Source organism: Amycolatopsis taiwanensis DSM 45107 (genome assembly GCF_000519205.1).
Taxonomy (GTDB): Bacteria; Actinomycetota; Actinomycetes; order Mycobacteriales; family Pseudonocardiaceae; genus Amycolatopsis_E; species Amycolatopsis_E taiwanensis.
This window is the reverse complement of the sequence record NZ_JAFB01000052.1, coordinates 1-46,470: the sequence shown is the minus strand read 5'-3', so window position 1 is coordinate 46,470 and position 46,470 is coordinate 1. Positions and strand designations below refer to the sequence as shown.

Below are 46,470 nucleotides of genomic sequence, written 5' to 3'. Positions count from 1 at the left end.
GTGGTGCCGGACAAGACGGATGTTAAGCCGCTTGTGGCGCCGGATGGGTCAGCTGTGCGGCCGTTTGGCGCGCCGGATGGGATTCCTGTTGGGCCAGTTGCCACGCCGGACAAGACGGACGTTCAGCAGCTTGCCGACCCGGACAAGACGGACGTCAAGCCCGTCGTCGTGCTGCCCAAGGCGCAGCCCAAGCCGGTGGACGTCGTGCCCGCCGAGCAAGAGGCCGTTTCGGCCCCAGCGGAGTCCGAGGTGTTCGAAACACTGCCTGCGCGGACTACTCAGCTCACCCCGGATTCGGGAACGGAGCCCGCAGGGACCAGCATCGGGGAGGTCCAGTCTGTGGACGTGCTGACGGCGAGCGAGTAGGAACCCAGCCAGCACCTTCGCCGAGGGGTTCCGTTCCTGCCAACCCAGGAACGGAACCCTTCACCGTATGCGGCTACTTGTGGTGGCCTCCGCGGCGCCACTGGCCCGAGGGGGTCCCGGTGCGAAGGCTGCGCCCGTGGGGCTTTCCGGATCTGTCCGGAGCCGTCCGGAAGTTTTGCCCAGACGCTGGTCGGACGGGTTGGTTCCGCAGGGGGACAGGAGGTGTCGCGAACCTGGAAGGACGAAGACCCATGCCCAAACGCCGCGCTGGTGTCCGAGCCGGCCCAGCCGGTTGCCCAGCTTGCGCTCGCTAAAGATGTGGAGGAATCGAACTATGACTACTAGGTCGTATGTGAAATCCGGCGGTACTCGTGACCGAGGGGCAGCCAGGGTTGGGCGGATGGCTGTCCGGCTGCCCGCCTTTGTGGCGGCGACGACCCTGACGTTGGGTGGGTTGTCCACGATCATTCCGGCGTTCGCTGAGGCCGCGCCGGCGAAGACTTCAACCGGGACAAGCAAGACGGTAAAGAAGTCCTGTGAAAACCCGACGCAGTGTGACCACAAGGACGCGCAGGCGAAGAAGTCTGCGGAGGCGAATAAGGCTGCGCCGACGAAGAAGGCTGCGCCGGCGAAGAAGGCTACACAGGCGAACAAGGCTGCGCCGACGAAGAAGACCGCACAGCAGATGGAATCGTTCGAGCGCTCTCAGAAGCACCGTGGCGTTCGGCACCATGAGACACGGGCGAACACCACCACCAAGAAGACCACCGATCCGAAATCCAAGGCGCAAAAGAAATCCCCGGCCGCTAAACGCGGTGGTGCGAGTATGGATCGTTACCAGGCTGCTCTAAAGAAACAAAGTCTGCCCGCCTGATACCAGGACGCTGTGTGCAGGATCCCACCGTCGCAAGCAAACCTGCCTGATACGTCGACCTTCGACGAAGGGGCCTGCACCGCATTCGTGCCCAAGCCGGAACTCGGATGCCAGAACCGGGGACACGCCAGATTCCGGGCGTGTCCCCGCCTGGGGCGGGCGAGTTCCGGCTTGCGGCACTCATCTTCCCGGTTCAGCGAGGCGAGTTGCGCGTTCGCAACGCGGGGTCCCGTAACAACCATCGCTGCACGAAGGGTCAGTCGCTGTTGACCTCGCGGAGTTTGCGCATCGCCTGGGCCAGTGCCTCGGAGGACTCCGGCCCGAGCGGGGCGAGGACGCGGCGGCGCAGGATCTCCGCGCACGCCTGCCGTGCCTTCTCCGCCACTTCGCGGCCGTGCTCGGTAAGACAGGCGTAGGTCACTCGCCGGTCGTTGGGGTGCGGGTCCCGGCGGATCAGCTTCGCGGCCACCATCCGGTCGGCGACCTTGGTGAACCCACCGCTGGACAATGCCGCCTCCTTGGCCAGCCGGGTCATCGGCAGCTGGTGGCCGGGTGTGCGCACGAGCCGGAGCAGGATGTCGAACGTGGCCGGGGCCAGGCCGAACCGCTCGGCGATCTCGCCCATCAGCTTGTCCTGGGTCGCGAGGTAGCCCTCGATCACCAGACCCCACCAGGTCAGGATCTCGTCGTCATCAGCCACCCGTCCAATGTAGCAGGTTTGTCTTCTGGGAATATATCTTGCGCGCGAGAGGTTATGCCGTTACGTTCAGGGTGAGCCGGCCGAAGGAGGATCCGATGTCCATCAAGACAAACGGCTTGCACCACGTCACCGCGATCGGCGGTGACCCTCAGCGAAACGCCGACTTCTACCTGCGCACGCTCGGCCTGCGGCTGGTGAAGACGACCGTCAACTTCGACGATCCCGGCACCTACCACCTCTACTACGGCGACGAGTCGGGCAAGCCCGGCACGCTGCTGACCTTCTTCCCGTGGCGGGACGCGCCGCGCGGCCGTCGCGGTACCGGCCAGGCCACGACGACCTCGTTCTCCGTGCCGGAGCACTCCCTCGGCTGGTGGCGGGACCGCCTGGTCGGGGCGGGCGTGACCACCAGCCGGATCACCAACCGCGACGGGGAGGACGCGCTGACCTTCCAGGACCCGGACGGCCTGCAGTTGGCCCTGGTCGCGCATCCGCAGCACGACCCGCGCGACCCTTGGGACAACGGGCATGTGCCCGCCGAGCACGCGATCCGCGGCCTGCACTCGGTCACGCTGTCCGTGGTCACGGAAGACGCGACCGCCGAGATGTTCCGTGAGCTGGGCCTGACCTTCACCAGCCAGGACGCCAACCGGCTGCGGTTCAGTGCGGGTGACGGCGGGCCGGGCGCGATGGTCGACGTCCTGGTCACCCCGGACGCGCCGCGCGGGCTGGTCGCGAACGGCACCGTGCACCACGTGGCGTGGCGGGCACCGGACGAGGCGACCCAGGCGGAGTGGCGTGCCGAACTCGTGGACCGCGGCCATTCCGTGACGTCCATTTTGGACCGTCAGTACTTCCGGTCGATCTACTTCCGCGAGCCTGGCGGCACCCTGCTGGAGGTGGCCACCGACCAGCCCGGCTTCTCGGTCGACGAGCCGCTGCTCGAACTGGGCCGTGCCTTGAAGCTGCCGCCGTGGCTGGAACCCGACCGCGAGCAGATCGAGCACACGCTGCCCAAGCTCAACCTGCCTCGCGAAAACAACCCGGAGTTGGCGTGATCCTCGACCACAAGTTCGTGGCGGGCGAGGACGGGGCGCCGGTGCTGCTGCTGTTGCACGGCACCGGCGGCGGGCCGGACGACCTGATCGGTCTGGCGCGGCTGCTGAGCCCGGCGTCCCCGCTGCTCGCCCCGGCCGGGCCGGTTTCCGAGCACGGCGCGGCGCGCTGGTTTCGCAGGCTGGCCGAAGGTGTCTTCGACTATGACGACGTCGCCGTGCGTGCCAATCAACTCGCGGACTTCGTCCTCGCCGCCCGCGAGCGCTATGAGTTGCCGCAACGCCTTGTCGCTGTCGGGTTTTCCAACGGGGCCAACGTCGCGGGCGCCACGCTCCTGCTGCGACCGGACGTGTTGCGCGAAGCCGCGCTGTTCTCCTCGATGCTGCCGTTGCCGGAAACGTCCGAGGCCATCGCGGAGGATCTGTCCGGCACCCGCGCGTTCCTGTCCAACGGGCTGCAGGACGGGATGGCGCCGCTGGACTCCACGGAACGGTTCGTCGACCTGCTCCGCGCCCGGTCGGCCGAGGTGACCTCGCACCGTCATCCGGGCGGCCACCAGATCACGATGGCGGCGGTGCAGGCGGCGAAGGATTGGCTGGCCGGAGTGTGAGCGTCAGCGGCGACCGCTGCCGGAATGATCCACAGTGGACACCGTGACACGGTGTCGAGGAGGAAATCTGAATCCCGGCCCTTAGCCGGTTTTCGCAAATTTTCGTCAGACGCTGATCCACCGCACCCGGGAGCCGCCGGAGTGCGGTATTTCGGTCGGTTTTCCGCAAACTTTGCGAAACCGAGAAGTACTCCTGTCCGTCGGTCAGAGCGCACAATGCGCACCTGCCCGGCGCTCTCGCAACAATGGTCCAGGCAACTCGCGGGCTGGGCGATCCTCGAGCACATTCTCACCGGCGCCGGCGAATCGCCCTGGGGCTGCCACGCCAGGTGTTCGTCCGCCGCGTCGACCGGCAACTGACCGAGCCGCGCACGTTCACGCACGCCGCGATACTCGACGCGCTGGCCGGAGCGGGCACCGTGGTCGGCCTCGGTGAAGGGGGTGTGGGGGCTTGCCCCCAGCCGGGGGTGTGAGGCGGACCCCCCACAGAGCACCGCCGATGCCGCCAGCCTGCGCTGCGCGCCGGCCACCATGCAGATCACCGCGGTCGACACCGATGCCGAGTTGCTCGCCGAGTTCGGCCAGCGGGCGCCGGTCGCGCACCGGCTGGTCCGGGGCGCTGGCCGGAAATCGAGGTCGAACCCGCGGACGTGGTGTGCGCGCGAACGTCCTCTACGACGCCGCTGACCTGCAGGCTTTCGTGCGCGCGCTCACCGGGCACGCGCGCCGCCGGGTGGCCGTGGAGATCGCGCAGGGCCATCCGCTCAGCACGCTCAACCAACTGTGGCGCCACTTCTACGACGTCGAACGACCGAGCGGCCCGACGGCCGACGACGCGGTGGCGGCGCTGCGCGAACTAGGCGTCGAGCCCACGGTTGTTCGCTGGCATCGGGAGGTGTCCTCGCGGCCGTTCGATGAAATGGTCGAGGTGAGCCGGCGACGGCGGTGCCTGCCGGCCGGGCGGGTGAGGTCGCCGAGCTGCTGAGCGGGCCGCGCCCCCGGGGCCCGAGCGATGATGACGTTGAGCTGGCCGCCCAAAACTTCAGCCGTGACGCCGGTGCCATAATCGCGGCGTGGCCGGCGAGAAGCAGAGCGTGCTGCGGCGAGCGGCGCGGCTCGTCGGCGAGATCCTGGTTCGTCCGGCGGTTAGCAGAGTCGGCCGTGCCGAGCAACCAGCTCGGGTGATGAGTGACCCGTTACTGTCGGAAAACGGGACGAACGGGTCACTCATGCCGCCGCTGCGGGTGGCCATGAAGGAGCTGCTCGAGTCCTCCGCCGACGCGGACCGGCGGCAGGCGCGCGATGAGCTTTATGCGGCCGTCCTGCGCCAGCTGACCGCGGACGAGGCGCGCATCCTCGCGGTGCTGGCGAGCGGAGCGCCCTTCCCGGTGGTCGATGTGGTGACCCGCCAGGCGACTCTGCTCCGCAACGCCTCCACCGTGGGCGAGGCCGCTGGGGTCACCCTACGCGACGAGGTGCCGAGCTACCTGACCCGCCTGATCGGACTCGGCCTCGTCGAGCGCGAGGGCGTGCGCGCCGGGCTCGAGCCGCAGTACGAGATCCTGGCCACCGACGGGCTGGTGCGCGAGGCCGCGGCGAGCGGGCGGCGGGCGCGGCTGGTGCGCGGCACGGTCCGCCTCTCCCCCTTCGGCTCCCGGTTCTGGGCGGCCTGCGACCCGGAAAAGAGTCGCGCACGGTGAACGGCGGCGTTACCTTTGTAACGAATAGATCGGCTGCGGCGTTATTCCCTGCGGAATCAAGTGTCGCAGCAGGTCAAGCACGGTCTCATAGCATATTTGCCGGCTTGATCGCAATAGTTTTGTTGTCATTATCACACGTGTTTCTTGGTCATTGCAGGTAGTCAGCCTGCGGCGCCCGTCCTTGAGCTGAACGGACTAATAGATTCTGTTAGCTTGTTTTGACATGTCCGGAAAGCACTTGATCGAAACTCCGACCAAGGCCGACGGGGCCGCGCTCTGGCGAATCGCGCGAGATTCACAGAAGCTGGATCTCAACTCGCCTTATGCGTATCTGTTGTGGTGCCGTGATTTCGCGGACACGTCGGTGGTGGCCAAAGTGGACGGTCACGCCGTCGGGTTCGTGATCGGTTATCGCAGACCTGTCGCGCCGGACACGGCGCTGGTGTGGCAGGTGGCCGTGGACGAATCGCAGCGTGGTCGCGGCCTCGCCGGGAAGTTGCTGGATGAACTGTTCACGCGACTCGTACGGCAGGGGGTGCGCTACCTGGAGACCACCATCACGCCGGACAACAAGGCGTCGATCAAGCTGTTTTCGTCGTTCGCCCAACGCTGGAATGCGGAGCTGACGTGCTCGCAAGAGTTCGCGCGGTCGCTCTTTCCGGACGAGACACAGCCGCACGAGCCGGAGGACCTGTACCGGATCGGCCCGCTTTCCTTGGCATAACAAGCCAGAACCAAGCCATCCAGGGAGATGGAAGCTCAGTGAGCATCTTCGAAAAGCTCGAGTCCGAAGTACGAAGCTACAGCCGCGGCTGGCCGGTCGTGTTCGACCGCGCCGTCGGCAGCCGGATCTACGCCGAGGACGGCACCCCCTACCTGGACTTCTTCGCCGGGGCCGGCGCTCTCAACTACGGGCACAACAACCCCGTGTTGAAGCAGGCCCTGCTGGACTACCTGGCGCGCGACGGGGTAACCCACGCGCTGGACATGTTCACCGTGGCCAAGCGCGATCTCCTCCAGACGCTGGAGGACAAGATCCTCAGGCCACGTGAGCTGGACTACAAGGTGATCTTCCCCGGGCCGGGCGGCGCGAACGCGGTCGAGGCCGCGTTGAAGCTGGCCCGCAAGGTGACCGGGAAGGAATCGGTCATCAACTTCACCAACGCCTTCCACGGCATGACGCTCGGTGCGCTGTCGGTCACCGGCAACTCGATGAAGCGCAGTGGTGCCGGGATTCCGCTCGTGCATGCCACGCCGATGCCCTACGACCACTACTTCGACGGCGCGTACCCGGACTTCCTGTACTTCGAGCGGTTGCTGGAGGATTCCGGCAGCGGCCTGAACGAGCCGGCCGCGGTGATCGTGGAGACCGTGCAGGGCGAGGGTGGCATCAACGCCGCCGGCGTGGAATGGCTGCGCGGGCTGGCGGATCTGTGCCACCGCCACGACATCCTGCTCATCGTCGACGACGTCCAGATGGGCTGCGGGCGCACCGGCCCGTTCTTCTCGTTCGAGGACGCGGGAATCGTCCCCGACATCGTGTGCCTGTCGAAATCCATTGGTGGATATGGACTTCCGCTCGCGCTCACGCTGATCAAGCCCGAGCTGGACGTGTGGGAACCCGGCGAGCACAACGGGACGTTCCGGGGGATCAACCCCGCGTTCGTCACCGCCGCCGAGGCGCTGCGCGTCTACTGGAGCGACGACGAGCTGGAAAAGTCCACGCGAGCCAAGGGTGAGCGATTCGGCGCCGCCCTGGACGGCATCGTGGAGGCCTATCCGGACGCCGGCCTGGTCGCCAAGGGCCGGGGCCTGGCGCGCGGCCTGGAGTTCGCCAGCGGCGAGCTGGCCTCCCAGGTGTGCGCGTCGGCGTTCGAGCGCGGGCTGCTGATGGAGACCTCCGGGCCCAGCGGTGAGGTCATGAAACTGCTGCCGCCGCTGACCGTCAGCGACGCCGAAGTCGGTGAGGGCCTGCACATCATCGACGAATCCGTGCAAGCTGTATTGACCAGGAGTTAACACGCGAGACGAGCACGCTTGGTGACACAGCACAACGCTGCCTTGCGGGGGCTCCGCCCCCGCAATCCTTCTGGGGGCAAGCCCCCAGACCGCTGTGTCTTGTGGGGGCGGGGAGGCAGGCCGTCATCGTTGTCAACCGGCAGCCGACGCGTGGAGAAGTCACGGCCTGTCTACCCGGACATGTTCCGAATAACACCGGCAAGTAAGGGAGCACCCGTTGATCGTCCGTAGCACCGACGAGATCACCGACACCGACGCAGACATCAAGACGCCGAACTGGCGCAGCAAGCGAATAGTGCTGGCCAAGGAGAAGGTCGGGTTCTCGGTGCACGAAACCACGCTCTACGCGGGGACCGTGAACGACTTCTGGTACGCCAATCACATCGAGGCCGTGTTCGTCGTCGAAGGCGAAGGCGAGATCACCGACAAGGCGACTGGGGAGACCTTCCTGCTCAAGCCCGGCTCGCTGTACCTGCTGAACAACCACGACAAGCACCAGGTGCGTCCGAAGACCGATATGCGCACGGTGTGCGTGTTCAACCCGCCGGTCACCGGTCGCGAGGTGCACGACGAGGACGGCGTCTACCCGCTGGTGGTCGAGGAGTAACCGGCGGCGCCAGGACGAGGATCAAGGAGGCGAAGAACGTTGACGATGATGGACACCGGAGTCGAAGACCGCTATCCGACCCGGGTCACTGGTGAGGCACACCCCATCGACCGCGTCGACCCCACCGTGTGGGGAGGGGAGGGCGACGGTCCCATCGACGCGGCCACGCTCGCCGCGCACGACGCGCGGGGCTACCACATCGTCGAGGAGACACTGTCACCGGCGGAGGTGCAGGGCTACTGGCAGGAACTGGTGCGGCTCTCCGGCGACCCGGGGCTGCGCGGCGACGAGCGGGTCATCACCGAGAAGCGCAGCGGTGAGGTGCGCTCGATCTTCGAAGTGCACCGGATCAGCCCGCTGATCAGCGAGCTCGTCCGCGACCCGCGCATCCTGGACCGGGCGCGGCAGATCCTGGGGTCGGAGGTCTACATCCACCAGAGCCGGGTCAACTACATGCCCGGGTTCCGGGGCACCGGCTTCTACTGGCACTCCGACTTCGAGACCTGGCATGCGGAGGACGGCATGCCGGGGCCGCGGGCGGTGAGCTGCTCGATCGCGCTGACCGACAACTACCCGTTCAACGGCGGGCTGATGGTCATGCCCGGCTCGCAGCGGACCTTCGTGCCCTGCGTGGGCGCGACGCCGGACGACAACTACAAGGCGTCGCTGAAGGAGCAGGAGATCGGCGTGCCCACCGAGCAGGACATCACCGCGCTCGCGGCCGAGTACGGCATCGACCAGTTCACCGGGCCGGCCGGATCGGCGTTGTGGTTCGACTCGAACATCATGCACGGCTCCGGCAACAACATCACGCCGTATCCGCGGTCGAACATCTTCGTGGTGTTCAACAGCGTGGAAAACACCTTGGTCGAGCCGTACGCGGCGGCGAAGCCGCGGCCGAGCTTCATCGGCGGCCGCGACTTCACCCCGGTCACCCGCTGACCGGACAGGCACCGGCGCGTTCGGCGGACACATCACACCTCGCTTCCGCGGGTCGCGCGTAGCAAGCCAATAGCGTTCTGTTACGGTGTCGCCATCGCAAAGGCGACCCGCCCAAGCGGTTCAGGCTGTCGGCCCGGCTACCGGGTTCTCCGTTCGCTCGGGGGGAGGCCCATCGCCGTTCGCCGGCACCGCTCTCGGCAGGGCAGCACCCGCCCCGCCGCATGTTTCACGGGCGCGGCCCCGTGCCACCGGATCGGGAACGGTGGCACGGGGCCGCCTCGCTTCATGAGTGACCGTTACTGTCGAAACTGATGAGCGAGTGACCCGTTACTGTCGAAACGCGGCACGAACGGGTCACTCATGCGCGGGCACCCTTCGAGCGCGCCGCGGGCTCCTCTTCTGGATCTTGAACGTTGTTAGCAAATTCTTAGCTTCCGGCCCCCCGTATTGGCGTAAGGTCCACAACAGGCCGTCTGACGCAATGGGGGAGCGTCAGGCGGCCGGCGCATCGGTTGGGCCGGAACGGTATTGCTGCGGGCTCATTCCGTAGTGGCGCTTGAAGGCCGTGCTGAACGTGAAGGGGCTGGCGAACCCGATCTTCCGCGCGACACTGCCGACCGTGGCGTCCGGTTCCCGGAGCAGATCGGCGGCCAGCGTCATCCGCCATCCCGAGAGGTAGGCGATGGGTGGCTCGCCGACCAGGTCGTGAAACCGCCGCGCCAGCGCCGCACGCGAGATGCCGACCTCCCCGGCCAGCGCGGCGATCGTCCACGGCCGCGCCGGATCGTTGTGCAGCAAGCGGAGTGCCGGCCCGACCACCGGATCGGCGTGCGCGCGGTACCAGCCCGGCGCGTCGGCCCGGCCGAACCACGTGCGCAGGGCGGCGATGACGACCAGGTCGAGCAGCCGGTCGAGAACGGCCTCCTGGCCGGGTTGGTTCTTCACGATTTCCGTGGACAGCACCGGAATCAGCGGGCAGTCCCATTCGTCATGCCGAAGGACGGTCAGGGTGGGTAGCACGGTGAGCAGCCGCCGGCTCACCTCGCCGTCGGCCTGGTAGGTGCCGGTGAACATGACCGACGCGCCGTCGGAGTCGTTGCCCCAGGTCCGGACGCCGAGGTCCATCGATTCGGGCACGCTCTGGCCGGCCACCGTGGTGCAGCGCTGGCCCGGGTGGATCACGACCTGGGGTGGCGTGCCGGGCCGGTCGGCGACGAGGTAGGGGTCCGGGCCGCGGACAAGCGCGATGTCGCCGGCGCCAAGCTCGTGCGGCTCGCCCCCGTCGGGCACGATCCACGCGTCACCGCGGGCCAGCACGACCACGGTCAGCGGCGCTCGATCCTCGATCCGGATCGACCACGGCGGGCTCATGATCGAACGCAGAAGAAAAGCGCCTCGCGCGCGCGGGCCGCTGAGAAACGCGTCCAGTGCGTCCACGGTCATCAAGACTAGTGGTCTCTCCTCTTTGACGAGGCACCGGAATCAGGCCCTGTACTCGGCAGGTCTTGATGTTTCGACCCGGTCCGTATCCGGCTCGCGGCCCCTGGTCGATGACGCGTCACCGCGATGGACGATGACAACTGCTGCAAGGCCGACGACGAGACCGATAACGGTTTGAGCGCCGAACGGTTCATCGAACATCAGGGCTCCCCAGACTGCCGTGACCGGAGCCATGAGGAACATCAGCGTATTCACCCTGGTGACCCCTGAGCGCCGCAAGATGATCCAGTACAGCCCGTACCCGCCGAAGGTGGACAAGGCTACGAGCCAGATGATCGCGCCCCAGAAAGCGAGCTCAGCGGGCGGCTTTGCCGCTCCGGTGCTGATGGCAAATGCAGTGAAGATGGCGGCACTGGTGACACAGTGTGCGGTCATCGCCACCACCGGCGCCACCTGCCTGTGGGAGCGGCCTTCGAGGAACGTGGCTGCCACCAGCGAGAGCATGCCGAGAAACGGTATGAGATAGGCCCACCAGGCCACCCCGGTGCCGGCCGCGGCATCGGCTCTGGTGACTATGACGACGCCACTTACTCCCAGACACAGGCCGAGCCACTGCCCACGCGAGACGTACTGACGCAGAAGCGGTCCGGCAAGCGCTCCAGCGACGAGGGGCTGGACTCCGTCGATCAGAGCCGTGGTGCCGCTGGAAACCCCGAGTTGGATCGCGTAATACACGGTGAGCAGATAGCCGCTTTGCGACAGCACTCCGATCACGGCCTGCCGGGCCACGTCCCGCACCGCGAGGCCCCGCCACGACGTCCTGGCCGCGGTAATGATGATCAGGATGACGGCGAGCGGCAGGAATCGCCACATCAGGATCGTGACGGCGGACGCACTTCCCGCGCCGAGCTTGGCTCCGATGAACCCGGAACTCCAGCAGAGCACAAAGGCGGTCGAGAGCAGGAAGTTCATGCCGCACCTCCATCGACTATACAGACCGGTATACCCGGCGACTATACAGATCGGTATACCCGGCGACTATACAGATCGGTATACTTCCGAAGTATGGGCACTACGGAGAAGCTGCGACGGATCACGATGACGCCTGCCGCCCTGCGCATCCTGGACGCCGCGGCGAGGCTGTTCTACGAGCGCGGAATCCATGCCGTCGGCGTCGACCTGATCGCTGCCGAGGCCGGGGTGACAAAGAAGACCCTCTACGACCGGTTCGGCTCCAAGGAACAGATCGTCGTGGAGTACCTCGCGGATCGTGATGAACGCTGGCGAGCCTTCCTCGCTCAGCGTCTCGACGCGGCGCGGCCGGCCCCGCTGGCGCGTGTTCTGGCCGTCTTCGACGCTGCACTTACCTGGTCGCAGGAGAACAGTCCGAAGGGGTGCGGCATGGTCAACGCCCACGCCGAGATCAGCGACGCGTCCCATCCCGCATACCCGATCATCATCGGGCAAAAGGAGTGGATGCTCGCTCTGTTCACCGACCTCGCCCGGGATATCGACGCAGACCAGGCCGACCAACTGGGCCGTACACTCATGCTGCTCCACGAAGGTGCACTCGTCGCCCACGGCCTGAACATCTTCTCGGACCCCACAAGCCATGCTCGCGAGCAGGCGCAAGTCCTACTTGCCGCAGCCGGGAACAACCGATACCCAAGGCCGCCAGGAGAGCACCTTCCAGGCCCCTAGACGCGAACGAATGCGTTGGCGACGATCGGGCATGGATAGTCTCGGGCCGCCGCTCTGTAATCGGGTTATGTCTTTTCGCATCCTGATTCTGGTGGCGGCGGTCGGTGCGGGCGCCGCCGGCGGGGTCTTCTTCGCCTTCTCGACGTTCGTGATGACCGGCCTGCGCGAACTCCCGCCGAACCAGGCGATCGGCGCGATGCAGGCGATCAACCGGGGCGCGCCGCGATCCGCGTGGTTCATGGCGCTGCTGGGCGTCACCGCGGTCGTCGCCCTCGTGGTGGGCATCCGGTCGCTGGGCCGGCTGAGCGCGCCGAGTTCGTGGCTCGTCCTCGCGGGCTGCGTGCTCTACCTGGCCTGCCTGGTGGTGCTTGCCGCGTACCACGTTCCACACAACGACGCCCTGGCACTGGTGGACGCCAATGCCGCCGGCGCGGAGGCCGAGTGGAACAGCTACTTCACCGGCTGGGTGGCGTGGAACCACGTCCGCACGCTCACCGCGCTGGGCGGTTCGGCGCTGTTCACGCTCGCGCTGCTCAATGACTGAACAGGGTCACTTCCGGGGTGATGTCGAGCAGTTCGTGCACCGGTCGGCCGCGACGCCCGTCGATGGTCGTGGTGCGCACCACGCGCAGCCGCGCGGTGACCGGCCGGTCCAGGTTTTCCTTGATCTGGTCGAGCAGGTCCGGGGCGACCGCGCCCTGGATCGTCCCGCCCGACTCGCGTTCCAGATAGAAGATCCGGCGGCGGGTCCGGACGCCGTCGAGCCGCCCGGACACGGTTTCGTACCCGACCGCCTCGCGCGACTCGCGCAGGCTCCCGTGCAACACCTTGGCCTGGTCGAGGGTCATGCTCCGGTTCACCTCCTCGCCCGAGGTCGGGGCGAGGCTCAGGCCGATCCCGGTGTTCTTCACCACCGCGTTGACGATGTCGCTCACCGCGTTGCGGACGGTGTCCCGCTGAAGCAGCACGGCATCGAGGGCACCGTCGTCGGATCCGTTGGCGGGCAGGAAATCGCACAACTCCTTCACCGCGCGTTCGGACAGTGTCTCGATGCCGTCGTTGATGAGTGCGTCGTCCCCGCCCGGCTCCGGGAAGCCGAAAAAGATCGTGTTCCCGGCCTGGCCGCGCTGCAGCAGCGGCGCCTTGTCCCGGTCGGTGGGCTGGACGTAGGTGATCTCGCCCTGCGGGTTCCGGATGATGTGGCCGATCTTCGCGGTGGCGTCCTGCAGGGCGCGGCTGATGTCGGAGAACGTGTAGGCGTCCAGGTGGCTCGGGCCGAGCATGGAGACCTTGAGCAACGGGGACCGGCTGGTGCGCTCGAACTTCGCGTGCGCGGCCATCGCGGAGGCGCGGGCGAGGTCGTCGAGCCAGGTGCCGCCGGGGATCTCCTCGGCGATGCGCCGGAATTCCGTCATCACCAGACCACCTCCGGGAATCCGCGCCCGCCGCCGGCCGACCAGGTGTGCGCCCAGACGTCCTCGTCGCCGGGGAAGCACAGGAACCCGTCGAGCAGGCCACCCACGGGCTGCACCTGGTCGAGATACATCGCGGGCTGCCCGACGATCATGCCGCGCATGGTGAGCAGGCCGCACAGGGCGTCCCGGGCGGCGCCGGTCAGGCGCTTGAGGCTGCCCCAGTCGTCCGGGATCAGGACCACGTCCAGCCCACCCGGTACGCGTTCGGTGCGTTCGATGAACGCGCCGCCGACCCACGCCCGGCCGGCCGGGATGACGCGCGTGACCACCCCGAGGTAGCTGTTCAATGCGCTGAACAGGATCTCGCGATCGTTGCGGTGCGGGGCGTCGAAGACCAGGCGCTCATAGATGTCCGCAAGGTCGGCGGGAAGCCGACCCGGTGGGAGACGCCCCTCCAAAGTCCAGTGCGGGAGCGGCATGCTGGCAAACTATCAGTCCCCCTCGGCGGTCTTCGCGACCAGTGCGGGTTCGACCTCCTCAGTGTTCGGTTGAGGACCTGCCCGCCCGATCTTGTGGACAGGGCTCTGTTGAGTGCGTGGCTCGCGTTTTCGAGGGCGGAACCCTGCCCCCAAGATCGGCTGCCTTCGGACGGCGGGTCGAGGACTCACCTTTGTCCGGGATCTGGCGCTTCCGAAACAGGCGTCAGCCGGCGGTGGCGTGGTCGTCGGCGGGCGGCGACGAAAGGGGAGGCAGCGGCGCCAGCTTCGGGCGCTTGGGGCTCAGGCCGTCGCCGAGGGACTCGCCGCGCACCTGACGCCGGATCCAGGGCAGCAGGTGGGTCTTGGTCCAGGCGAGGTCGGAGCGGCGCAGCGTGAGCCAGGTGTTCGGGCCGTCCAAGGCGGGCCAGGGCTCCCGCCAGTCCTCGGCCGTGGGCAGTCCGAGCACCTCGGCGGTGCGCAACGCGATCCGGCGATGGCCGTCCGGCGTGAAGTGCAGCCGGTCGTCGCTCCAGGCGCGGTTGTCGCGCAGTACGTCCATCGCCCACAGGTCGACCACCTTGGCGTCGTGCCGGTGCGCGATCGCCCACAGGTTGGCGTTGTAGATCCCGACCTTGCCCCGCAGCACGCTCATCAGCGGCAGGTGCTTGGGGTCCGGGCCGTTGAACAGCACCACCTCGATGCCCGTGGCGCGCAGTTTCGCGACCACTTCGTCGATCTGCCGGGAGATCTCGTCGACATCGGCGCCGGGCACGATCACGTCGTTGCCGCCGCCGCAGAAGGTGATCAGGTCGGGCTGGAGGTCCAGCGCGACCGGGACCTGCTCGTCGATGATCTCGGCGAGCATCTTCCCGCGCAGCGCGAGGTTGGCGTACTGGAAACCGGGCTTGCCGGCGGCCAGGAACTCGGCGAACCGGTCGGCCCAGCCGCGAAACGTTCCGTCGGGGAGTGCGTCGTTGAGACCTTCGGTGAAGCTGTCACCCAGTGCGACATAACTGTCGAAGCCATTCATGCTGCAGTCCCCTTTCCCCATGGCACGCCGATGAAGTGAACACCAGAGCATGCACCGCTAATTCCGGGTGCGGCTGCCCGTCCCCTTCAGTCAGAGCAGTAGTTTCCTACCTTGTCGGCTCCTTGCGCGCCATCATTACCGCCGCAGGCCCCGATCGTGTGGCGAAGATCTCTCGGATCCCGGGCTGTCCGCCGGTAAATTGGGTGGACTGGACAACTGCTCGTGCTGGGTGCCGCACGCACCGTGCTCACCGGCGGTCACGGCTTTCCGGGCAGCGAGAAGGCCCCCGGCGAGGGGGAGGTCCGGGGGCCGGGTCCCACCGTACGCGAGGGTGGGCGCCGGGGACAGGGTGATCACCGATGAATTCGTCAAATACCTTGTTTTGGGCGATTGGCGTTTACGCCATATGCCGCGAGGGCGGCCAGCCACGCCGCGCCCAGGACACCGTCGGAACTGGTATGGACCGGCAGGTCGGAGAGCCGTTTCCGCACCAGCGTGCCGACCGGTCCGGCGAGCACGCTCCCGACCAGCACAATCGGTGTGTTCTCGGCCGGCTCCCGCACGGCCATCGCCGTTTCGACGAGCAGTTCGGCCGCGCGCTCGATGATCGGGCCCGCGTCCGGGGCGGCGCTCACCAGCGGCGCGAAGCGGGCCAGCCGGATCGGCGGCTCGCCGTTGGCGACGGTGATCAGCCTGCGCCAGACCTCCGACCTTTCGGTGTCGTCCAATCCGGCCTCATGCAGCACCGACCTCGACAACGCGCCGAGTGTGGTGCCGGCACTCAGTTCGTCGAGGGTCCACCGCACCGCCTCCCGGCCGAGCCAGAACGCCGATCCCTCGTCGCCGAGCAGCCACCCGTAGCCGCCCATCGTCGCCACCACGCGGTGGTCGCGGATGCGTCCGGCGATGGAGCCCGTGCCCGCCACCAGCACCGTGCCGTCCGGTGAGGCGGTCGCCGAGGCGAAGGCGACCTCCGCGTCGCTGAGCACCAGCACGCGGTCCAGGCCGAGCCGTTTCCAGGCGGCGTCGAACAGGGCGGCCACCGCGGGATCGCTGAGCTTGCTGGTACCCGCCATGCCGATCGTGCAACCGTCCACATCGTGCGGATCGCGGTCGCCGAGCGCCGCCCGGATCGCCTCCTCGATGTGTGCCACGGCCTCCTCGGGCGGGTGCGAGTTCGGGTTCGCGCCGCCCGAGGAGCCGCGGCCGACCACGGTTCCGTCCCGAGCCACCGCCAGCGCCCGGGTCGAGGTGCCACCGGCGTCCACCCCGATCACGTAGGAACAGCGTCCCGTCGGTGCCGATCTTCCGTATGAATAGTGTCCCGTCATCGCGTCTTTGTCACCTTGTGCAGGCCACGTGGCCGGTCCGGGTCGCCGCCGCGGGCGAGGGCGAGACCGAGCGCGAGGCGCTGCACCGGGAGGACCTCCAGCACGGGCGCCAGCTCCTCGGCGACCCGGGGCACCGGAACGCGGACATCCGCCGGCGCGTCCTCGGCCGCCGAGCCGAGTGCGAGGACGTCGGCGCCGCGTTCCGCCACCGCGGCCAGGACCTGGCGCATCGCCGCACCGCCTCGGCCCGCGCCGGTCACTGCCAGCACCGCGGTCTCCTCGTCGATCGCGGCGACCGGCCCGTGCAACAGGTCTGCGCCGCTGTAGGCGCGCGCCGCGAGGTAACTGGTCTCGGCAAGCTTGAGCGCCGACTCCAGCGCGGTGGCGTAGGAGTAGCCGCGGCCGGTGGTGATGACCCGGTCGACGAACCGGTACCGGTCGATCGCGCGCTGGACCGGCACCGCCAGCGCCTGCTCGGCCAGCGCGCCGAGCTCCGTGGCCGCCGAACCGTCGCCCCCGCGCACGGCGTCGACGAGGAGGTACAGCGCGAGAAGAGTGGCCGAATAGGTCTTGGTCGCGGCGACCGCGTGCTCGGTCCCCGCGCCGATGTCCACCGCGAGCTCGGCCGCCTTGTGTACCGGCGAGGACGGCGTGTTCGTCACCGCTACGGTCAGTGCGCCCCGGTCACGAGCGGTCTCGGTGAACTCGACCAGGTCCGGCGAACCGCCGCTCTGGCTCACCGATACGAGTAGGACGTCCCGCAGATCCGGACGTGCGCCGTAGAGCGTGACGGTCGACGGCGAGACTAGCCCGGCCGGTAGTCCGAGGAGCACCTCCATCAGGTACTTCGCGTACAGGGCGGCATGGTCGCTGGAGCCGCGGGCGGCCAGCAATGCGAACCGGGGCGGCCGTCGCGCGATGATCCGCGCCACGTCGGCGATCTCCGTGCGGCGCGCGACGAGCCCGGCCAGCACGGCTGGTTGTTCGGCTATTTCGGCGGCCATGTGCTGCCCGGCTGCGGTCATCGGCGTCCCTTCATAGGTCTAGACCAATACTACCCGGAGCAGGTCAACATGTGGAAAGGGTAGTTTCTTGCTGCACTTGGTGTGTGCGGTTTTCGAGGAGGAGTCAGTCATGGTGGAGTCAGCCACGCGCACTCAGCGCGAGCCGAAGTATTGGGCGTTGAAGCAGCATCTGCTCGACCTCCTCGACGCGCTGCCCCCAGGGTCGCCGATCCCGACCGAACGGTCACTGGCCACCGAGTTCACGGTGTCCCGTACCACCGTCCGGCAGGCGTTGGCCGATCTGACGGCCGAGGGCAGGTTGCATCGAGTGCAGGGCAAGGGCACCTTCGCCGCCGAACCCAAGCTGGCGCAGCGGCTGCAGCTGTCCTCGTATACGGAGGACATGAAGGCGCAGGGCCGTGAGCCGTCGTCGAAGTTGCTCGAGATGGACGAACTACAGAGTGATCCCGAACTGGCGAAGCTGCTCGGGATCCGAAGTGGAGCGAAGGTGTTCCGGATGAAGCGTCTGCGGCTGGCCGACGGCGAGCCGATGGCGCTGGAGACCACGCACCTTCCGCTCAGCCGGTTCCGCGGTCTGCGCCGGCACGTGGCCGCGGGCGCTTCCTTGTATGCGGTATTGCACGACCAATTCGGTGTCGAGATGGAACGTGCCGAGGAAACCATCGAGACCGCGCTGGCCGGTCCGCAGGAAGCGGACCTGCTCGGCGCCGATGTGGGCATGCCCATGCTGCTGCTGTCGCGGCACTCGTTCGGTGCGGACGGCAAGCCGGTCGAGTTCGTCCGCTCCATCTATCGAGGTGATCGATACAAGTTTGTTACCACATTGACCAGGCCATGACCGTTGCCTGGGGCAGTGGCCAAGCCCGCGGCGTGCTGGTCGCGACCATCCTCGGCTCGGGGATGGCCATGCTCGACGGCACGATCGTCAACGTGGCGCTGCCCCGCATCGGCACCGAACTCGGTGCCTCGGTGGCCGGTCTGCAATGGATCCTGGACGGGTACCTGCTCGCGCTGGCCTCGCTGATCCTGGTGGCCGGTTCGCTCGGCGACCGGTACGGCCGCCGCCGCGTGTTCGTCGTCGGCGTGGTGTGGTTCGGTGCGGCGTCGGTGCTGTCCGGACTGGCGGTGTCCACCGTGATGCTGGTGGCCACGCGCGTGCTGCAGGGCGTCGGTGGCGCGTTGCTGACGCCCGGCTCGCTCGCGATCCTGGAGACGGCGTTCCGCCGCGAGGACCGGGCCCGGGCGATCGGTGCCTGGTCCGGGCTCGGCGGCATCGCCACCGCGGTCGGGCCGCTGGTGGGCGGCCTGCTGGTCCAGGTGTGGTCGTGGCGGCTGGCGTTCTTCATCAACGTGCCGATCGCGGTGGCCTGCGTGTGGTTCGCCCGGCGCTACGTGCCCGAGTCCCGCGACGAGACCGCCACCGGGCGGCCCGCCCTGCTCGCGTCCGCCCTCTGCGCGGCCGGCCTCGCCGGCGTGACCGGCGCGCTGGTCGAGGCCCCGGGACGCGGCGCCGCGAACCCGGTGGTCGTGACCGCCGCGGTGGTCGGTGTCGCCGCACTGGCCGCGTTCGTCGGATTGCAGTTCGCCTCGGCGGATCCGCTCGTCCCGCCGTCACTGTTCGGCGACCGGACCTTCACCGCGGCGAACGGGCTGACCTTCGTCGTCTACGCCGCGCTCGGCGGCGTGATGATGCTGCTGGTGTTGCAGCTGCAGGTCTCGCTCGGCTACTCGCCGATCGCGGCCGGCTCGGCGAGCCTGCCGATCACCGCGATCATGCTGGTGCTCTCCGGCCGGTCCGGCGCGCTGGCGCAGCGCATCGGGCCCCGCGTCCAGTTGGTCGTCGGGCCACTGGTGCTCGCCGTGGGCATCCTGCTCATGACGCGGATCGTTCCCGGCTCGTCCTATGTGGGCGCGGTGCTGCCGGCGGTGACGGTGTTCGGGCTGGGCCTGGCCACCGTGGTCGCACCGGTGACGGCGACCGTGCTGGCCGCCGCGCCGGAGCGGCGCGCCGGCGTCGCCTCCGGGATCAACAACGCCATCGCGCGCACGGGCAGCCTGCTGGCGATCGCCGTGTTGCCCGCGGTCGCCGGGTTGACCGGTGCCGCCTACGCCAACCCGGTCGCGCTGACCGCGGGATGGCGAACCTCACTGTTCGTCTGTGCGGCGCTCGCGGTCGCCGGCGGGCTGCTCGGATTCCTCGCCCGGAACGACGTCCTCGCCGCGGCGCCCGAGCCCGCGCGAGAGCATCCCCAGCCCAGCGAGTGCTTCCACTGCGCGGTCACTTCCCCACCAACATATGTACGCCGATAAGTAGAAATCACCACAGTGTCCATTATGGACAAAGTGGCATTGCTCACCATTGTGTTGCGGTGGAGATGTCACGGACGATGGGGGTGTTGGCAACGACTAGATCGAGTTTGGGTTGCGTGAACATAACAAAATCATGACCAAAGAGAAGGATGAGTCGGAAGGCGCCGACGAGAAAAGCGGGCTGAAGCCCGCCAAGATCGCCGCTTCGGCGCTTGCTGCGGTGACCGCGGCCTTCCTGGGCTCGACGCTGGGAGTGGCCGGCACGGTTGCCGGAGCCGGTATCGCGAGCGTGATCACCACGGTCGGCGCCGAGGTGTACCTGCGTTCACTGCGCAAGACGCAGGCGGCCGCCCGTCGCACCAAGGAGGCCATCACGCCGACCGCGATCGCCCCGCGCCCGCGGGTCCGGCGGGCCGAACCTTCGCGCGCCCAGCCGGTGAACCCGCTGCTGCGCCGTAACAATCCCACCGCTCGCCCCTTCCCGGGGAGCGATCCGACGGCGCACGCGCGCCCGGACAACGACCGGACGGTGTACCTCAACCGGGCCGACAGCCCGACTATGCGGGTGAACGCGGGCGACGGTCCGACGGTGCACCTGCCCCGGCCCGACCTGCGGACCACTCACCTGGGCGCGGCCGAGGAGACCGTGGTCGTGCCGCAACCGGGCGCCACCAAACCGAAGGCGAAGGGCCCGTGGTGGAAGAGCCGCTGGACCATCGCGGCCGGCGTGAGCGCGTTCGCGTTCGTCGTCAGCATGCTGTTGATCACCGGGTTCGAAACGGCCACCGGCCGCACGCTGTCCGGCGATCCCGGCACGACGCTCGGGCGCCTCACCGGTGGTGGTGCGCCCATCGAATCGCCGGAGAAGCCCGCGCCGACGCAGTCGTCCACCACGGCACCCCCGACGACGGTGACCGAGACGCCCGCCAGCAGCCAGTCTTCGGCCCCGCAGCGAAACCCGGCGAGCAGCAGCACCGCGCCCAGCCGGCCCTCGGCCCCCGCCAGCAGCAGCGCACCCCCTTCGGAGCCGTCGACGCAGAGCCCCAGTCCCTCCCCGACGCCGACGAGGGCCTTCGGCGATGCTCCGCCGCTGGATCAAAATCGGTAGTCACCCACGGTGCCGCTGGAGGCTGTTTCGAAGTGACTTGCGTGGCGGTGCTTGTGGCGGAACCCGCCTAGGCGAGCCGCGCACGGATCGCCCGGGCCGCGGCTTCGGGGTCTTCCGCCTCCGTGATCGCCCGGACCACGACCACGCGCGACGCGCCCGCCGCGATGACCTCAGGCAACCGGGTCAGGTCGATTCCGCCGATGGCGAACCACGGGCGCGACGTCGCCGAGTCCGCTGTCGCCCGCACCAGGTCGAGACCGGGTGCGGGACGGCCGGGTTTGGTCGGCGTCGGCCAGCACGGTCCGGTGCAGAAGTAGTCCACGCCCGCCTCCTCGGCCGCGGCCAGCGCCTCGGGGACGGAGTGCGTGGAACGGCCGATGATCACCTCGTCGCCGAGGATGCGGCGGGCCACGCTCACCGGCAGGTCGTCCTGGCCCAGATGCAGCACATCGGCGCCCGCGGCCAGCGCCACGTCCGCGCGGTCGTTCACGGCGAGCAGCGCGCCGTGCCGGGCGCAGGCCTCGGCAAGCACCTCGAGCGCGGCCAGCTCCTGCTTCGCCTCCAGCGGGGCTCCGCCCGTCTTGTCCCGCAACTGGACGATGTCCACCCCGCCCGCGAGTGCCGCGTCGGCGAACTCGGCGAGGTCTCCGCGGTCACGGCGTGCGTCTGTACACAGGTACAGCCGAGCCTCGTCGAGCCGTTTCCTGAGTTGTTCACCATTGAGCCCTGGCATGAACCGAACGTATATGCTGTCAGGGGCCGCACGGGAGCCTGGGGCACAGGCTGAGAGGGAGCTGGGACCGTTCCGACCGTGGAACCTGATCCGGATCATGCCGGCGCAGGGAGCGTGATCAGTGACAAGCAACATCAACTCCGACGGTGACGCCGGGCTCGGTTCAGCGCGGTCGCGCGCAGTGCAGGTAGCCGTGGTCGGTGGCGGCGTGATCGGGCTTTCCGTGGCCTGGCGGGCCGCGGCGGCCGGGCACCAGGTCCGGTTGATCGATCCCACCCCCGGCCGCGGCGCGTCGTGGGTGGCGGGCGGGATGCTCGCCCCCGTCAGCGAGGCGTGGCCGGGCGAGGAAGCGGCGCTGCTGCTCGGCGAGGAATCGCTGCGGCGCTGGCCCGGCTTCGCCGCCGAACTCGCCGCCGACGGCGGTGACCCGGCTCTGGTGAGTGCCGGCACCCTGATGGTCGCGCTCGACCAGGGTGACGCCGGCCAACTGGGCGTCCTCGCCGAGTACCTCGATTCCGTCCACCGCGCGGTCGAGCGGGTGACCAGCCGGCAGTTGCGGGCGCTGGAACCCGGGCTCGCCGGGGTGCGTGCCGGCCTGCTCGTGCCTGGCGACCTGTCGGTGGACAACCGCAAGCTGCTGAATTCGCTGCGGGCCGCGGCGCAGCGGCGCGGTGTCGTGTTCGTCGGCGAAACGGCGACCGAGATCGACCAGGGGCGGGTCACGACCGCCTCGGGCGTGCTCGGCTGTGACGTCGTCGTCATCGCGGCCGGTGCGCACAGCGCGAAGCTGCATCCCGCGCTGAGTGGCGCGGTACGGCCGCTGAAGGGCGAGATCCTGCGCCTGCGAGCCCGCCGCCTGAGCCTGCCGCCACCAACGCACACCGTGCGCGCGGTCGTGGAGGGGCGGCCGATCTACCTGGTTCCCCGCGAGGGCGGCGAGTTGGTCCTCGGCGCGACCCAGTACGAGGCCGGCTTCGACGAGACCGTCACCGCGCGCGGGGTTCGTGAGCTGCTGGAAGGCGCGGAGCAGATCTTCCCGAGCGTCGGCGAGTACGAGTTGGTGGAGACCGCGGCCGGGGTGCGGTCGGCGAGCGTCGACACGCTGCCGTTCATCGGCGAGCTCGAGCCCGGCGTGCTTGCCGCCACCGGGCATCACCGCAACGGCCTGCTGATGGCTCCGGTGACCGCCGACGCGGTCGTGGCCCTGCTCGCCGGGGACAAACCGCCCGCGGAGGCCGAAGCGGCACGCCCGGACCGGCTGGGCGCCGGAGACTGGTTATGAGGTCAGGCGAACGAATGGAGGGCGTCGAGTTGGAAGTTCAGGTCAACGGGGACTGGCGGTCGTGTCCCGACGGCACCACCGTGGCCGGGCTGCTGGCCGAGCTCGGCACCGCCCAGCGCGGGGTCGCGGTGGCCCTGGACGGCCAGATCGTCCCCCGCGGCGGCTGGGCCGAGGCGGTGATCCCCGCCGGGGCGCGGCTGGAAATTCTGACGGCGGTGCAGGGTGGTTGAGAACATGCTGGACGAGCAACTGGTCATCGGTGAGCACAAGCTGACCTCCCGGTTGATCATCGGCACCGGTGGCGCGGCGAACCTCTCGGTGCTGGAACGTGCGCTGGTCGCGTCCGGCACCGAACTGACCACGGTGGCGATGCGGCGGGCGGACGCCGAAGGCGGCTCCGGGGTGCTGGAACTACTCCGTCGCCTCGACATCCGGCTGCTGCCGAACACCGCGGGCTGTCGCAGCGCGGCCGAGGCGGTGCTCACCGCGCGCCTGGCGCGCGAGGCACTGGAAACCGACCTGATCAAGCTCGAGGTGCACGCGGACGAGCGGACCCTGTTGCCGGATCCGGTGGAAACCCTGGACGCCGCCGAGCAGCTCGTCGCCGACGGGTTCACCGTGCTCGCCTACACCAACGACGACCCGGTGCTCGCGCTCCGGCTGGAGGAGGCCGGTTGTGCCGCGGTGATGCCACTGGGTGCGCCGATCGGCACCGGGCTGGGCATCCGCAACCCGCACAACATCGAGCTGATCGTGTCCAGGGCCGGGGTGCCGATCGTGCTGGACGCGGGGATCGGGACGGCATCAGACGCCGCGCTGGCCATGGAACTGGGCTGTGACGCGGTGCTGCTGTCCACCGCTGTCACCCGAGCACAGGACCCGGAGCGGATGGCCTTCGCGATGCGCTCGGCCGTCATCGCCGGACGGCTGGCGCGCGGTGCGGGACGCGTTCCGAAAAGGTTCTGGGCACAGGCTTCCAGCCCGCCACGCTAGCGCGAGGCCACGGCCTGGCCACCCGGGCGCGTTCATTGGATGATGAACCAAGTGTCTGTTTACCACTAAGGTGGTCCGCACTTCACGGGCGTTCGGGGACAGAAGGAGTTCGGAAGGTGGAGCAGTCGTCAACCGAGGACACTGCGGCACGGCTGTTCCTGGCCGTCGGCAGGCTGTCCCGGTCGTTGCGGCAGACCGGTGCCCCCGGCCCGGGGCACGGGGCGATCTCCGCGCTGGCCACCCTCGTCGCGTCCGGGCCGGTCCGGCTGGGTGACCTCGCCGCCAAGGAGGGCGTGGCCGCGGCCACCATGTCGAGGATCGTGGCGTCCCTGGTGGAGGCCGGCTACGCGCGCCGCGAGCCCGACCCCGCCGACCGCCGGGCCTGGCTCGCCACCGCGACCGAGGAGGGCGAACGGACCCTGCGCGGGGTCCGGTCCACCCGGGTGCACGAGCTGAACCGGCGCATCGAACGGCTCCCCGACGACCTTCGCGAGGCGCTGGCCGCCGCGCTGCCCGCCTTAGAGGCCCTCCTCACCGACACCGAGTAACGCCGCAGAGATTCTCTGGAGCGGCTTGCGCGGCGCTGCGGGTAGCGATCTCCTATGTTCCCGTTCCAGACCCCTGCGTTGCCGCCAGACCCCTGTGTTCCCGTTCCAGGCTCCTGTGTTCCCGTTTCAGGAGGTTGTGTTCCTAGTTCAGGAGGCTGTGTCCCTGGTTGAGGACACGGGTTTGTCGTACTCGCGGGAGGTGGGCTGGTCCTGGTGGCGTGCCTGGCAACGTTGGTGGGGTGGTCCGGCGGCGTTCGGTGTGTGTTCCCAAGCCGGAACTCAAGCACCTGAACCGGGGACACGCCCGCCTGGACCGGGAATTCGGGTGCCTGGGCCGGGGACACGCCAGGTGTCGGCGTGTCCCCGGTTCGGGACGGTGAGTTCTGGGTTAGGGACGGTGAGTTCTGGGTTCGGGATGGTGAGTTCTGGGTTAGGGACGGTGAGTTCTGGGTTGGGTGGGCGAGTTCTGGGTTCGGGACGGTGAGTTCTGGATTCGGGACGGTGAGTTCTGGGTTGGGGTGGGCGAGTTCTGGGTTTGTGACGAGTTACGGGGTTCGGGCAAGAACACCAAAGTCAGCCCAACCCACCCCAAGCGACCTCGACGCAGGCCCTGGCAGCCTTAGCGGTCCTCGGGGCACAGGCGCCAGAAGGCGGATACCGGGCCGATCTTGGCGCCCATCGGGTAGGAGTGCGCGACCGCGTTGCTGACGAACCACTTCCCGAACCGCGCCGCCTCGGGCACGGCCATGCCGCGGGCCAGACCGGCCGTCAACGCCGAGGCCATCGCGTCGCCGGCGCCGTGGGTGTGCGGGGTGTCGAACCGCGGCCCGGGCAGTTCCATGAAATCCGAGCCGTCGTAGAGCAGATCGACGCATTCCGGGTCCTCGTGCAGGTGTCCGCTCTTCACCAGCACGTACTGCGGGCCGAGCGCGTGCAGGGCGACCGCGGCCTCGCGCATCTGCTCCCGGCCGGTCACCTCGATGCCGGTGAGCAGGCGGACCTCGTCGAGATTCGGGGTGAGCACGGTCGCGCGCGGGAGCAGCAACTCCCGCAGCGCGGCGAGCCCCGCCGCGTCGAACAGCGGGTGGCCGTGCATCGAGGCGGCCACCGGATCGACGACGAACGGCACTGTCCGGCCGCGGCCGACGTCAGCGCGATCACAGGCTTCCGCCACCGCGGCGATGATCTCGGCCGAGGCCAGCATGCCTGTCTTCGCCGCCCCGATGCCCATGTCCGCCGCCACGGCTTCGATCTGCGCGGCCACGATGTGCGGTGGCATGTCCGAGCGGTCGTGCACGCCGAGGGTGTTCTGCACGGTCACCGCGGTGACCGCGACCAGCCCGTGCACGCCGCAGGTGAGGAACGTGCGCAGGTCGGCCTGCAATCCCGCGGCACCACCCGAGTCGGAACCGGCGATGGTGAGGGCGCTGGGAGGGCTATCCATGGGTCACAGTCTCTCCCATCGAACCGCGAGTCCCACCTTCCCGTCGAGTGTGTCCCACGTTCCCGTCGTGCGTGTCCCACGTTCCGGCCGTGTGTGTCCCCCACTCCCGTTGTGCGTGTCCCACGTTCCGACCGTGCGTGTTCCATGTTCCGGTCTACCGGAGTGCGGAACTCGCGCTGCGGGAGTGTGGGACTCGCGCTGCGGGAGTGTGGGACTCGCGCTGCGGGAGTGTGGGACTCGCGCTGCGGGAGTGTGGGACTCGCGCTGCGGGAGTGTGGGACTCGCGCTGCGGGAGTGTGGGACTCGCGCTGCGGGAGTGTGGGACTCGCGCTACCGGAGTGTGGGCTTCGCCTGGTGGTGCTCCAGGCGCCAGAACGGGGACACCGGGCCGATCCCGGCACCGAGCGGGTAGCCCTCGGCGACCGAGCGCTCGATGAAGCGCTTCCCCTCGGCCACCGCGTCCGGCACGCCGAGCTCGTGAGCCAGCGACGCGGTGATGGCCGAGGCGAGGGTGTCGCCCCCGCCGTGGGTGTGCTTCGTCGGGTACCGGTGGCCGGACAACTCGATGTACTGGACGCCGTCGGAGAGCAGGTCCACACAGTCCGGGTCCTCCTCCAGATGGCCGCCCTTGACCAGCACCCACTGCGACCCGAACTCCAGCAGCACGTCCGCGGCGTGCCGCTGGCTCTCCCGGTCGGTCACGTCGACCCCGGTGAGCAGCCGCACCTCGTCGAGGTTCGGCGTGATCAGCGTGGCGCGCGGGAACAGTTCGGTGCGGATCGCCTCGAGCGCCTCCTCGCGCAGCAACGCGTCGCCGTGCATCGAAGCGGCCACCGGGTCCACCACGAACGGCACGTTGGTGCTCCGTCCGATGTGGACCTCGTCGAGGGTCTTGGCCACCTCCCGGATGATCTCGGCGGTGGCCAGCATCCCGGTTTTCGCCGCGTTCACCCCCATGTCGGTGGCCACGGCCTTGATCTGCGCGGTGACCACCTCCGGCGGGATCTCGGTGAACCCCTGCACCCCCAACGAGTTCTGCACGGTGACCGCGGTGATCGCGGTCATGCCGTGCACACCGCAGGCGAAGAAGGTCCGCAGGTCCGCCTGGATTCCGGCGCCACCGCCGGAATCCGAGCCGGCGATGGTGAGCGCGGTGCGCGGAGTGGGAGTCATGCTTGTTCCTTCGCGATCTGACACAGGGACACAGAGTTACTCACGATTCGGCCAACGGGAGATACACCTCGTTACCATGTTCGCTGAATTCCCGGGACTTCTCCTGCATGCCCGCTTCGATGGCCTCCACAGTAGACAGTCCGTGCTCCTCGGCGTACTTGCGGACATCCTGCGTGATCCGCATCGAGCAGAACTTCGGCCCGCACATGGAGCAGAAGTGCGCCGTCTTCGCCGGTTCCGCGGGCAGCGTCTCGTCGTGGAAGGAGCGCGCGGTGTCCGGGTCCAGCGCCAGGTTGAACTGGTCGTTCCAGCGGAATTCGAAGCGCGCCTTGGACAGCTGGTCGTCCCACTCCTGCGCGTAGGGGTGGCCCTTCGCGAGATCGGCGCTGTGCGCGGCGATCTTGTAGGTGATCACGCCGGTCTTCACGTCGTCCCGGTCGGGCAGGCCGAGATGCTCCTTCGGCGTGACGTAACACAGCATCGCCGTGCCGTACCAGCCGATCTGCGCCGCGCCGATGGCCGAGGTGATGTGGTCGTAGCCGGGGGCGACGTCCGTCGCGAGCGGACCGAGCGTGTAGAAGGGCGCCTCGTCGCAGAGCTTCTCTTCCAGCTCCACGTTCTCCTTGATCTTGTGCATGGGGATGTGGCCGGGCCCCTCGATCATCACCTGCACGTCGTGCTCCCGGGCGATCCGGGTCAGCTCGCCCAGGGTCTCCAGCTCGGCGAACTGGGCCCGGTCGTTGGCGTCGGCGATCGACCCCGGTCGCAGGCCGTCGCCGAGGGAGAACGTGACGTCGTAGCGCCGCAGGATCTCGCAGAGTTCCGCGAAATGCGTGTACAGGAAGGATTCCTGGTGGTGCGCCAGACACCAGGCCGCCATGATCGAGCCGCCCCGCGACACGATCCCGGTCACCCGGTTCGCGGTGAGCGGCACGTACCGCAGCAGCACTCCGGCGTGCACGGTCATGTAGTCCACACCCTGCTCGCACTGCTCGATCACGGTGTCCCGGTAGACCTCCCAGGAGAGGCTTGCCGGGTCCCCGTTGACCTTCTCCAGCGCCTGGTAGATCGGCACGGTGCCGACCGGGACCGGGGAGTTGCGCACGATCCACTCCCGGGTCTGGTGAATGCGCTTTCCGGTGGAGAGATCCATGATGGTGTCGGCGCCCCAGCGGGTCGCCCACACCATCTTGTCGACCTCTTCCTCGACCGAGGACCACACGGCCGAGTTGCCCATGTTCGCGTTGACCTTCACCAGGAAGTTCTTACCGATGATCATGGGTTCGCTCTCGGGATGCCGCCGGTTGGCCGGGATCACCGCGCGCCCGCGCGCCACCTCGTCGCGGACGAACTCCGGGCTCACCCGCTCGCGGGCAGCCACGAACTCCATCTCGCGGGTGATCACGCCGGCTTTGGCCCAGCCGAGCTGCGTGTTGTGCGCCCGGCCGTCGGACCAGCCGCGGCGGAGCGGATGAAGTCCACTGTGGACGTCGATGGAGGCGGTCGGGTCGGTGTACGGGCCCGAGGTGTCGTAGACGTCGAAATGATCTCCGTTGGACAGCTCGATGCGCCGGGCGGGTACCTGCAGCCCGGACTCGGTTTGGTGATAGACCTTGCGGGAACCGGTGATCGGGCCGGTGGTCACTCGCGGCTGAACATCGTTTTCCAACGTGGTCAACAAAATCACTCCCTACGCCGGCATTACCCGGTCAGGTTCTGCGGTCGGTGGCACCGGGTCCGCCAGATCGGACACAGCCACCCTCTCAGCCCGCCAAGGCGCGAGCTCCCGCGATTTGCGTTCGCCTCGACCATGCCATGCCGGGCAGCGGAGCTCAAGTACGGCGGGTGGATCTCACCGCGATGGCCCTGTCCGTAACGGAAGAACGGAAGCTCGTGACGGCCGGGAGCGCGCTCCCGGCCGTCACTTGTGACACGGCGCTACCCGATCACCTCGAAGCCCTCGGCGAGGGCGTCGAGCAGTTCGGCGTCCTCATCCTGTGGGGGCTCCGGGCGGGCTGCACCCGGTCGGCCACGTCACGGGCGCTGCGTCCCGGCGTCACCGGGTTGCGGAACACGGTCGCCGTGTGCCGGCGGTCGGCCGGGTCGTTGAAGCGCGCGGTCTCCCACGGGCTGTTCTTGAGGTTCGGTGGCCGGACCTCCCAGCCCGACGGAATCCGTACCGCATAACCGAAATCCGGCTTTTCGACGCGCTGCCATTCGATCGGCTGCATCGGGTTCTCCTTGGCTTCCCAGCGCCGGAGGTGCCTGCGGGCAGCCGTGTAGGACTCACCAGTGCGGCGGGCGCGTTCGCGGACCCGCCGCTTCAAGTTTCTTGTTCGCTGTCATCAGGCCCCTCGGCATCACGAACTCGACCCCCGGCGAACGAGCCCATGACAGGCGGATGACCAGCGATCCGAGGAGAGCGTCCCCTTTGCCTCCACCGAGCGGCCCTGCCGTGGAGGGCCGAAGGAGGTTGGGCGGTTAATCGAACGCCTTGGTCAGCAAGGGTCAGCCACGAGTCACCTGTCAACCGTCGAGGTCGGTGGGCAGGGCGATGACGTCGACCATCGCGCCGTTGCGCAGCACCGTCACCGGCAGGCGGGTGCCGATCACCTCGCCGAACAGTTGCCGCTGGATGTCCTGGGCGTCGGAGACCCGCTCCCGGCCCACGGTCAGGACGAGATCGCCCGCGTGCAGCCCGGCGCGGTCCGCCGGACCACCCGTCACCACCTCGACCACGCGCAGCCCGGCCCGCTGGCCGGTGTGCTCGGCAAGCTCTTCGGGCAGCGGCGCCGGCACGCCGACGACGCCGAGGTAGGCCCGGCGTACCCGGCCCTCGACGAGCAGTGTGTCGATGATCCGGCGGGTGGTCGCGTTGATCGGCACCGCGAGGCCGAGCCCGAACCCGGCGACCGCGGTGTTGACCCCCACCACACGGCCCGTCGAGTCGGCCAGCGCGCCCCCGGAGTTGCCCGGGTTGAGCGCGGCATCGGTCTGGATCACGTTCTCGATCACTCGGCCGGCGCGTGCGGTGCGCACCGGCAGGGACCGGCCGAGCGCGCTGACCACGCCCGCGGTGACCGAGCCGGCGAGCCCGAGCGGGCTGCCGATGGCCACCACGAGTTGCCCGACGACGAGTTTGTCCGCGTCACCGAGCCGGACCGGCGACGGCGACTCTCCGCGGGTTCGCAGCACCGCGAGGTCGGACAGCGGATCCGTGCCGATCACGTCGAACGGCTGCTCGTCGCCGTCGGAAAAGGTCGCCTTGCCCTTTCGGTCACGGCCGACCACGTGCGCGTTGGTGATGAGGTAGCCGTCTTCGGCGAACACCACGGCCGAGCCGCCGCCGCGCGCCAGTTGCACGCTGGCCACGTGCGGTGTCACCTCCGCGGCCACCGTGGTAACCGCCTGCGAGTAGGCGTCGAATGCTTCGGAATCCATCGCGGCACCGTCCCGATTACACCGTTACAACCAGTGTGCGCCGAGTACGGCCCCCCACGCCCCCTGTTCACCACAGGCGAAACACCCGCGCTGTGTCCCCGCCCCAGGCACGCGTGTCCCCGCCCCAGGCGTCCGAGTTCCGGCTTCAGGTGCGTGTGTCCCCGCTCCAGGCACCCGAGTTCCGGCTCCAGGCGTCCGAGTTCCCGCCCCAGGCGCGTGTGTTCCCGTCTCAGGTGTCCGAGTTCCCTCCCCAGGCGCGCGTGTCCCCGGCTCAGGTGTCCGAGTTCTGGCTTGGGGAGACGGGATTACCGCAGCCGCGTTGCGGGACGCGCCGCTAGTCTTGCGCGGGCTTTTCCTTCGGCGGCAGCCACGACAGCCCGGGCACGCCCCACTTGTTGTGCTTGAGCATTCGCTTCGCCTCGCGCGCGTGCCGGCCGACCAGGCGGTCCAGATAGATGTAGCCGTCCAGGTGGTCGGTCTCGTGCTGGAGGCAGCGGGCGAAGTAGCCGGTGCCTTCGACCTCGATCGGATTGCCCTCGATGTCGTAGCCGGTCACCTTGGCCCAGCTCGCGCGCCCGGTGGGGTAGGACTCGCCGGGCGCGGACAGGCAGCCCTCCCAGTCGTCGTCCGGGTCCGGTATGGTCTCCGGGATCTCCGAGGTCTCCAGCTTCGGGTTCACCACCACGCCCTTGAAGCGGTTCCCCTCGTCGTCGGGGCAGTCGTAAACGAACACCCGCAGCGCGACGCCGATCTGGTTCGCCGCCAGCCCGACCCCCTCGGCGGCATACATCGTCTCGAACATGTCGTCGATCAGCGTCCGGAGCTCGTCGTCGAACCGGTCCACCTCGCGCGTGGGGTGGTGCAGCACGGGGTCACCGGCGATGCAGATGGGGCGAATCGTCACAACCTGGGATGGTACCGAGCGGAACACCGTGACGCGCCGGGCCGTGATCCCACCACGGCCGGCCGGGCCCGTGGTTGAATGACGCCCGCGAACGATACCGCGTTTTCGGGGCGAGAAGCTGAGGGAGTCGGATGGAAGCCGCGGAGAGCCTGCCGCCGGACGGCGAGGCGGCGCCCGAGGTGACCACGGTGCCTTCCGGGGCACCCGCGGGGGAGCAGGCGTCGCTCGACGACCTTTCCCCGCGCGAGCGCGAGATTCTCGACTTCGAGCGCCGTTGGTGGCGCTACGCGGGCGCCAAGGAACAGGCGATCCGCGAACAGTTCGGCCTGTCCGCGACGCGGTACTACCAGTTGCTCAACCGCCTACTCGAAAAGCCGGCGGCGCTGCGTGCCGATCCGATGCTGGTCAAGCGGTTGCACAAGACGCGCTCGACACGGTCACGCAAGCGGATCGCTCGACGCCTGGGGATCGAGGCACAATGACGTTCTTGAAGGGACTGTCCCGGCCGGTCCGGCTGGCCGGCTTCGCACTGATCGGGGTGGCGCTGGTCGCGTTGGTGATCGGCACGATGACCGCGATGAACGGCGGGTCGAGCCAGACCGCGGCACCGCCTGCTTCCGACACCACCCAGCCGAGCACGGGCAGTGAGCTCCCGCCCACATCGTCCCCGGCGCCCGCGTCGCCTCCCGCGAACGGCGCCACCTCCCCGGCCGGTCCGCCCACGCAACCGCCGGCCCAGTCGGCACCCGCGAACCCGGGGGCCGACCAGGAGCAGGCCAAGTGGGTTCCGGTGCGCGTCTACAACAACAGCACCATCACGGGGCTGGCCGCCCGAGCGGCGGACAACTTCCGGAGCGACGGCTGGAACGTCGCCGAGTCCGGCAACTACCCGTACGGGATCATCCCGCACTCGACGGCCTACTTCACCCCCGGCACGGACGAGGAGACCGCGGCGAAGGCGCTGGCGGCGGCGTTCGGTTTGCGGGCCGAACCGCGCTTCGAAGGCATCGAGAACTCCAGCCCGGGCGTCATCGTCATCGTCACCAACGACTTCCAGGGCAAGGGCAAGGACTGAGGGTCCGCCGGAAGCTCACTCACCGGGAGTTGGCGTAGCTTTCCAGGGCGGCCAGTTGCACGGGGTCGAGTGACGGGCGGACGGTGTCGCGTGCCTTGGCCAGGTGGGCCGCGGTGACCTCGGTGGCCGCCAGCGATTCGCGCATGGCGGTGAGTGCGGCCTCGCGGATGAGCGCCGCGCAGTCCGCCGCCGAGTATCCCTCCAATGCGGACGCCACCTCGACCAGGTCCACATCGGACGCGAGCGGGGTGTTCCTGGCGCTGGCCCGCAGGATTTCCGCGCGGGCGTCGGCGTCCGGCGGCGGCACGTAGACCAGGCGCTCCAGCCGCCCCGGCCGCAGCAGCGCCGGGTCGACGAGTTCCGGACGGTTGGTGGCGCCCAGGACGACCACGTCGCGCATCGGCTCGACCCCGTCGAGCTCCGTGAGCAGGGCGGCGACCACCCGGTCGGACACGCCGGAGTCGCTGGACTGGCCGCGGCGCGGCGCGAGCGCATCGATCTCGTCCAGGAAGATCAGGGCGGGCGCGGCGTCGGCGGCACGCCGGAACAGCTCACGCACCGCGCGCTCGGACTCGCCGACGAACTTGTCCATCAGTTCGGCGCCCTTGACCGCGAACACGTTCAGCGCGCCGGTGCCGGCCAGCGCGCGCACCAGGAACGTCTTGCCGCCGCCGGGCGGGCCGTAGAGCAGGACGCCCCGGGGCGGCGCGACTCCCAGGCGGGCGAACGAGTCCGGGTAGCGCAGTGGCCACAGGACCGCCTCCGTTAGCGACTGCTTGACGTCGGCCATGTCGCCAACGTCGTCCAGGCGGAGCCCGCCGGTGGCCAGGTTGTCCGAAGTGGACATCGAGATCGGGCGGACGGACTCCAGTGCGTCCAGCAGATCCTGGTGGGAGATCCGCGGTTCGTCCGCGTCCCGCTGGCGTAGCGCGGCCCGCACGGCCGCGTCGCGGCGCAGCGCGAGCAGGTCCGCGGCGACGAAGCCGGGTGTGCGGGCGGCGATCGCGGCCTCATCCACTGTGGACTCCAGCGGCACGTCGCGCAGCAGCACGCGGAGCAGTTCGGTGCGGACCCGGGCGTCGGGCAACGGGATCGTCAGCTCGCGGTCGAGCAGGTCGGCGGAGCGCAGCCGGGGGTCGCACGCCTCCGGGTGCGCGGTGGTCGCGATCAGCGCGCACCCGGGCTCGGCCAATGCTTCCCGCAACTCGTCCAGCACGACGGTCGCCACCGGGGGTGGCTGCGTGGCCGGAAGCAGGGTGTCGATGTCGGTGAGCAACACGACCGTGGGGTTCTCCCCAGCGGCCTGGCGAAGGGCCTCGCGCAGCCGGGTCACCGCCGCATTCGGCTCCAGCACGGCGATGTTCGGTGCGGCCAGGCTGATCACGCGGACCTTCTCCGCGCCCGCGACGGCTCGCACGAGCGACGCCTTGCCGACCCCTTCGGGGCCGGACAGCAGCACCCCGAGATGGGCCGGCGCACCGAGACGGGCGAGCAGTTCGGGCCGGTGGAACGTGAGATCGAACCACTCGGTCAGCCTGCGCGCGGGTATTTCCGCGCCGACCAGGTCGGTCACCGGCACGACGGGCTGCGCCACCTCGGGCGCCGGTTGTTTCCGGCCCGGCTCGGCGACGATCTCCGCGTCGAGGTAGTCGTCCACAGTGGACACCGTGGGAGCGGCCGCGGCGCGGGTGGCGGCGTCCCGCCAGGTGACCACGGTGGACGGTCCGACGGTGACCACGCCGGCGGGCTCGGTCGCGGTGACGGTGAGCAGTTCGCTGGTCCAGGTCGCGCCGATGGCCCGGGACAGCTGCCCCCGCACCGACGCCACGTCCGAGCCGGGCGGCGGCGCCAGGTCCTGTGGCAGCAGGGACACCGCGTCCCCGACGGTGAGCACCTTGCCGATCAGTGCGAGCCGAAGCGTGTCCGGCGAGACCGCGGCGCTCGCCAGTCGTGACCCGGCGACCGTGACGCTGCGGGCCGCGGCGACCCTGGCCGGGGCGATGACCACCTCCGCGCCCTCGGTGAGCCCCAGGTTCGACATCGTGACGTCGTCGGCCAGCACCACACCGGGCATTCCGCCGGCGGCGGCCGGTGCGGCCAGCGCGGCGCTCACCCGCGCGCCGGTCAGGTGCACCGCGTCCCAGGCACGCAGTCCCAGGGCGTCGAGCACCTCGGGGTGCATCCGCACGATGCCGCGCCGGGTGTCGAGCGCGGACGGGGTGTGCCGGATGGTCAGCGTGATCTGTGGCGAGCTCACGTGCTCACTTTAGGGGTGAGACGCGTCCCGCACCCCGGCGGCTGGACACCACAAAGTACTCACGGGCGGCGCTGATGGGGCTCAACCGCGGTGGACGGCCAGGGCTTCTTCTGGGAGCAGTGGTCCGATGGACTCGATGCGTTGGGATGCCTTGGCGAAGACCTCTGCCGCCGATAGCGCCAGTACCGGCCTTGATGTGCCGCGGAAGGCTGCGAGGCGGGTGCCGTCCAGTGCGAAGACGAGGCGGCCGAGGCCCGACCAGACCATCGCGCCCGAGCACATCGCGCAGTTCTCGCAACTGGTGTACATCGTGGTGGCCGCACTGAGGTCCGGGCTGAGGTTCCGGCCCGCCCACACGGCCAGTTTCAGTTCGGGGTGTGCGCTGATGTCCCGGTCGGTGACCACGGTGTTGACCGCCTCGGCGAGCACTTCGCCGTCGGGCCCGACCAGCAGCGACCCGAACGGCTCGTCGCCGTGATCACGCGCCTGCGCGCTCAGCTCGATAGCGCGTCGCAGATGGCGCAGGTCATCCTCGGCAGTCGGCATATCGATGTCCTCCTCTGTCTGCGGTTTCCTCGCCCGAGGATGCCTCACGGCACGGGCGGCAGCGGCTTCGACGGATCGGCCAGCCAGGAACCAGCCCGGGCGTGCGCCCACTCGGGTAGCTGACCGCTGAGGTCGGCGAGCGTGACCGCGCGCAGCGAATCCCGCCAAGCCCGGTCCGCGTCGAGCATGATCCGCGCCACCGGACACGGCCCCGTGCACCGGTCGGGTGGCAGCGCGCAGGCGCCGCGCTGCCGGATCTCGGTGCACACGAACGACGGCGCAGAGCCTTCGATCGCCTCGACGACGTCCAGCACGGTGATCTGCTCGGGGGCGCGCGCCAACCGGAAACCGCCGCGCGGGCCCGAGGCGGCGACCAGCACGCCTGCCTGCACCAGCGATTTCAGGTGCTTGGCGAGGTATGCCTCGGGGAGGCCGTAGTACCCGGCCAGGGTCCGGCGGGACGCCAAGATCCCGTCTTCGGCGTCCGCGAGCGTCACGGCGCAGTGCAGCGCCCATTCCACGCCCTGCGACAGCTTCATGCTCGGCAGCCTACTTCATAGATATTGGATATCCATGATAACTATATTGATGTTCGAGTGGCCGACCCGAGGAGCCGACATGGCGCTAGCCGATCCGCAGACCCAGCCCATGGACCATCCACCTACGGCACGGCAGTGGTTCGTCCTGTTCGTGGCCCTGGCCGGCACGTTCATGGCGATGTTCGACCTGTTCGTGGTCAACATCGCCGTTCCCGCACTGCGCGCCGACCTGCGCGCGGGTGACGCTGCCGTGGAACTCGTCGTCTCCGGCTACGCCTTCGCCTATGCCGCCGGGCTGGTCACCGGCGGGCGGCTCGGCGATCGGTTCGGCTACCGGCGGACCTTCGCGCTCGGCATGGCGGCCTTCACGGTCGCCTCGCTGCTGTGCGGGATAGCTGCGACGCCCGGCCAGCTCATCGCAGCGCGGCTGCTCCAAGGGCTCGCGGCCGCGGCGATGGCTCCGCAGGTGCTCTCGCTGATCACGGTGACGTTCCCGGCCACCCACCGCGGCCGCGCGACCGCCTGGTTCGGCGTGGTGAGCGGACTCGGTGCCCTGGCCGGGCAGATCCTCGGCGGACTGTTGCTGGAAGCCTTCGGTTGGCGGGCGATCTTCCTGGTCAATGTCCCGTTCGGACTGATCGCCGCGGTGCTGGCGGTGCGCTGGCTGCCCGCAGGCGGCGGCCGGATGGCGCGGTTCGACCCGATCGGCGCGCTGGCGGTGTCGCTGACCCTGGCGCTGGTGCTCGTGCCCTTGGCGACCGGACGCGAAGCGGGCTGGCCCTGGTGGACCTGGGCATGCCTGATCGCAGCCATGCCGCTGGGTTTGCTGACCCTGCGCGTCCAACTGACCCTCGCCCGGCGCGGCGGGGAACCGATCATCGACCCGGAGCTTTTCCGGCACCGCCGGTACCTGATGCTGCTCGTCGCGGGTGGCCTGTTCCAGCTCTATTTCGGCGCCCTCATGTTCACGATGACCCTGCTGTTGCAAGGGAAGCTGGGCGGCAGCCCGGTAGCGACGGCGCTGGTGTTCCTACCGCAGGGAGTGCTGTTCACGGTCGGATCGATGCTCAGTGGACGGCTCGTCGCCAGGTACGGACCTGCGGTGATGCTGACCGGCGGAGGCTTGGTGATCGCCGGATTGCTGGCGATCACCGGGGTACTCGGGGCCACCGGAGGCGACCTGCCGAACTGGTGGTTGGCGGCACCGTTGGCGTTCGTCGGACTGGGCAACGGTTTCCTGCTCCCGCCGATCCTCGGTGCGGCGCTCGCCCACGTCCGCGCAGACCAGGCCGGTGCGGCAGCCGGCACCCTGACGACCACGCTGCAGTTCGCGAACTCGCTTGGCGTCACCCTGCTCGGCACGCTCTTCTTCAGCCTGGCCGGACCCCGGCTGACCGCGGCCGACACCGCGACGGAAGTCGCGTGCGCGATCTACGTCGCCCTCGTCGCCGCGGTGTTCGCGCTGATCAAGTCCGCGTCGCGGAACTCAACCGAATAGCCCTGGCCGGCGGGATTGTCCTCGGTCAGGGTCTGTCCTGATTGGACTGTGAACCCGCTGAGCGAGGAAATCCGGTGGAACCCTTCGGTCGGCCGTCTGGGGCCTCGCGCAGTCCGAGCCGGTGCCACGCGTAGGCCGGGATGGCCGCGGCCAGCCAGGCGGGTAGGCCGGGGTCCACCTGCTCGGCCATCGAGCGCTGCTGGGGGTCGGTCAGATACAACCGCCCCAGGGCCGCATACGCCTCGGGCGTGGGCTGCCAGTACCTGCGGACGGACTCGTAGTGTTCGGCGACCGCGTCCAGCGCGGCGGGCTCCTCGGGGGAGGTCCTGCTCCGCATGGCCTTGGCCAGCCGCCGGAAGAGGGCGGTTCCCTGGGCCGCGGCATGCTCGTAGTCCGCGGCGGTGAGGTCGCCCTGGGCCGCGGTGGCCGCATCGAAGGCGGCCAGGCCGGCCGGGCCGAAGGACGTGGCCAGGGTGTGCCGCATGGTGGCCTGGTCCTGGCGAAGACCGGTGAAAAACCGTTCCGGATCCTGGATCCGGGCCGCGTCCAGGTCGCCGATGGTCTCCTGGACGGTGGTGATGATCTCGTCGAGGCGGCGACGCTCGTCTTCCAGTTGCCTCAGATGCCCGCGCAGGGCAGCGGCCTCGTCGGCCTGCTCCTCCAGGATCTGTCCGATCTGCGCCAACCCGAGCCCGAGGCGGCGCAGCACCAGGATGCGTTGCAGGCGCAGCAGTTCCGCCCTGCCGTACCAGCGGTACCCGTTGGAGGTGACCGTACTGGGGGCAAGCAGACCGATCGCGTCGTAGTGGCGCAGCATCCGCGCCGACACGCCGGATGCCTTGGCGACCTGGCTGATGGAAAACCGCACACCGGGATCCTACGAGCTTGACCTTCACATCATGTCAACTTTTAGCGTTGCGACCATGGCAATCACAATCACCGGGGTTCACGTCTTCGACGGCCAACGCCTGACCGGGCACACCGCCGTGCGCCTGGCCGGCGGCCTGATCGAGGCGGTCGGTGGCCCCGAGCTACTGCAGGCCGGTGACGAGCGCGTGGACGGGCACGGCGGCACCCTGCTGCCAGGGCTCATCGACGCGCACATCCACCTGCTGCCCGGCGCACCTCGCCAGGCCCTGTCCTTCGGAGTCACCACGGTGCTGGACATGTTCAGCAAGCCCGACACCGTGAGCCGGGCCGTGGCAGAGGGCGCCGAGCCGGACGCCGCCGACGTGCGATCTTCCAGCGTCGGCGCGACCGCGCCCGGCGGGCATCCGTCCATGATGTACGCGCCCTTCCCGTACGTGACCGGACCGCAGGACGCGAAAGCGTTCGTGGCTGACCGCCTCGCCGAGGGGGCCCATCACCTGAAGGTCCTCTACGACGACGGCGCGGGCGGCGGTCCGATGCGCATGCCGTCGCTGGACGTTCCGACGGTCGCCGCGCTCGTCGACGCCGCGCACCAGGCGGGTCTGCTGGTGGTGGCACATGTCACCACCGCGAGTGCGGCCATCGACCTGCTGCCCACCGGCGTGGATGTCCTGGCCCACGTGCCTTTCGACCCGCTCGCCGAGGCCCAGGTCGAGGCCATCGCGGAGGCGGGTGTCGCGGTCATCGCCACGCTGTCGGTGGCCGACGGGTTTCCCGCTGACGGCGGCGGGATGCCGCTGCTGGCCGAGCCCGAGTTGGCTCGGCGGCTGGGCCCGGCCTGGTCCGGAGTCATCCAGCGGCAGGCGCAACGCTGGCTCCCGCCGCAACTGCCGGATTTCGCGGCGGCAGCCGTCAACATCGGCCTGCTGCACGACGCCGGGGTGCCGCTGCTGGCCGGCACGGACGCGCCCAACCCGGGAACGGTGCATGGCGCCAGCGTGCACCGCGAACTCCAGCGCCTGGTCGCTGCCGGTCTGCCTCCCGGCCACGCCCTGACGGCGGCCACCGCGCGTACCGCCGATGTGTTCGGCCTTGCCGACCGTGGCCGCATCCGCCCCGGACTACGTGCGGACGTGGTCCTGGTCGACGGGACACCCGACCAGCGCATCGCCGACACCCAGCGCGTCACGGCCGTGTGGAAGCAGGGCATTCGCGCGGATCTGGACGCCTACCTCGGATCGGCGGACGAGCGCGCCGGGCTGGCTGCCCTGCGCGCGCAGACCGACAAGGTCGTCGCCGCGGTCCGCGACCGGCTTCCGCAGTTCGCCCGCGGAGGCGACGACCAGCGGCCTTGAGGGACCGCGCAAGTTCATAAGCGGCGAGCCGCTTGCGCTAAGGCAAGCAGCTCGCGCCGCCACAGGTTCTGAGACTGGCCGTCCTGAACCGGGAACTCGTCGTCCTGGACCGGGAACTCGTCGTCCTGGACCGGGGACACGCCGAGGCCGTGGTGTGTCCCCGGTCCAGGCGGGTGTGTTCCGGGTTCGGGCGGGTGTGTTGCGGGTTCGGGCGGGTGTGTTCCGGGCGTTGAGGGGTGGGAGACGGCTGGGGGCTTCTGCCGATGTCAGCGCCGACGTGGTGAATCGGCAGCCGCTGACTACCGTTTGCCGCGTTGGCGTAGGCCTATGCGGCGCCAGCTGCGCCGGCGGGCGCGCTCCTGGCTGTCCGGCGGGAAGGTGCGGACACCGCGCACGACGTGCTCCTGGCGCGGCAGGTGGGTGCCGCGCCGTACGCCCCCCGCGACCCGCGGGAACCGCGGGCGCCGCAACCGGATCCGCAGCGTGCTGCGCGCCCGCCGGATGGCCCGCCGTTCGGCCATCGGCACGTGCCAGGCCTCCGGGTGGTTGGCCAGCCAGTGGTACCGGCGCACCGAGAACGGGATGTGCACCAGGTACAGCACCAGCGCGATGGCCAGCGCGACGAACGGGTACTGGATGATCGCCGCGGCCAGCAGGCAGACGACGACCAGCAGCGGGGCCGCGGCCTTGGCCGGCGCCCGGACGGTCTTGAGCGACAGCGTCGGGATGCGGCTGATCAGCAGCAGCGCGATGGCGATCGTCCACGGCCACACCGCCGGCCGGGTGGACCACCAGCCGTCGCCGAACTGGATGGTGATGATCAGCGGCAGCAGCGCCAGCAGGCCGCCGGCCGGTGCCGGGACGCCCACGAAGAACTCGTTGGCGTACGGCGGTTTTTCGACGTCCAGCAGCGTGTTGAAGCGGGCCAGCCGGAGCACCATGCAGACCGCGAAGACCAGCGAGGTGATCCAGCCGAAGCCCTGGATGTCGGGCTGCCAGAGGTAGAGCACCAGCGCCGGCGCCACGCCGAAGGAGATCGCGTCGGACAGGGAATCCAGCTCGGCGCCCATCTTCGAGGTGGCGTCGAGCAGCCGGGCGATGCGCCCGTCGAGGCTGTCCAGCACCGCGGCCACGCCGATCGCACCGATCGCGAGCGTCCAGTCGTGGTGCAGCGCGAACTGGACCGCGGACAGCCCCGCGCACAGGGCCAGCACGGTGATCGCGTTGGGCAGCAGGCGGATGTTGGGGGTCATGGCGCGAACCATGGGTCAGTCCTTACTGCTCGGAAGCTCGGCGAGCGGGGTTTCGCCACCGATCGTGCGCTGCCCCTTGGACACCAGGACCCGGCTGCCCGGGGGGAGGTAGAGGTCGACGCGGGAACCGAAGCGGATCAGGCCGTAGGTCTGGCCGGCGGAGACCTTGTCGCCCTCGGCGACCTGGCAGACGATGCGGCGTGCCACCAGGCCCGCGATCTGCACGACGACGAGTTCGTGACCGTCCGGGGTGCGCAGCAGCACCGAGTTGCGCTCGTTGTCGTCGCTGGCCTTGTCCAGATCCGCGGACAGGAACTTGCCCGGCCGGTAGGCGATGCGCTCGATCACGCCGGCCGCCGGGACGCGCTGGACGTGCACGTCGAACACCGACAGGAAGACGCTGACCCGCATGCGCGGTTCGGCCGGGAGGCCGAGTTCGGGTGGCGGCGATGCCTCCTCGATGAGGGACACCAGGCCGTCCGCGGCCGCGATCGCCAGCCCGTCCCTGGTGGGCGGCACTCTGCGGGGTTCGCGGAAGAACGCGGCCGTGGCGAGGGTGGTCAGCCCGGCGAGGGTGCCCAGCGGTTTGGACAGCCGCCGCAGCAGGACGGTCGCGACCACGCCACCGGCCACGAACGGCCGGCCTGCGGGGTGCATGGGTGGGAGGGTTTCGCGGGCCAGGCGCAGCGCGTGCGTGATCGGATTGCTCGCGTGCGCCGCCGGGTTGGGGCTCATCTGGTCGGTTTCCCGTGATCTCGGTGTGACCTGTTCCGGGTAATCACGCTACCGCCAGGCCCGGCCCGCCGAGGGCCGCGTCCTGGATTGTGGTCGCCGCCCGCCACCGCGTACGCGTGGGGTGAGGAGTCCGGGCGGATGCGTCCCCCGACGACACATCCGCCCGGCACCGGGCGAATGCCGCAAAAACCCCGAGAGTGTAGCTCTCAAAGGGAAGTCTATGACCCTTCGTGAGAAAAAAGTTACCAATCGTCACGTTATCGAGGTGTGTGGCGGTTGGAGCCGGACACCAGCCGCAGGAAGCCCAGCAGCAGAACGGCGCCGAGCACCGCCACCCCGAAGCTCGGCAAGTCGAAGTCGAACGACCGGGTCTGGCCGGTCGCCACCCGGTAGATGAACCCCCCGAGCGCGGCACCGAGCACGCCGACCAGCACGCTCAGCAGGCAACCGAGGCGCCGCCGTCCTTGCCCGCCGACGAGGACGTTGGCCACCCAGCCCGCCAGCGCCCCGAACACGATCCACGCGAAGATGCTCATGTGGCCAGGTTATTGCCGCCGGCCACGACTGTGTTGCTCAGAACGTTTGAATGGCGCTCTCATAGCAGCCAGACCTCGACTTCGCTGCCCTCGGGTGCCTCGGTGACGTCTTCCGGGAGCACGATCAGGCAGTTCGCCTGGGTGAACGCGGCGAGCAGGTGCGAGCCGGGTCCACCGCGCGGGCCGACCTCGCCGGTCACCTCGCCCTCCTTTTGCCAGTAGTAGCCGCGACGGAACTGGCGGCGGCCCTGCGGTGAGGAGAGCCCTTCGGTGAGCCGTGCGCGGACCCGCCGCCGGTCCACCTCCGGGTGCCCGAGCGCGGTGAGCAGCGCGGGCCGCAGGAAGACCTCGAAGGACACCAGCACGCTCACCGGGTTGCCCGGCAGTGTCACCACGGGGATCCCGTTCCACCGGCCGTTGCCCTGCGGACCACCCGGCTGCATGGCCACCTTGGTGAAGTTCACCCCGAGCCCGCTCAGCGCGTCCTTGACGACCTCGTAGGCGCCGGCGCTCACCCCGCCCGAGGTCACCAGCAGGTCGAACTCGCCGAGGCGCGGCTCGATCTCCCAGCGGAACGAGGTCACGTCGTCGATGCTGAAAGCGATTTCCGCCTCGCAGCCCAGCGCGCGGATCGCGGCCGCGAGCATCACGCTGTTGGACTCGTAGATCTGGCCGGAGCGCAGCTTGCGGGGTGGTATGACCAGTTCCGACCCGGTGGACACGACCAGCACCCGCAGCGGCCGGTGCACCCGCAGCTGGTCCATCCCGACCGCGGAGGCCAGCCCGAGCTGGGCCGGGCCCAGCACCGTCCCGGCCGGCAGCCCGACCGTGCCCTGCAACACGTCCTCACCGGCGCGCCGGATGTGCGTGCCGGGCGCGGAGGCACGCTCGATGCGCACCATCCCGGGGGTGCCGGCGCCGCGGTCGGTGTGTTCCACCATCACCACGGCGTCGGCCCCGACGGGCATCGGGGCGCCGGTCATGATCCGGTGCGCGGTGCCCGGCCGCAGTTCGGGCACGTCCGTCCGGCCGGCCGGGATGTCCTCGGTGACCGGCAGCTCCACCGGGTGGGCCGGGTCGGCTCCGGCCACGTCGGCCGAGCGGACGGCGTAGCCGTCCATCGCCGAGTTGTCGAACGGCGGCAGCGAAACGCCGGCCCGCAGGTCCTCGGCGAGCACGAGACCCGCGCAGTCGGCGAGCGGGCGGCTGGCCGGAGCGGACCTCCCCAGTAGTTCGGTGACCGTGGCACGGTATTCGTCGACGGATATCACCGGACCATCCTCCCCCGCGCCAGGCCACATGCGACACTCTCCCCGCTCGGGACGCTGTCTCGAATGCGGACGCGGGGAGGTTTGGGTGCAGGTCAAGACCCGGCACACGCCGAGCTTCGGCGTGGCGCGCGTGATCCTGGCGCCCGGCGAGGCGGTGCAGGCGGCCGATGACGCGATGATCGCGAGCAGCTTCGGTTTCATCGAGGTGCCGGCGGCGCGCGGTGGCGCGCGCGGCCACGGCCGGAGTGGGCCGTCGGTGTTCACCGCGCCGGCCAAGGGCGGCTGGATCGACCTCGCCCCGGCCGGGCCCGGCGACGTCTACCCGCTGGAGTTCACCGGCCGGAGCGGGTGGTGTGTGGCCAAGCACGCGGTGCTGGCCCGTCCGTCCTCCGTGCGCGTCGACGCCGGCTGGACGGGCCTGCAGACGCTGTTCGGCAGCGACGCCGGATTCCTGGAGCACTACAGCGGCACCGGCCCGCTGGTGCTCGCCTGTGCGGGGCCGGTGGACCAGCTCAACCTCGAACCCGGCGAGCTGATCACGGTGCGGCCGGGATTCCTGCTGGCCTATCCCGACACCCAGCAGGTGCGCCTGCGCGCGGTGGACCCGTCCGGCCCTCAATCGATTCGGACGGGCGAAGGGCTGGCGCTGGACTTCGCCGGTCCGGGGATGATTCTGGTGCAGGCTCGTAAATCTCGGAATTAGGCATTGATCGTGCGCGGTATTCCGGTAGCGTGATCGCATTCGGGAGCCGGATCGGCACGGACTCCCAGTGTTCTTCGGTCGCAAGGAGGACGCCGTGGCAGTAGGCACGGTCAAGTGGTTCAATTCCGAAAAAGGTTACGGGTTCATCGCGTCTCCGGACGGCCCGGATGTTTTCGTGCATTACTCAGCCATTCAGTCGGACGGATTCCGTACCCTCGACGAGGGCGACAAGGTGGAGTTCGAGATCCAGGCCGGCCGGGACGGCCGCAGCCAGGCGGCGGACGTGCGCAAGCTCTGACTTCCACCGCGCGCGACTCCAGGCGCTTCACGCCACTGACCGGATCCGGGACGCTAGGCTGCGCTGTGTGACAGGCGATGTGCCGGGGGACCTCACCGGTCGCCGGCTGGGCAACTACCGCATAGACGGGGTGCTCGGCAAGGGCGGCATGAGCGTGATGTATCGCGCCACCGACGTCCGGCTCGGGCGCAAAGTGGCGCTGAAGGTGATCGGTGAGCACCTCGGGGCCGACGCCGAGTTCCGCGAGCGGTTCGTCGACGAGGCCCGCAACACCTCCGCCATCGACCACGCCAACGTCGTGCCCCTGTACGACTTCGGCGAGATCGACGGCATGCACTACATCGCCATGCGCCTGGTGGACGGTGCCGACCTGGCGAGCCTGATCGCGGACGGGCCCGTCTCGCCGGACCGCACGCTGAAGCTGCTCGACCAGGTCGCCGACGCGCTGGACAGCCTGCACAGCCGGGGCCTGGTGCACCTGGACGTCAAACCGGCCAACGTGTTGGTGACCAGCCGCGAGTCGGCCCGGGAGCACGTCTACGTGGCGGACTTCGGGTTGACCAGACGGGGTGCCACCGGGCATCGCACCCGCGGCGGCGACTTCCTGGGCTCGCCCACCTACGCCGCGCCCGAGCACCTGCGCGGCGAACCGCTGGACGGGCGCACGGACCAGTACGCGCTGGCGTGCGTGCTCTTCGCGTGCCTCACCGGCAACCCGCCGTTCCAGGGCGACGTGCCGGCCGTGATCAAGGGGCACCTGGCCGGTGAGCCGCCGTCGGTGTCGCGGTCGGTCGGCCTGCCACCTGCCATCGACGACGTGATCCGGCGCGGGATGGCGAAGAACCCGACCGACCGCTACGACAACTGCGTCGAGTTGATCTCCGAGGCGCGCAAGGCCCTCGGCACGGGCGCGACCGCGGAACTGGATCGTCCAGGATTACCGGCGGCAGCCGGCCCATCGAGGGGAGAGGGCGCTGGGATGCAACCCTATCCACCGCAGCAGCCACAACCCGGCCAGCCACCGCAGCCGCAACCGGGCCAGCCGCAACCGCCGCAACCGGGCTGGGGCCGGCAACCGGGCTACGGCTACCCGCAGCCGGGCGCTGCCCAGCAGCCCTACCCGGGGCAGCCCTACCCGGGACAGAGTCATCCGGGGCAGCAGCAGCCGTACGGCCCACCCGCCGGCTTCCCGCAGCAGCCCCAACCGCCCCACCAGCCCTACGGCACGCCGCCGTCCGGCAGCCAGCCACCGTTCGCCGCGCCCGGTTACCGGCCGCCCGGGTTCCCGCCGCCACCACCGCCGAAGCGAAGCGGCGGGCTCATGTGGCTGTGGATCTCGCTCGGCGTGCTGGTGGTCGCCGGTGGCGTGGTCATCGCGATCATCCTGGCCAACAGCGGCGGCTCGTCGTCTCCGCCGTCGCCCGCGCCCGAGATCCCGGTCGGGCCGACCGATGGCGCGACCGCCACGCAGCCCTCGTCGTCCTCCGGAAACCAGTCGCCGCCGACCTCGGTGTCCATCAGGCCGTCCTCGTGACGAACCGGTGTCGGGCGGCCTACCCCGCCCTGACCTGGGGCGATGCGCACGCGGGGTGACGCTGGCTTGCACTCTTCGGTGGAGAGTGCTAAACACGGCTTTGGCACTCGGCGTTGTTGAGTGCCAGGTGGGCGGTCGCCGATCGCTCGCCTGTAGGTCGGGACGGTGAGGCCACGTCCGGGGCATCCCGGCGAGGTCGTCCGTCGCGGGCACCGAGCCTGGCCGAAGGAAATGTCCTGCTGCCGGCCCCAATGCGGCCAAGCAGCGCCCAATACCGGAGGACAACACCGAAATGGCCAAACTGATTGCGTTCGACGAGGACGCCCGCCGTGGTCTTGAGCGCGGCCTGAACACCCTCGCCGAAGCCGTCAAGGTGACGCTTGGCCCCCGTGGCCGCAATGTCGTGCTCGAGAAGAAGTGGGGCGCGCCGACCATCACCAATGATGGTGTTTCCATTGCCAAGGAGATCGAGCTCGAGGACCCGTGGGAGAAGATCGGGGCCGAGCTGGTCAAGGAAGTTGCCAAGAAGACCGATGATGTAGCCGGTGACGGCACGACCACGGCGACTGTGCTGGCTCAGGCGCTGGTGCGTGAGGGTCTGCGTAACGTGGCTGCGGGTGCCGACCCGATCAGCCTCAAGCGTGGGATCGAGACCGCTGTCGAGGCGGTTGTGGAGCAGTTGCACAAGGCTGCCAAGGAGGTCGAGACCAAGGAGCAGATCGCGGCTACGGCCTCGATCTCGGCCGCGGACCGCACCATCGGTGAGCTG

The 46,470-nt window shown here is 69.4% G+C and carries 51 protein-coding genes and 1 riboswitch; of the genes, 28 read left to right on the top strand and 23 right to left on the bottom strand.

The genetic code is table 11. From position 1 onward, the window contains the following. Together A3CU_RS0132450 and A3CU_RS50240 are read left to right on the top strand one after the other, a co-directional pair. Positions 1-366 (top strand): hypothetical protein (locus A3CU_RS0132450; RefSeq protein WP_211246571.1); only part of this gene is annotated, 366 nt, incomplete at its 5' end. Between the two features lie 400 nt (positions 367-766). Further along, positions 767-1,240, top strand: coding sequence for a hypothetical protein (locus tag A3CU_RS50240; protein ID WP_052372555.1), 474 nt, complete (start codon positions 767-769; stop codon positions 1,238-1,240). A 256-nt stretch (positions 1,241-1,496) separates the two neighbouring features. Here the strand turns inward: A3CU_RS50240 and A3CU_RS0132440 are convergent, their stop codons facing one another. Next, positions 1,497-1,940, bottom strand: coding sequence for a MarR family winged helix-turn-helix transcriptional regulator (locus A3CU_RS0132440; protein WP_043843340.1), 444 nt, complete (start codon positions 1,938-1,940; stop codon positions 1,497-1,499). A 95-nt stretch (positions 1,941-2,035) separates the two neighbouring features. Here A3CU_RS0132440 and A3CU_RS0132435 point away from each other — a divergent pair, with 95 nt between their 5' ends. The 9 genes from A3CU_RS0132435 (at position 2,036) to thpD (ending at position 8,874) form a co-directional block, all read left to right on the top strand. After that, complete coding sequence (locus tag A3CU_RS0132435) at positions 2,036-2,998, top strand: ring-cleaving dioxygenase (RefSeq protein ID WP_027945760.1); 963 nt, start codon at positions 2,036-2,038, stop codon at positions 2,996-2,998. Further along, positions 2,995-3,606 (top strand): alpha/beta hydrolase, encoded by a 612-nt coding sequence (locus A3CU_RS0132430; RefSeq protein ID WP_027945759.1) that lies wholly within the window; start codon positions 2,995-2,997, stop codon positions 3,604-3,606. The genes A3CU_RS0132435 and A3CU_RS0132430 overlap by 4 nt, the downstream gene beginning before the upstream one ends. 245 nt (positions 3,607-3,851) lie before the next feature. Beyond that, positions 3,852-4,079: a hypothetical protein gene (locus A3CU_RS52970; RefSeq protein WP_156960676.1), complete on the top strand. Its 228-nt coding sequence runs from the start codon at positions 3,852-3,854 to the stop codon at positions 4,077-4,079. A 182-nt stretch (positions 4,080-4,261) separates the two neighbouring features. Continuing rightward, positions 4,262-4,591 carry a hypothetical protein gene (locus tag A3CU_RS50235; RefSeq protein WP_052372553.1) on the top strand — a complete coding sequence of 110 codons (330 nt, stop codon included), beginning with the start codon at positions 4,262-4,264 and terminating at the stop codon, positions 4,589-4,591. A gap of 88 nt (positions 4,592-4,679) precedes the next feature. Continuing rightward, on the top strand, positions 4,680-5,306 hold the full coding sequence (locus A3CU_RS47830; RefSeq protein ID WP_052372551.1) for an Abi-alpha family protein: 627 nt from the start codon (positions 4,680-4,682) through the stop codon (positions 5,304-5,306). Positions 5,307-5,529: 223 nt separating this feature from the next. Then, positions 5,530-6,030, top strand: coding sequence for a diaminobutyrate acetyltransferase (gene ectA, locus A3CU_RS0132415; protein WP_043843338.1), 501 nt, complete (start codon positions 5,530-5,532; stop codon positions 6,028-6,030). Between the two features lie 38 nt (positions 6,031-6,068). Beyond that, on the top strand, positions 6,069-7,325 hold the full coding sequence (gene ectB / locus A3CU_RS0132410; RefSeq protein ID WP_027945757.1) for a diaminobutyrate--2-oxoglutarate transaminase: 1,257 nt from the start codon (positions 6,069-6,071) through the stop codon (positions 7,323-7,325). Positions 7,326-7,542: 217 nt separating this feature from the next. Next, positions 7,543-7,932, top strand: a complete 390-nt coding sequence (locus A3CU_RS0132405; protein WP_027945756.1) for an ectoine synthase — start codon at positions 7,543-7,545, stop codon at positions 7,930-7,932. A 48-nt stretch (positions 7,933-7,980) separates the two neighbouring features. Further along, the gene (gene thpD / locus A3CU_RS0132400; RefSeq protein WP_425388295.1) at positions 7,981-8,874 is read left to right on the top strand and encodes an ectoine hydroxylase; all 894 of its coding nucleotides are present in this window, start codon (positions 7,981-7,983) and stop codon (positions 8,872-8,874) included. A gap of 492 nt (positions 8,875-9,366) precedes the next feature. On the opposite strand, the gene A3CU_RS0132395 is transcribed toward thpD, so the two are convergent. Together A3CU_RS0132395 and A3CU_RS0132390 are read right to left on the bottom strand one after the other, a co-directional pair. Then, positions 9,367-10,311, bottom strand: coding sequence for an AraC family transcriptional regulator (locus tag A3CU_RS0132395; RefSeq protein ID WP_043843350.1), 945 nt, complete (start codon positions 10,309-10,311; stop codon positions 9,367-9,369). Between the two features lie 45 nt (positions 10,312-10,356). Then, on the bottom strand, positions 10,357-11,286 hold the full coding sequence (locus tag A3CU_RS0132390) for a DMT family transporter (RefSeq protein ID WP_027945753.1): 930 nt from the start codon (positions 11,284-11,286) through the stop codon (positions 10,357-10,359). Positions 11,287-11,379: 93 nt separating this feature from the next. Between A3CU_RS0132390 and A3CU_RS0132385 the strand changes: the two genes are divergently transcribed. Further along, positions 11,380-12,015 (top strand): TetR/AcrR family transcriptional regulator, encoded by a 636-nt coding sequence (locus A3CU_RS0132385; RefSeq protein WP_027945752.1) that lies wholly within the window; start codon positions 11,380-11,382, stop codon positions 12,013-12,015. Between the two features lie 67 nt (positions 12,016-12,082). After that, positions 12,083-12,559 carry an anthrone oxygenase family protein gene (locus A3CU_RS0132380; protein WP_027945751.1) on the top strand — a complete coding sequence of 159 codons (477 nt, stop codon included), beginning with the start codon at positions 12,083-12,085 and terminating at the stop codon, positions 12,557-12,559. On the opposite strand, the gene A3CU_RS0132375 is transcribed toward A3CU_RS0132380, so the two are convergent. The 5 genes from A3CU_RS0132375 to A3CU_RS0132355 form a co-directional block, all read right to left on the bottom strand. Further along, positions 12,549-13,433 (bottom strand): hypothetical protein, encoded by an 885-nt coding sequence (locus A3CU_RS0132375; protein WP_156960674.1) that lies wholly within the window; start codon positions 13,431-13,433, stop codon positions 12,549-12,551. The two genes, A3CU_RS0132380 and A3CU_RS0132375, sit on opposite strands and share 11 nt — an antisense overlap. Further along, entirely contained in the window at positions 13,430-13,909 is a 480-nt protein-coding gene (locus tag A3CU_RS0132370) for a DUF6932 family protein (protein ID WP_027945749.1), read from the bottom strand. The genes A3CU_RS0132375 and A3CU_RS0132370 overlap by 4 nt, the downstream gene beginning before the upstream one ends. Positions 13,910-14,132: 223 nt before the next feature. Then, positions 14,133-14,939 carry an SGNH/GDSL hydrolase family protein gene (locus A3CU_RS0132365; protein WP_027945748.1) on the bottom strand — a complete coding sequence of 269 codons (807 nt, stop codon included), beginning with the start codon at positions 14,937-14,939 and terminating at the stop codon, positions 14,133-14,135. A 368-nt stretch (positions 14,940-15,307) separates the two neighbouring features. Next, positions 15,308-16,270 (bottom strand): N-acetylglucosamine kinase, encoded by a 963-nt coding sequence (locus A3CU_RS0132360; RefSeq protein ID WP_052372549.1) that lies wholly within the window; start codon positions 16,268-16,270, stop codon positions 15,308-15,310. After that, positions 16,267-17,274, bottom strand: coding sequence for an SIS domain-containing protein (locus A3CU_RS0132355; protein ID WP_084144069.1), 1,008 nt, complete (start codon positions 17,272-17,274; stop codon positions 16,267-16,269). The genes A3CU_RS0132360 and A3CU_RS0132355 overlap by 4 nt, the downstream gene beginning before the upstream one ends. Before the next feature lie 130 nt (positions 17,275-17,404). Here A3CU_RS0132355 and A3CU_RS0132350 point away from each other — a divergent pair, with 130 nt between their 5' ends. The 3 genes from A3CU_RS0132350 (at position 17,405) to A3CU_RS47825 (ending at position 20,713) form a co-directional block, all read left to right on the top strand. Then, positions 17,405-18,133 carry a GntR family transcriptional regulator gene (locus A3CU_RS0132350; RefSeq protein WP_027945745.1) on the top strand — a complete coding sequence of 243 codons (729 nt, stop codon included), beginning with the start codon at positions 17,405-17,407 and terminating at the stop codon, positions 18,131-18,133. Further along, positions 18,130-19,605 (top strand): MFS transporter, encoded by a 1,476-nt coding sequence (locus tag A3CU_RS0132345; RefSeq protein WP_027945744.1) that lies wholly within the window; start codon positions 18,130-18,132, stop codon positions 19,603-19,605. The genes A3CU_RS0132350 and A3CU_RS0132345 overlap by 4 nt, the downstream gene beginning before the upstream one ends. A 133-nt stretch (positions 19,606-19,738) precedes the next feature. Beyond that, on the top strand, positions 19,739-20,713 hold the full coding sequence (locus A3CU_RS47825) for a hypothetical protein (RefSeq protein ID WP_052372548.1): 975 nt from the start codon (positions 19,739-19,741) through the stop codon (positions 20,711-20,713). 67 nt (positions 20,714-20,780) lie between these two features. On the opposite strand, the gene thiE is transcribed toward A3CU_RS47825, so the two are convergent. Beyond that, on the bottom strand, positions 20,781-21,446 hold the full coding sequence (gene thiE / locus A3CU_RS0132335) for a thiamine phosphate synthase (RefSeq protein ID WP_027945743.1): 666 nt from the start codon (positions 21,444-21,446) through the stop codon (positions 20,781-20,783). A gap of 20 nt (positions 21,447-21,466) precedes the next feature. Continuing rightward, a riboswitch (TPP riboswitch) is annotated at positions 21,467-21,575 on the top strand. 52 nt (positions 21,576-21,627) lie between these two features. Between thiE and thiO the strand changes: the two genes are divergently transcribed. From thiO to A3CU_RS0132315, 4 genes are all read left to right on the top strand, one after another. After that, a complete protein-coding gene (thiO, locus tag A3CU_RS0132330; RefSeq protein WP_027945742.1) occupies positions 21,628-22,728 on the top strand; it encodes a glycine oxidase ThiO in 1,101 nt (366 codons plus the stop codon). Between the two features lie 29 nt (positions 22,729-22,757). Further along, positions 22,758-22,958: a sulfur carrier protein ThiS gene (thiS, locus tag A3CU_RS0132325; protein ID WP_027945741.1), complete on the top strand. Its 201-nt coding sequence runs from the start codon at positions 22,758-22,760 to the stop codon at positions 22,956-22,958. A gap of 4 nt (positions 22,959-22,962) precedes the next feature. Continuing rightward, the gene (gene thiG, locus A3CU_RS0132320; RefSeq protein ID WP_052372559.1) at positions 22,963-23,721 is read left to right on the top strand and encodes a thiazole synthase; all 759 of its coding nucleotides are present in this window, start codon (positions 22,963-22,965) and stop codon (positions 23,719-23,721) included. A gap of 116 nt (positions 23,722-23,837) precedes the next feature. Next, positions 23,838-24,269: a MarR family winged helix-turn-helix transcriptional regulator gene (locus tag A3CU_RS0132315; protein WP_027945739.1), complete on the top strand. Its 432-nt coding sequence runs from the start codon at positions 23,838-23,840 to the stop codon at positions 24,267-24,269. Positions 24,270-24,888: 619 nt separating this feature from the next. Here the strand turns inward: A3CU_RS0132315 and thiD (A3CU_RS0132310) are convergent. The 6 genes from thiD (A3CU_RS0132310) to A3CU_RS0132280 form a co-directional block, all read right to left on the bottom strand. Then, entirely contained in the window at positions 24,889-25,713 is an 825-nt protein-coding gene (gene thiD, locus A3CU_RS0132310; RefSeq protein ID WP_027945738.1) for a bifunctional hydroxymethylpyrimidine kinase/phosphomethylpyrimidine kinase, read from the bottom strand. Between the two features lie 330 nt (positions 25,714-26,043). Beyond that, the gene (thiD, locus tag A3CU_RS0132305; protein WP_027945737.1) at positions 26,044-26,886 is read right to left on the bottom strand and encodes a bifunctional hydroxymethylpyrimidine kinase/phosphomethylpyrimidine kinase; all 843 of its coding nucleotides are present in this window, start codon (positions 26,884-26,886) and stop codon (positions 26,044-26,046) included. Between the two features lie 40 nt (positions 26,887-26,926). Further along, complete coding sequence (gene thiC, locus A3CU_RS0132300) at positions 26,927-28,564, bottom strand: phosphomethylpyrimidine synthase ThiC (protein ID WP_027945736.1); 1,638 nt, start codon at positions 28,562-28,564, stop codon at positions 26,927-26,929. 268 nt (positions 28,565-28,832) lie between these two features. Then, positions 28,833-29,117 carry a hypothetical protein gene (locus A3CU_RS52965; RefSeq protein WP_169739723.1) on the bottom strand — a complete coding sequence of 95 codons (285 nt, stop codon included), beginning with the start codon at positions 29,115-29,117 and terminating at the stop codon, positions 28,833-28,835. A 295-nt stretch (positions 29,118-29,412) separates the two neighbouring features. Next, complete coding sequence (locus A3CU_RS0132290; protein ID WP_027945734.1) at positions 29,413-30,327, bottom strand: S1C family serine protease; 915 nt, start codon at positions 30,325-30,327, stop codon at positions 29,413-29,415. A 334-nt stretch (positions 30,328-30,661) separates the two neighbouring features. Beyond that, positions 30,662-31,231, bottom strand: coding sequence for a peptide deformylase (locus tag A3CU_RS0132280; RefSeq protein ID WP_027945732.1), 570 nt, complete (start codon positions 31,229-31,231; stop codon positions 30,662-30,664). A gap of 131 nt (positions 31,232-31,362) precedes the next feature. Here A3CU_RS0132280 and A3CU_RS0132275 point away from each other — a divergent pair, with 131 nt between their 5' ends. Both A3CU_RS0132275 and A3CU_RS0132270 read left to right on the top strand, forming a co-directional pair. Continuing rightward, on the top strand, positions 31,363-31,713 hold the full coding sequence (locus A3CU_RS0132275; protein WP_027945731.1) for a DUF3263 domain-containing protein: 351 nt from the start codon (positions 31,363-31,365) through the stop codon (positions 31,711-31,713). After that, on the top strand, positions 31,710-32,306 hold the full coding sequence (locus tag A3CU_RS0132270; protein WP_027945730.1) for a LytR C-terminal domain-containing protein: 597 nt from the start codon (positions 31,710-31,712) through the stop codon (positions 32,304-32,306). The genes A3CU_RS0132275 and A3CU_RS0132270 overlap by 4 nt, the downstream gene beginning before the upstream one ends. Before the next feature lie 19 nt (positions 32,307-32,325). Here the strand turns inward: A3CU_RS0132270 and A3CU_RS0132265 are convergent, their stop codons facing one another. The 3 genes from A3CU_RS0132265 to A3CU_RS0132255 form a co-directional block, all read right to left on the bottom strand. Next, positions 32,326-34,563 carry an AAA family ATPase gene (locus tag A3CU_RS0132265; RefSeq protein ID WP_027945729.1) on the bottom strand — a complete coding sequence of 746 codons (2,238 nt, stop codon included), beginning with the start codon at positions 34,561-34,563 and terminating at the stop codon, positions 32,326-32,328. Positions 34,564-34,644: 81 nt separating this feature from the next. Next, positions 34,645-35,109 carry a nucleoside deaminase gene (locus tag A3CU_RS0132260; protein ID WP_027945728.1) on the bottom strand — a complete coding sequence of 155 codons (465 nt, stop codon included), beginning with the start codon at positions 35,107-35,109 and terminating at the stop codon, positions 34,645-34,647. Positions 35,110-35,153: 44 nt separating this feature from the next. Continuing rightward, positions 35,154-35,648: an RrF2 family transcriptional regulator gene (locus tag A3CU_RS0132255; RefSeq protein WP_027945727.1), complete on the bottom strand. Its 495-nt coding sequence runs from the start codon at positions 35,646-35,648 to the stop codon at positions 35,154-35,156. A gap of 79 nt (positions 35,649-35,727) precedes the next feature. Here A3CU_RS0132255 and A3CU_RS0132250 point away from each other — a divergent pair, with 79 nt between their 5' ends. Next, positions 35,728-37,146 carry an MFS transporter gene (locus A3CU_RS0132250; protein ID WP_052372546.1) on the top strand — a complete coding sequence of 473 codons (1,419 nt, stop codon included), beginning with the start codon at positions 35,728-35,730 and terminating at the stop codon, positions 37,144-37,146. Positions 37,147-37,171: 25 nt separating this feature from the next. On the opposite strand, the gene A3CU_RS47820 is transcribed toward A3CU_RS0132250, so the two are convergent. Continuing rightward, positions 37,172-38,014 carry a MerR family transcriptional regulator gene (locus A3CU_RS47820; RefSeq protein ID WP_084144065.1) on the bottom strand — a complete coding sequence of 281 codons (843 nt, stop codon included), beginning with the start codon at positions 38,012-38,014 and terminating at the stop codon, positions 37,172-37,174. A 55-nt stretch (positions 38,015-38,069) separates the two neighbouring features. On the opposite strand from A3CU_RS47820, the gene A3CU_RS47815 reads away from it, so the two are divergent. Next, complete coding sequence (locus A3CU_RS47815; protein ID WP_245617449.1) at positions 38,070-39,371, top strand: amidohydrolase family protein; 1,302 nt, start codon at positions 38,070-38,072, stop codon at positions 39,369-39,371. A gap of 299 nt (positions 39,372-39,670) precedes the next feature. Here the strand turns inward: A3CU_RS47815 and pssA are convergent, their stop codons facing one another. The 4 genes from pssA to moeA all read right to left on the bottom strand — a co-directional run bounded on the left by pssA (position 39,671) and on the right by moeA (position 43,166). Beyond that, a complete protein-coding gene (pssA, locus tag A3CU_RS0132230) occupies positions 39,671-40,636 on the bottom strand; it encodes a CDP-diacylglycerol--serine O-phosphatidyltransferase (RefSeq protein ID WP_027945725.1) in 966 nt (321 codons plus the stop codon). 3 nt (positions 40,637-40,639) lie between these two features. Beyond that, the gene (locus A3CU_RS0132225) at positions 40,640-41,359 is read right to left on the bottom strand and encodes a phosphatidylserine decarboxylase (RefSeq protein ID WP_027945724.1); all 720 of its coding nucleotides are present in this window, start codon (positions 41,357-41,359) and stop codon (positions 40,640-40,642) included. 257 nt (positions 41,360-41,616) lie between these two features. Then, the gene (locus tag A3CU_RS0132220; RefSeq protein WP_027945723.1) at positions 41,617-41,895 is read right to left on the bottom strand and encodes a GlsB/YeaQ/YmgE family stress response membrane protein; all 279 of its coding nucleotides are present in this window, start codon (positions 41,893-41,895) and stop codon (positions 41,617-41,619) included. Between the two features lie 59 nt (positions 41,896-41,954). Next, positions 41,955-43,166 carry a molybdopterin molybdotransferase MoeA gene (moeA, locus tag A3CU_RS0132215; protein WP_027945722.1) on the bottom strand — a complete coding sequence of 404 codons (1,212 nt, stop codon included), beginning with the start codon at positions 43,164-43,166 and terminating at the stop codon, positions 41,955-41,957. Positions 43,167-43,251: 85 nt separating this feature from the next. Between moeA and A3CU_RS0132210 the strand changes: the two genes are divergently transcribed. From A3CU_RS0132210 to A3CU_RS47810, 4 genes are all read left to right on the top strand, one after another. Further along, positions 43,252-43,869 carry an AIM24 family protein gene (locus tag A3CU_RS0132210; RefSeq protein ID WP_027945721.1) on the top strand — a complete coding sequence of 206 codons (618 nt, stop codon included), beginning with the start codon at positions 43,252-43,254 and terminating at the stop codon, positions 43,867-43,869. Positions 43,870-43,963: 94 nt separating this feature from the next. Further along, positions 43,964-44,167: a cold-shock protein gene (locus A3CU_RS0132205; protein WP_027945720.1), complete on the top strand. Its 204-nt coding sequence runs from the start codon at positions 43,964-43,966 to the stop codon at positions 44,165-44,167. Positions 44,168-44,234: 67 nt separating this feature from the next. Further along, entirely contained in the window at positions 44,235-45,701 is a 1,467-nt protein-coding gene (locus A3CU_RS0132200; protein WP_027945719.1) for a serine/threonine-protein kinase, read from the top strand. 292 nt (positions 45,702-45,993) lie between these two features. After that, positions 45,994-46,470 (top strand): TCP-1/cpn60 chaperonin family protein (locus A3CU_RS47810; protein WP_027940897.1); only part of this gene is annotated, 477 nt, incomplete at its 3' end.

Bases quoted from the DNA above. Each gene is read 5' to 3' on its own strand.
- A3CU_RS50240 (WP_052372555.1), top strand. From the start codon at position 767: ATGGCTGTCCGGCTGCCCGCCTTTGTGGCGGCGACGACCCTGACGTTG.
- A3CU_RS0132435 (WP_027945760.1), top strand. From the start codon at position 2,036: ATGTCCATCAAGACAAACGGCTTGCACCACGTCACCGCGATCGGCGGT.
- A3CU_RS52970 (WP_156960676.1), top strand. From the start codon at position 3,852: ATGGTCCAGGCAACTCGCGGGCTGGGCGATCCTCGAGCACATTCTCAC.
- ectA (WP_043843338.1), top strand. From the start codon at position 5,530: ATGTCCGGAAAGCACTTGATCGAAACTCCGACCAAGGCCGACGGGGCC.
- thpD (WP_425388295.1), top strand. From the start codon at position 7,981: ATGGACACCGGAGTCGAAGACCGCTATCCGACCCGGGTCACTGGTGAG.
- A3CU_RS0132390 (WP_027945753.1), bottom strand. From the start codon at position 11,286: ATGAACTTCCTGCTCTCGACCGCCTTTGTGCTCTGCTGGAGTTCCGGG.
- A3CU_RS0132385 (WP_027945752.1), top strand. From the start codon at position 11,380: ATGGGCACTACGGAGAAGCTGCGACGGATCACGATGACGCCTGCCGCC.
- A3CU_RS0132380 (WP_027945751.1), top strand. From the start codon at position 12,083: ATGTCTTTTCGCATCCTGATTCTGGTGGCGGCGGTCGGTGCGGGCGCC.
- A3CU_RS0132370 (WP_027945749.1), bottom strand. From the start codon at position 13,909: ATGCCGCTCCCGCACTGGACTTTGGAGGGGCGTCTCCCACCGGGTCGG.
- A3CU_RS0132365 (WP_027945748.1), bottom strand. From the start codon at position 14,939: ATGAATGGCTTCGACAGTTATGTCGCACTGGGTGACAGCTTCACCGAA.
- A3CU_RS0132360 (WP_052372549.1), bottom strand. From the start codon at position 16,270: ATGACGGGACACTATTCATACGGAAGATCGGCACCGACGGGACGCTGT.
- A3CU_RS0132355 (WP_084144069.1), bottom strand. From the start codon at position 17,274: ATGGCCGCCGAAATAGCCGAACAACCAGCCGTGCTGGCCGGGCTCGTC.
- A3CU_RS0132350 (WP_027945745.1), top strand. From the start codon at position 17,405: ATGGTGGAGTCAGCCACGCGCACTCAGCGCGAGCCGAAGTATTGGGCG.
- A3CU_RS0132345 (WP_027945744.1), top strand. From the start codon at position 18,130: ATGACCGTTGCCTGGGGCAGTGGCCAAGCCCGCGGCGTGCTGGTCGCG.
- A3CU_RS47825 (WP_052372548.1), top strand. From the start codon at position 19,739: ATGACCAAAGAGAAGGATGAGTCGGAAGGCGCCGACGAGAAAAGCGGG.
- thiE (WP_027945743.1), bottom strand. From the start codon at position 21,446: ATGCCAGGGCTCAATGGTGAACAACTCAGGAAACGGCTCGACGAGGCT.
- thiG (WP_052372559.1), top strand. From the start codon at position 22,963: ATGCTGGACGAGCAACTGGTCATCGGTGAGCACAAGCTGACCTCCCGG.
- thiD (WP_027945738.1), bottom strand. From the start codon at position 25,713: ATGGATAGCCCTCCCAGCGCCCTCACCATCGCCGGTTCCGACTCGGGT.
- thiD (WP_027945737.1), bottom strand. From the start codon at position 26,886: ATGACTCCCACTCCGCGCACCGCGCTCACCATCGCCGGCTCGGATTCC.
- A3CU_RS52965 (WP_169739723.1), bottom strand. From the start codon at position 29,117: ATGCAGCCGATCGAATGGCAGCGCGTCGAAAAGCCGGATTTCGGTTAT.
- A3CU_RS0132290 (WP_027945734.1), bottom strand. From the start codon at position 30,327: ATGGATTCCGAAGCATTCGACGCCTACTCGCAGGCGGTTACCACGGTG.
- A3CU_RS0132275 (WP_027945731.1), top strand. From the start codon at position 31,363: ATGGAAGCCGCGGAGAGCCTGCCGCCGGACGGCGAGGCGGCGCCCGAG.
- A3CU_RS0132270 (WP_027945730.1), top strand. From the start codon at position 31,710: ATGACGTTCTTGAAGGGACTGTCCCGGCCGGTCCGGCTGGCCGGCTTC.
- A3CU_RS0132260 (WP_027945728.1), bottom strand. From the start codon at position 35,109: ATGCCGACTGCCGAGGATGACCTGCGCCATCTGCGACGCGCTATCGAG.
- A3CU_RS0132255 (WP_027945727.1), bottom strand. From the start codon at position 35,648: ATGAAGCTGTCGCAGGGCGTGGAATGGGCGCTGCACTGCGCCGTGACG.
- A3CU_RS0132250 (WP_052372546.1), top strand. From the start codon at position 35,728: ATGGCGCTAGCCGATCCGCAGACCCAGCCCATGGACCATCCACCTACG.
- A3CU_RS47815 (WP_245617449.1), top strand. From the start codon at position 38,070: ATGGCAATCACAATCACCGGGGTTCACGTCTTCGACGGCCAACGCCTG.
- pssA (WP_027945725.1), bottom strand. From the start codon at position 40,636: ATGGTTCGCGCCATGACCCCCAACATCCGCCTGCTGCCCAACGCGATC.
- A3CU_RS0132225 (WP_027945724.1), bottom strand. From the start codon at position 41,359: ATGAGCCCCAACCCGGCGGCGCACGCGAGCAATCCGATCACGCACGCG.
- A3CU_RS0132220 (WP_027945723.1), bottom strand. From the start codon at position 41,895: ATGAGCATCTTCGCGTGGATCGTGTTCGGGGCGCTGGCGGGCTGGGTG.